The sequence below is a fragment of the Mangrovimonas sp. CR14 genome (genome assembly GCF_011764015.1).
In the GTDB taxonomy this organism is placed as follows: domain Bacteria; phylum Bacteroidota; class Bacteroidia; order Flavobacteriales; family Flavobacteriaceae; genus Mangrovimonas; species Mangrovimonas futianensis.
The window spans coordinates 551716-604970 of sequence record NZ_JAAFZY010000003.1; the positions used below are offsets into that span (position 1 = coordinate 551716).

48 protein-coding genes (1 of these 48 running past the window's edge) are annotated in these 53255 nt (G+C 34.6%); 19 read left to right on the forward strand and 29 right to left on the reverse strand.

The genetic code is table 11. The annotated features are described in order from the left end of the window. The 14 genes from coaE to GZ212_RS08525 form a co-directional block, all read right to left on the reverse strand. Nucleotides 1-282, reverse strand: partial view of a dephospho-CoA kinase gene (gene coaE, locus GZ212_RS08460; RefSeq protein ID WP_166958945.1) — the 5' portion only. 306 nt of this gene lie to the left of the window's left edge; the window shows 282 of its 588 coding nt (coding positions 1-282); the start codon lies at nucleotides 280-282; its stop codon lies beyond the left edge, outside the window. After that, entirely contained in the window at nucleotides 279-1181 is a 903-nt protein-coding gene (locus tag GZ212_RS08465; protein WP_240923789.1) for a YbbR-like domain-containing protein, read from the reverse strand. The genes coaE and GZ212_RS08465 overlap by 4 nt, the downstream gene beginning before the upstream one ends. 65 nt (nucleotides 1182-1246) lie before the next feature. Beyond that, nucleotides 1247-2251 carry a glycosyltransferase family 2 protein gene (locus tag GZ212_RS08470; RefSeq protein WP_166958947.1) on the reverse strand — a complete coding sequence of 335 codons (1005 nt, stop codon included), beginning with the start codon at nucleotides 2249-2251 and terminating at the stop codon, nucleotides 1247-1249. Nucleotides 2252-2332: 81 nt separating this feature from the next. Beyond that, the gene (locus GZ212_RS08475; protein ID WP_166958949.1) at nucleotides 2333-3097 is read right to left on the reverse strand and encodes a T9SS type A sorting domain-containing protein; all 765 of its coding nucleotides are present in this window, start codon (nucleotides 3095-3097) and stop codon (nucleotides 2333-2335) included. An 837-nt stretch (nucleotides 3098-3934) separates the two neighbouring features. Then, the gene (locus GZ212_RS08480; protein WP_166958951.1) at nucleotides 3935-7141 is read right to left on the reverse strand and encodes a GEVED domain-containing protein; all 3207 of its coding nucleotides are present in this window, start codon (nucleotides 7139-7141) and stop codon (nucleotides 3935-3937) included. Between the two features lie 419 nt (nucleotides 7142-7560). After that, on the reverse strand, nucleotides 7561-10263 hold the full coding sequence (locus tag GZ212_RS08485) for a T9SS type A sorting domain-containing protein (protein ID WP_166958953.1): 2703 nt from the start codon (nucleotides 10261-10263) through the stop codon (nucleotides 7561-7563). Between the two features lie 174 nt (nucleotides 10264-10437). Continuing rightward, the gene (locus GZ212_RS08490) at nucleotides 10438-11256 is read right to left on the reverse strand and encodes an enoyl-ACP reductase (RefSeq protein ID WP_166958955.1); all 819 of its coding nucleotides are present in this window, start codon (nucleotides 11254-11256) and stop codon (nucleotides 10438-10440) included. Nucleotides 11257-11296: 40 nt separating this feature from the next. Then, nucleotides 11297-12949, reverse strand: coding sequence for a DNA repair protein RecN (gene recN, locus GZ212_RS08495; protein ID WP_166958957.1), 1653 nt, complete (start codon nucleotides 12947-12949; stop codon nucleotides 11297-11299). Nucleotides 12950-12990: 41 nt separating this feature from the next. Then, on the reverse strand, nucleotides 12991-13878 hold the full coding sequence (locus GZ212_RS08500; RefSeq protein WP_166958959.1) for a DUF4835 family protein: 888 nt from the start codon (nucleotides 13876-13878) through the stop codon (nucleotides 12991-12993). After that, nucleotides 13871-15082 carry a bifunctional phosphopantothenoylcysteine decarboxylase/phosphopantothenate--cysteine ligase CoaBC gene (gene coaBC / locus GZ212_RS08505; RefSeq protein WP_166958961.1) on the reverse strand — a complete coding sequence of 404 codons (1212 nt, stop codon included), beginning with the start codon at nucleotides 15080-15082 and terminating at the stop codon, nucleotides 13871-13873. Before coaBC ends, GZ212_RS08500 begins: the two co-directional genes overlap by 8 nt. An 8-nt stretch (nucleotides 15083-15090) precedes the next feature. After that, nucleotides 15091-15420 (reverse strand): DNA-directed RNA polymerase subunit omega, encoded by a 330-nt coding sequence (locus GZ212_RS08510; RefSeq protein WP_053971894.1) that lies wholly within the window; start codon nucleotides 15418-15420, stop codon nucleotides 15091-15093. A 10-nt stretch (nucleotides 15421-15430) separates the two neighbouring features. Further along, nucleotides 15431-16243: an outer membrane protein assembly factor BamD gene (locus GZ212_RS08515; RefSeq protein WP_053971893.1), complete on the reverse strand. Its 813-nt coding sequence runs from the start codon at nucleotides 16241-16243 to the stop codon at nucleotides 15431-15433. Nucleotides 16244-16359: 116 nt separating this feature from the next. Next, nucleotides 16360-17238, reverse strand: coding sequence for a 4-hydroxy-tetrahydrodipicolinate synthase (dapA, locus tag GZ212_RS08520; protein WP_166958963.1), 879 nt, complete (start codon nucleotides 17236-17238; stop codon nucleotides 16360-16362). After that, nucleotides 17231-17758, reverse strand: a complete 528-nt coding sequence (locus GZ212_RS08525) for a hypothetical protein (RefSeq protein WP_166958965.1) — start codon at nucleotides 17756-17758, stop codon at nucleotides 17231-17233. The genes dapA and GZ212_RS08525 overlap by 8 nt, the downstream gene beginning before the upstream one ends. Before the next feature lie 74 nt (nucleotides 17759-17832). On the opposite strand from GZ212_RS08525, the gene GZ212_RS08530 reads away from it, so the two are divergent. Together GZ212_RS08530 and GZ212_RS08535 are read left to right on the forward strand one after the other, a co-directional pair. Next, nucleotides 17833-18594, forward strand: a complete 762-nt coding sequence (locus tag GZ212_RS08530; protein WP_166958967.1) for a 5'-nucleotidase C-terminal domain-containing protein — start codon at nucleotides 17833-17835, stop codon at nucleotides 18592-18594. Nucleotides 18595-18603: 9 nt separating this feature from the next. Next, nucleotides 18604-19518, forward strand: a complete 915-nt coding sequence (locus tag GZ212_RS08535; RefSeq protein ID WP_166958969.1) for a bifunctional UDP-sugar hydrolase/5'-nucleotidase — start codon at nucleotides 18604-18606, stop codon at nucleotides 19516-19518. Here the strand turns inward: GZ212_RS08535 and GZ212_RS08540 are convergent. The 5 genes from GZ212_RS08540 to GZ212_RS08560 all read right to left on the reverse strand — a co-directional run bounded on the left by GZ212_RS08540 (nucleotide 19504) and on the right by GZ212_RS08560 (nucleotide 24630). Further along, nucleotides 19504-20289: a hypothetical protein gene (locus GZ212_RS08540; RefSeq protein ID WP_166958971.1), complete on the reverse strand. Its 786-nt coding sequence runs from the start codon at nucleotides 20287-20289 to the stop codon at nucleotides 19504-19506. The two genes, GZ212_RS08535 and GZ212_RS08540, sit on opposite strands and share 15 nt — an antisense overlap. Nucleotides 20290-20447: 158 nt before the next feature. Next, nucleotides 20448-21191, reverse strand: coding sequence for a hypothetical protein (locus GZ212_RS08545; RefSeq protein WP_166958973.1), 744 nt, complete (start codon nucleotides 21189-21191; stop codon nucleotides 20448-20450). An 87-nt stretch (nucleotides 21192-21278) separates the two neighbouring features. Then, nucleotides 21279-23273: an NAD-dependent DNA ligase LigA gene (gene ligA / locus GZ212_RS08550; protein WP_166958975.1), complete on the reverse strand. Its 1995-nt coding sequence runs from the start codon at nucleotides 23271-23273 to the stop codon at nucleotides 21279-21281. Between the two features lie 2 nt (nucleotides 23274-23275). Beyond that, a complete protein-coding gene (gene prmC / locus GZ212_RS08555; protein ID WP_166958977.1) occupies nucleotides 23276-24142 on the reverse strand; it encodes a peptide chain release factor N(5)-glutamine methyltransferase in 867 nt (288 codons plus the stop codon). Continuing rightward, nucleotides 24139-24630: a GNAT family N-acetyltransferase gene (locus GZ212_RS08560; RefSeq protein WP_166958979.1), complete on the reverse strand. Its 492-nt coding sequence runs from the start codon at nucleotides 24628-24630 to the stop codon at nucleotides 24139-24141. Before GZ212_RS08560 ends, prmC begins: the two co-directional genes overlap by 4 nt. A 34-nt stretch (nucleotides 24631-24664) precedes the next feature. Here GZ212_RS08560 and ribD point away from each other — a divergent pair, with 34 nt between their 5' ends. Genes ribD through GZ212_RS08580 form a run of 4 tightly spaced genes read left to right on the forward strand, consistent with a single transcriptional unit; the run spans nucleotide 24665 to nucleotide 27733 of the window. Beyond that, nucleotides 24665-25669, forward strand: coding sequence for a bifunctional diaminohydroxyphosphoribosylaminopyrimidine deaminase/5-amino-6-(5-phosphoribosylamino)uracil reductase RibD (gene ribD / locus GZ212_RS08565; RefSeq protein WP_166958981.1), 1005 nt, complete (start codon nucleotides 24665-24667; stop codon nucleotides 25667-25669). Beyond that, the gene (locus GZ212_RS08570) at nucleotides 25662-26270 is read left to right on the forward strand and encodes an HAD family phosphatase (RefSeq protein WP_166958983.1); all 609 of its coding nucleotides are present in this window, start codon (nucleotides 25662-25664) and stop codon (nucleotides 26268-26270) included. The genes ribD and GZ212_RS08570 overlap by 8 nt, the downstream gene beginning before the upstream one ends. Further along, nucleotides 26270-27121, forward strand: coding sequence for a DMT family transporter (locus GZ212_RS08575; RefSeq protein ID WP_166958985.1), 852 nt, complete (start codon nucleotides 26270-26272; stop codon nucleotides 27119-27121). The genes GZ212_RS08570 and GZ212_RS08575 overlap by 1 nt, the downstream gene beginning before the upstream one ends. Beyond that, entirely contained in the window at nucleotides 27122-27733 is a 612-nt protein-coding gene (locus tag GZ212_RS08580) for a YigZ family protein (RefSeq protein WP_166958987.1), read from the forward strand. On the opposite strand, the gene GZ212_RS08585 is transcribed toward GZ212_RS08580, so the two are convergent. Continuing rightward, on the reverse strand, nucleotides 27730-28140 hold the full coding sequence (locus GZ212_RS08585; protein ID WP_166958989.1) for a thioesterase family protein: 411 nt from the start codon (nucleotides 28138-28140) through the stop codon (nucleotides 27730-27732). The genes GZ212_RS08580 and GZ212_RS08585 overlap by 4 nt on opposite strands. 193 nt (nucleotides 28141-28333) lie before the next feature. Here GZ212_RS08585 and dnaA point away from each other — a divergent pair, with 193 nt between their 5' ends. From dnaA to GZ212_RS08605, 4 genes are all read left to right on the forward strand, one after another. Continuing rightward, nucleotides 28334-29761 carry a chromosomal replication initiator protein DnaA gene (gene dnaA / locus GZ212_RS08590; protein WP_053971878.1) on the forward strand — a complete coding sequence of 476 codons (1428 nt, stop codon included), beginning with the start codon at nucleotides 28334-28336 and terminating at the stop codon, nucleotides 29759-29761. Nucleotides 29762-29800: 39 nt separating this feature from the next. Continuing rightward, the gene (locus GZ212_RS08595; protein ID WP_166959091.1) at nucleotides 29801-30238 is read left to right on the forward strand and encodes a low molecular weight protein-tyrosine-phosphatase; all 438 of its coding nucleotides are present in this window, start codon (nucleotides 29801-29803) and stop codon (nucleotides 30236-30238) included. 65 nt (nucleotides 30239-30303) lie between these two features. After that, nucleotides 30304-31704: a PQQ-dependent sugar dehydrogenase gene (locus GZ212_RS08600; protein ID WP_166958991.1), complete on the forward strand. Its 1401-nt coding sequence runs from the start codon at nucleotides 30304-30306 to the stop codon at nucleotides 31702-31704. After that, nucleotides 31704-32420, forward strand: a complete 717-nt coding sequence (locus tag GZ212_RS08605) for an SAM-dependent methyltransferase (RefSeq protein WP_166958993.1) — start codon at nucleotides 31704-31706, stop codon at nucleotides 32418-32420. The genes GZ212_RS08600 and GZ212_RS08605 overlap by 1 nt, the downstream gene beginning before the upstream one ends. Nucleotides 32421-32426: 6 nt before the next feature. Here the strand turns inward: GZ212_RS08605 and GZ212_RS08610 are convergent, their stop codons facing one another. The 5 genes from GZ212_RS08610 to dapF form a co-directional block, all read right to left on the reverse strand. Next, nucleotides 32427-32978 carry a peptidoglycan-binding protein LysM gene (locus tag GZ212_RS08610; protein ID WP_370520467.1) on the reverse strand — a complete coding sequence of 184 codons (552 nt, stop codon included), beginning with the start codon at nucleotides 32976-32978 and terminating at the stop codon, nucleotides 32427-32429. 226 nt (nucleotides 32979-33204) lie between these two features. Continuing rightward, the gene (locus GZ212_RS08615; RefSeq protein ID WP_166958997.1) at nucleotides 33205-34110 is read right to left on the reverse strand and encodes a DUF2279 domain-containing protein; all 906 of its coding nucleotides are present in this window, start codon (nucleotides 34108-34110) and stop codon (nucleotides 33205-33207) included. A 6-nt stretch (nucleotides 34111-34116) separates the two neighbouring features. Then, complete coding sequence (gene mltG / locus GZ212_RS08620) at nucleotides 34117-35160, reverse strand: endolytic transglycosylase MltG (protein WP_166958999.1); 1044 nt, start codon at nucleotides 35158-35160, stop codon at nucleotides 34117-34119. 3 nt (nucleotides 35161-35163) lie between these two features. After that, complete coding sequence (locus tag GZ212_RS08625) at nucleotides 35164-35685, reverse strand: GNAT family N-acetyltransferase (RefSeq protein WP_166959001.1); 522 nt, start codon at nucleotides 35683-35685, stop codon at nucleotides 35164-35166. Then, nucleotides 35679-36458, reverse strand: coding sequence for a diaminopimelate epimerase (gene dapF, locus GZ212_RS08630; protein WP_166959003.1), 780 nt, complete (start codon nucleotides 36456-36458; stop codon nucleotides 35679-35681). Before dapF ends, GZ212_RS08625 begins: the two co-directional genes overlap by 7 nt. Nucleotides 36459-36614: 156 nt before the next feature. Here dapF and GZ212_RS08635 point away from each other — a divergent pair, with 156 nt between their 5' ends. The 5 genes from GZ212_RS08635 (at nucleotide 36615) to rplS (ending at nucleotide 41587) form a co-directional block, all read left to right on the forward strand. Next, complete coding sequence (locus tag GZ212_RS08635) at nucleotides 36615-38024, forward strand: trypsin-like peptidase domain-containing protein (protein WP_166959005.1); 1410 nt, start codon at nucleotides 36615-36617, stop codon at nucleotides 38022-38024. 137 nt (nucleotides 38025-38161) lie between these two features. Beyond that, nucleotides 38162-39610, forward strand: a complete 1449-nt coding sequence (locus GZ212_RS08640) for a glyceraldehyde-3-phosphate dehydrogenase (RefSeq protein WP_166959008.1) — start codon at nucleotides 38162-38164, stop codon at nucleotides 39608-39610. A 137-nt stretch (nucleotides 39611-39747) separates the two neighbouring features. Beyond that, nucleotides 39748-40356 carry a hypothetical protein gene (locus GZ212_RS08645; RefSeq protein ID WP_053971867.1) on the forward strand — a complete coding sequence of 203 codons (609 nt, stop codon included), beginning with the start codon at nucleotides 39748-39750 and terminating at the stop codon, nucleotides 40354-40356. 81 nt (nucleotides 40357-40437) lie between these two features. Next, complete coding sequence (gene trmD / locus GZ212_RS08650; protein ID WP_053971866.1) at nucleotides 40438-41115, forward strand: tRNA (guanosine(37)-N1)-methyltransferase TrmD; 678 nt, start codon at nucleotides 40438-40440, stop codon at nucleotides 41113-41115. A 118-nt stretch (nucleotides 41116-41233) separates the two neighbouring features. Beyond that, a complete protein-coding gene (gene rplS, locus GZ212_RS08655; protein WP_053972134.1) occupies nucleotides 41234-41587 on the forward strand; it encodes a 50S ribosomal protein L19 in 354 nt (117 codons plus the stop codon). 657 nt (nucleotides 41588-42244) lie between these two features. Here the strand turns inward: rplS and GZ212_RS08660 are convergent. Then, nucleotides 42245-46003 carry a glycosyltransferase family 2 protein gene (locus GZ212_RS08660; protein WP_166959010.1) on the reverse strand — a complete coding sequence of 1253 codons (3759 nt, stop codon included), beginning with the start codon at nucleotides 46001-46003 and terminating at the stop codon, nucleotides 42245-42247. Beyond that, on the reverse strand, nucleotides 45987-47312 hold the full coding sequence (locus GZ212_RS08665) for a glycoside hydrolase family 2 TIM barrel-domain containing protein (protein WP_166959012.1): 1326 nt from the start codon (nucleotides 47310-47312) through the stop codon (nucleotides 45987-45989). Before GZ212_RS08665 ends, GZ212_RS08660 begins: the two co-directional genes overlap by 17 nt. Before the next feature lie 106 nt (nucleotides 47313-47418). Here GZ212_RS08665 and GZ212_RS08670 point away from each other — a divergent pair, with 106 nt between their 5' ends. The 4 genes from GZ212_RS08670 to GZ212_RS08685 all read left to right on the forward strand — a co-directional run bounded on the left by GZ212_RS08670 (nucleotide 47419) and on the right by GZ212_RS08685 (nucleotide 51449). Then, nucleotides 47419-47994, forward strand: a complete 576-nt coding sequence (locus tag GZ212_RS08670; protein ID WP_166959013.1) for a pentapeptide repeat-containing protein — start codon at nucleotides 47419-47421, stop codon at nucleotides 47992-47994. 95 nt (nucleotides 47995-48089) lie between these two features. Next, on the forward strand, nucleotides 48090-50315 hold the full coding sequence (locus GZ212_RS08675; RefSeq protein ID WP_166959015.1) for an NADP-dependent isocitrate dehydrogenase: 2226 nt from the start codon (nucleotides 48090-48092) through the stop codon (nucleotides 50313-50315). Between the two features lie 95 nt (nucleotides 50316-50410). Continuing rightward, a complete protein-coding gene (gene murQ / locus GZ212_RS08680; RefSeq protein WP_166959017.1) occupies nucleotides 50411-51238 on the forward strand; it encodes an N-acetylmuramic acid 6-phosphate etherase in 828 nt (275 codons plus the stop codon). Continuing rightward, complete coding sequence (locus tag GZ212_RS08685) at nucleotides 51219-51449, forward strand: DUF6095 family protein (RefSeq protein WP_166959019.1); 231 nt, start codon at nucleotides 51219-51221, stop codon at nucleotides 51447-51449. The genes murQ and GZ212_RS08685 overlap by 20 nt, the downstream gene beginning before the upstream one ends. Before the next feature lie 12 nt (nucleotides 51450-51461). On the opposite strand, the gene GZ212_RS08690 is transcribed toward GZ212_RS08685, so the two are convergent. Further along, nucleotides 51462-52361: a neutral zinc metallopeptidase gene (locus GZ212_RS08690; protein WP_166959021.1), complete on the reverse strand. Its 900-nt coding sequence runs from the start codon at nucleotides 52359-52361 to the stop codon at nucleotides 51462-51464. Between the two features lie 100 nt (nucleotides 52362-52461). Further along, on the reverse strand, nucleotides 52462-52950 hold the full coding sequence (locus GZ212_RS08695; protein WP_166959023.1) for a hypothetical protein: 489 nt from the start codon (nucleotides 52948-52950) through the stop codon (nucleotides 52462-52464). Between the last annotated feature and the right edge of the window lie 305 nt (nucleotides 52951-53255).

The window sequence follows — 53255 nt, forward strand, 5'->3', positions numbered from 1 at the left end:
AAAATGTTGACCAACACGCGGATGAACGATGGCATTCATTTGTTTCAACTTTTCCTTATCATTAAAAATAGCTTGGGAAATCAAAGGTTTATTTAACTGACCCTGAACATACACGTTATCTCCAAATAAGGCTATCAACTTCCTCTTTATAAATTTGGATGTCACCATAAGTTCTTTAGCCTCATCATCGGCTATATAAACGGGTATATCAAACTCCTGAAACATCTTAGCAACCGTAGTCTTCCCAGATCCTATACCTCCTGTCAATCCTACAATCATCATTTTAAAATAATAAATTCAATAGGTTGTTTCGACATTTTCACATGTCTTGCATGGTCTGACTTTTGCACAATTTCTGGAACCAAGTAATTGGTACCTTCCACTACCTTGGCAAAATCACAAACTACCTTAAAATCTCCAGCCTTAATGGAATTAAAGTTAGACAAACTAGAGGAATATGTAACTGATATTTTTCTAGGGAAATATTTCAAATTAATATCCTGTGGCACATTAATGACATTAACAGGCAATTTTAATTGTCCTTCTGTAAATTTCTCTACACGTCCCTTCACTAAAACTTTGCTATGAGAAAAAACCAAATTTTCCTCTTTATTATCAGGTAATATTAATGTCACCTCTTGATTTATATCAGCTTGAATATTGTTGATCACTAAAGAATCCGTTTTGATGGATTTAATTTTTGAAACCAACATTTCGGGGCCGATTATTTTGATACTATCGGGCTCAATGCTGATATCTTCCAACAAATCGTAACCAGGTTGAAAATTTAAATGAACTTCTGATTGTATTGGCACTTTCTTTACAGCATTAACATCAAATCGAAACTTTAAAGTATCTGGCGTCATGCTAATAATCTCTACATCCTTAGCAAATTGATCATTAATAGCTGAAAAACCTTTACTCTGAATCCAATAATAAGTACTGTCTTTAATAAATAGATTGCGTTTAAAGTCGATGTCAATTTGCGGGTTCTTGTAATAGTACTTCAACAAGTTAAATCCGCTAGTTCTTACTGATAAATTTAATACTTGATTATTATTGTTTAATATGACATGGTTCTCAGGAACATTTAAACGGTTTACTTGAAATCTAATGGTTTTGGTATAAACGCTAGAGAGTTTCAGAAACACCAAAACAATAAATGAAAAAAGTAAAAACAATAAAAACACATTTATTTTTTTACTCTTAAAAGATGATAATATTTTAGATTTTAAGTAGGCAACCATCAATGTTTAAAAAATAATTTAGGGAAACTTTTCTCCGGATTTCTTTTCAAGAAACCAATTTTAATTGTGGATTCCAAAAAACCGAAACCATATCCCACAAACTGAACAAGAATTGCGGGGACACTCAATATGGCTACAGTAAAGCTTTTGTTATTCCACAAACTTATCGCAAAACCTATTCCAAGATAAGCCATATAACAAAAGAACAGCCAATAGATTTTAAAAATCACTAAAATTAATGAGACCATAAAACCCAAAACAAAAAGACTAGGAAACCAATAGGTGATTTTTTTGGAAGTGGGGTGCCAATGATTCAAAATGGGCCGCACCAAACCAAATTTTCTCACTTGTTGGTAGAATTTTTTCCATGAGATTCGTCTTTTGTGATACACAAATGCTGAAGGTATTAATCTTGTTTCATAACCTAAATTCCATAGTCTGAGCGTTAAATCAGGATCTTCACCTGGATGAATGGTTCCAAAGCCACCACAGGCTAGAAAAGCCTCTTTAGATAATCCCATGTTAAAACTTCTGGGTTGAAACTTATCAACCGATTCATTTCCGCCTCTAATGCCCCCTGTAGTCAAAAAAGACGTCATGGAAAAATTAATCGCCTTTTGCAAATTGGAAAAAGTCTCATGAGCTGCATCAGGCCCTCCAAAACAATGAACAAAACTATCGGCCAAACTCCTCTCTACTTCAACCAAGTAATGTTTGGGTATGATACAATCTGAATCCAAAATGAGAAAATAATTCCCCTTGGCACGTTTCATTCCATAATTTCTTGAATCGCCAGGACCTGAATTCTCTTTATAATAGTAAGAAATATTAAGCTTTTCAGCGTATTCATTCACAACCCCTTTAGAGGAAATTGTTGACCCATCCTCTACTACTACGATCTCAAAGGGAGCATTTGCATGCAGTTCACAGAGGCTCATTAACAACTCTTCAAGTTCTTGGGGCCGGTCATAAATGGGTATTATAAATGAAAATTGCAATTCCATAAAACAAATGTAGTTAAAGAACATAAAAAAAGCCACCCTTATTTAGGATGGCTAATTGGATAATAAGCGATGTTTTGTAAATTACTTTTTTACAATTCTTATTGGTTTTGCATTTCCATTAACAGTTACTTTCAATAGATAAGTCCCAGCTTGTAAATCTGAAAAATCAATAACAGCATTCATCTTATTTGGATTTACAGTTTTTATGACCTGTCCAATCAAATTATAAACCACAACTTGGTTTATAGTGTTATGAGATGTGATCTTTAATTCATTATCAACTGGATTTGGATAGTAACCAAAATTCAAGTTTTCAAATGAGGATATAGATAGGCCCTCACTCTCCACTATGTCAACCATATAATCATGAGCTTCACCAGCATTTCCACTGCCACAAGCTTCATATGTGGTAGTTGCATATCGATTCATAACACGCATGCGATGAAGTCCTAAATTAGCCCCGGCAGGTATAGCCATCGTTCCTTCGGCAAGGACATCATTAAAAGTAAATGTTGTATCCTCTGAGATTAATTCAGAAGTGTCAAACACTTCATCATCATTAAAATCAATCCAAATTTTCAAACTTTGGAAAGCTGTAATAAAGGATACTGAATAGTCATAATTTACACCCTCAGCCAAAGTGATGATTGTTGAGGTGTAATCTCCATATCCTGCGGTAGAACACCCTGTATTCAAGTGAGTAAATTCAGCATCAGGAATTTCGAAACTTTCGATTTCTTCACCAGTTCCACATCCTCCACTAAAAGTAGGTGTACAATACTGAGCTTGTAAATTAGTAAAAAATCCTAGACCTAAAGCCCAAGTTAAAAGTGTAATTTTTTTCATTTTGATATTATTAAAAAAGGTTATTCAATCGCCTGCAAAAATAACAATATGAAACTAAAACCGTATAAATTTTATAAATTTAACAATTACAAACCCCCATATCAAGAATTTGAAATTACAATTTGAAACTAAAAATCAGATTTTTAATTATTAATTAGCTGTTAATGATATTCTTAGAAATTTTGTTTAGGCACTAATGACTAAATGTTAAATTTTCAATAAAAAAAGCCACCCAAAATTAGGGTGGCTTTTGCATAGTTGGTTAGTTAAGTAGACGCATCTAATCTTAAATGAATCTAATCGTTTTAGTGGAACCAATTATAAAAATTAAAAGAGAGAAATAAAGCAACTCTCCCTATTCTGTTTATTTTCATTCCTTATTCCTTCAGTGGTTTGAAGAAAACCAGAGTTCCATTTTATGGATTGATTGTAGCCTTAAACGCAAGCTCTCTTACTTTTCATTTTCTCTTTCCCTGCTCTGTTAATGCAAAATTTGAATGCCCAATTGGGCATTCAAATTGGCAACAAATGAAAAAATCAATGCTTAATTGATAATCTCATCAAGTTATTAATCAATAGTATTTATGCGAAAAAATACTTTCAAATCAACAAAATTTAACTGAATTAACCAAATAAATTACAGAATGCAATCAAAAGGAATTTAAAATTGACAAATAAAACAGGTATTAAATTAGGTGTGTTATAAATATAAAACACTGCAAATAAATCTCTTATAACTCGCTTCTAGTAAATTATAAAGTTTATACCATTTATATAAAAAAGCCACCTTATTGAAGGTGGCTTTAATTATAATCTTAAATTTTTAAACTAAATCATCTACTTTTTGATAATTCTAATAGTTTCTGTCAAACCGTTGATGGATACTTTAACAAAATAGGTTCCTGATTTTAATTGATTCATATCTAAAACCGGATTGGTATTGTTAGGCAAATTAGTTATTACTATTTGACCCAAAGTATTATATACCTCAACCTTTTCAACAACTTGTTTTGCTTTAATATTTAAAGTTTCAGAAACCGGATTAGGGTAAAACTCAAATAAATTGTCCATGGTCACATCTTGCACTGAAAGCGATTCTGTTTCAATACTCAAATCATAAGTGGTGCTTTGAGGAGACGCCCAGGTAGAAACAATAATATAATACGTTGAACCTGCAAACAACTCAACCTCTACAATTCTATCATCACTATTTGAGCTTCCTTCGAATCCTATACAAGTAGGATCAGTATTTGGACATCCATCTAAAACATGAAGTCCAGACCATGTTGATCCTAAATTGCTTAAAGTAATGGTGTAAACATCATCTGTATCTGGCGTGAAGGAATACACTACATCATCTCCACTCATGTAATAAGAACTACAGCTACTTGAACCATTTTCATAATCATCAAAGTAATTTGCAGTATCATCGCTAGTTAAATATGGTAATTCACCTATTTCTATAGCTGTTTCACAAATTTGACCTGGTATTGGACAGGAATAAGCAATCGTTCCAACCTCAAAATCACAGCTAGAATCTGCATGAACCCCAGATACAGTAACTTCTGAACCATTAACATATGGTCCAAAGGTATATGTGCCAGCAGCTGTAACATCCAAAGTAGTAGTACCGTCATTTAATTGAATCATATCACCTACTTCTGACACTTCTACATCTATATAAAATTGATCGTTATCACAATCTGAATCTACTGTAGCTTCAGCCACACCTTGCACACAATTGTACTCAATAATACTGAAACCATACTCAGTACTTTGAGGAGAAGCCCAAGTAGAAATCACAAAATAATAACTAGTTCCAGCAGTAACCTCCAACTCAAAAGAAAGGTCACCAGTACCCCAACCATTAGAAACCGAAGCAATACAGGTGGTTCCTATATCTTCACAAGAAGTATAAACAAATAACCCTGCATAATTGTCGGATAAATCATAAAGACTAATCAACAAGTTACTATCTGCAACAGCATCATACTGATAAAATACATCATCCCCATTTAAATAGCTACTGCTATTACAATTCCCTGGAGATCCAGAATAGTCATCAAAATAATTAGCTGTATCATCATTGGTATCATATGGCAACGCAGTAATAGGAATTGCTGTTTCACAAATTTGACCAGGTATTGGACAAGTATTTGTAAATGTCCCTACTTCAAAGTCACAAACGGCATCTGAATGTACTGCAGAAATGGTTGCTTCTGAAGCATCATCATATGGTCCAAAGCTAAACACACCTGTCTCAGTTACTGATAAAGTAGTTGTTCCATCTGTTAATTCAATTATATCACCAACTTCTGTTACCTCTACATCAACAAAAAACTGACTGTTTTCACAATCTTCTATTAAAGATCCTTCAGCAACTCCTGGTGTACAGGTTGATTCCATTATATTGATATCAACATCAACAGAATGCCCATAAGAACCACTATAACAAGGTCCTTCAGTTTGGTTACCATTCCAGTCCATAATAATTCGCATTCTATGCTCTCCCAAAACAGCGTCTGCAGGAATAGTAAATGACAAATCTAAAAAGCTGTTTGACATTGGTGTATCATCTGGAGTAAATACCAATTCACCATCATCATCAAAATCTGAATCATCATTGTAATCGATCCAAACAAATGCACCGTAACTATAAGTACCTGTGCTGATTGTTAACTCTAAAACGGTATTGATACTTGTATAAACATCAACTGGGGCACCAGTTAAATCTTCATAAAATGCACCGTCTGCTTCATAGGTGATAGGAAAATCTGTGTCTCCCAATAAAACGTTGGTAATTCCCTGTCCGTCTACACTGGTTGGAACAGAAGTACAATAGCACAAATTTTCGGAAGTCGTATAAGTTTCCTCGGCACAATCAACAGCTGCACCTGCTGGATTATAAGGTACAATGGTCCAATAATAAGTAATTCCAGCATCTTGAAAATCACCAGGAACTGAATACATCGTTACATCACCTAAATCTTCATTATCATAGACATCAGTTCCTCCGGGCGTTGTTCCCAGGTTTAAATAATAACCATCTGCAGATTCCAATGCATCCCAAGTCAAAGAAGTAGAGCCAATATTCCCACAATCAGGATCTGGCGTTGCAACTAAATTAGCCGTACAAGTTGGTAAAGCTGCTGTTGTAAATGAATATTCAGAACACTCAGTTGCATCACCAATACTATTATAGGGTACAATAGTTACATAATACATAGTTTCTGGATCCAAAGCTCCTATAGAATAGCTGGTAACATCACCAACATCGCCTGAAAACACTTCAGAACCTCCAGATGTAGTACCAACGGTTAAATTGTAACCCGTAGGACTCCCCCCTGCCGGACTCCATTCAATATTTCCTGTCGTCGAAGCAAATATATCACCATTAACTGGTTCTGTTAACTCTGCGTCACAATTAGGAGGTAAAGTGGGTTGAATACCACCAAAAACAATATTATTGTGGTACATGTGAATAGAATTAGCCGTTGGAGGGGCTGATGGATCTGGGTTGTTTGAATCACTTCTATAAGCAATTGATCGATTAACATTTGTCTCTGTTGTCGCCCAATACATAGAGCAATTATAACCTTGCAAGTTTTCTTCTACACCCACAACTAAATTATCTGTTCCATTATAGGAAAAAGGAGTATCTAATGTTATAGTAAACCAGTTTCCTTCTTCAGGAAAACTTACTGTTCCAACATATACTTGAGACAAGTTTCCAACCACTTCCCAATCGTCAGTAGAAACAAATTCAGTTTTACTGGAGTGCCCCAAATACAAAACCCAGTCTGTACTACTGGCGAAACTGCTGGCATTTGTTTGGGGGTCTAGATAAAAAGATAAAGAAGTAATCTCACCTGCTGTATTTATTTCTGATGCATAAAAAATTTGTTGGGAGTAAGTATACCCATAACAACTCCAGATAGGAATGGAAGAACTCGTAGTCGTACCACTTCCCACTTGGATTTGAGAATTCATGCCTTGAAAAAATAGCATGAATACCATTGAAAATAAAAATGTAATTTTTTTCATACGCTTATTAATTAAAGTTTTATAGGAGTAATTAGAACGGAAAAGGTAATACATTAAAACAATTAACAAAAATTTAATTATAATTTAATATTTCAATTTCAGTTTTAAATTATTAATAATTTATCCTAATGATTACATTGATTAGTAGGAAATACATAAAATTGTGAATTTATCGGATAAATTTAACCTGATTGAACATTTGCTGTAATTTGAGGACGAGAATATATGTTATCAGATAGGGTCAAAAATAGAAATGCTTCTATTTTATTATAGCGCATAATGTAAGAATAAATCTTAATTTTTAACGTTAAATTTTAAAATTTTTAATTCAATAACTTAGAATAATAATAAAACCCAAAAAAGGTTGCCCATGGGCAACCTTTTTATATATTGATTAAACTCTATTAAAATCAGAGTTTTTACTTCTTCACTATTCTAATTGTTTCAGAACTATTTCCAATAGTTACCTTCACAAAATATGATCCAGCTGCAAGGGCACTCATATCAATGGTACCTTCCAAGTTATTTGGTGTTTCATTGGCAACCATTTGTCCTAACATGTTGTAAACTTCAACCATTTCAATGGATTGTTGTGCCTTAATGGTTAAACTGTTTTCAACCGGGTTAGGGAAATAAGAAAACAATTCTTGGGTATCAAAATCTTGAGTTGATAGGGTTTCATTATATGCAGAAATTGAAAAAGGTTCTGTTTCATTTCCTCCATACTCCCAAACTCTTACGTAAATCGTTTCACCAGGTGTCAGGTCATTCAATTCAAGAAGCGAATAGTTTCCTGAAGATGCCCCGTCATCATCACAATCAATCGATGTTAGTGAACCACAAGACCCAGAAAATGCTTCAATTACAGAATCAAATCCGGTCGTTCCATTTGAATCTGTAGCTGTTTCAATATTGACACTTCCATTCGCTGGCACCACAATAGCATACCATACACCGGGACCATTCAACCCACAATCATTTGGCTCTGAATCTCCAGTTGCTCCTAGAACTGTCCCGTCTATTGGATAGGCTTCAACTGAAGGTCCTACTGTCAGCATTTCTGCCCCTTCACAATCATCATTTGCAGGAGGGCAATAAAATTCCCAAGTACCTACTTCAAAATCACAGGCAGGATCTGAGTGCTCTGCCGTAATAGTTACTTCAGTACCATTTGCATAAGGGCCAAAAATATATAATTGCTGTGAGGTATTGACTGTTTCAGATTGACCAGCACCATCGGTAAGAGTTACTAAGTCACCAAAATCATCAACCGTTTCAATACCAATTTCTACAAAAAATTCATCTGAATCACAGTTAGGAACCACTCCTGCTATAACCTCTGCTGGAGTACAAGAAATATAATACCCACAAAGATCAAAAGTACCTTCTTGATCATTATCATAGTCAAATACTTGAAGATAATAAGTTTCACCTATCGATAGACCTGAAATTTCCCATGGCCATCCAGAACCAAACGCAGTACAATCTAGTTCTGTAAAACCTCCCGGTGTTCCAGAATAAATGGCTCCGGCCACAGATGTTAAACCTGATAAATTAGAGACATTTAACGTGATTATTTCAGCAGGAGCTACAATCGTAAACCATAAATCACCTCCATTATAAGATCCACATGTCGCAGCACCTTCACCTGAATCCGTTGCTCCTAGATTAGTTATATCCGTAATCGTATTTTCTCCACATTCTTCTCCTTCATCTAATGTCAAAGCTATGGCTCCACCTGGCAAGTCATTTGAGGGAGGACAATTATACTCAAAACTATCCACTTCAAAATCACAATATTCATCTGTATGTAGAGCATCTATGGCAACTTCTGTTCCTGAGGGATAAGGCCCAAACGTATAGGTTCCTTCGCCTGTTACCTCGATAGTTGTTGTTCCATCGGTTAAATCAGTAATATCCTCTTGATTCGTCACTTCAACATCAATTGAGAATTGCGTATTATCACAATCAGAAACAATTGTTCCAGTGGCCTCTCCTTCCAAACAAGGCAATGTTCCAATACATATATCAAAAACAGAAGTATGGCCTCCTGCTGATGTCCAAGTAAATACTTGAACGTAATAAGTATTTCCTGGGGTAAGTCCATCCAATTCAGAAGAGTCACCATCATTACACTCCAAAGGTTCCCCTAAAGAACCACAACCAGAAGAACCGTCATAAATAGCATGGTACATATCAACTGTTGATCCCGAAATATTAATTAAAGATACCATATGAACTTCATCAGTCGCCACAAAGCTATACCAAACATCATCGTCTGGTGTGCCACCACAATTATCAACTCCAGAATCTGTTGCTCCTAATATTGTCCCGTTAGTAACAACTGTACAATCATAGTCGGCATTGACTGTTAAAGAAACAGCATCAGAACATTCATCATTTGCTGGTGGCGTTGGAAGTGTCGTAAACGAATATGGGCCTACCCAATCACTAGTTCCATTATCCTCACAATCGGCTTGCACATAGTACTCATATTCCGTATATACACTTAAACCTGTTTTGGTAAACCCGATAGCCACACCGGAATCGGTTGGGTTTTCTGTTGGAGTTACTCCAGCTTCTACCACTTCTACATTGTAAATTGAAGCAGTTCCTTCCTCAGTCCAAGATAATATTGCTGATGAAGTGGTTATTTCTGAAGCTGTTAAACCAGAAGGCATCAAACAACTTGGTGCTTCTGGTACAATAATTTGAAATGAAGCTTCCAATTCTTCTGGTGTTCCCTCACAACTAGTTGCTGAATCTGTATCCTCACCATCATCTGGAGATACCCCTCCATTATTTCCTATAACATCACCATAAGCGGTAACGGTGATAAGAGTTCCATCCCAGCCATCATCATACTGATCATAGCAATTAACAAAATAGGTTCCTGGATCGATCTCAATATCAACATTAATTAGGCCAGCTCCATCACATTGAGTACCATTTCCTTGACCCCAAATTTGAGTACCGCCTCCATTTATTTCAGTGGTTATACTTACCCACTTTTCACCCGTCCAGCTCCCACCAGATGTTGTAATATTAATGGTGCTTTGGGCGTGTATTGACCCCATAAAGGCCAATAAAACAATAAAACATAAAAACGTAATTTTTCGCATAATAAGTTTTTAATAGATTAATAAATAGTTAAGCTTTCAAATTAAGCATAACACTTTGAACAATAGTGAACAATCCTATCAAATCGATAAAACCCATTATTTAAACGACGAATTACCCTACAAAAAAAGGCGCCCATTGGACACCTTTAATTTATTGAAACTAAATATTTTACTTTATTCTTCTGGAGCAAAAGCCTCCATAACTTCCTGGCTCACTCCCATGTTACTAAAGCCTCCATCATGGAACAGGTTTTGTAAAGTCACCATCTTAGTTAAATCACTAAATAAAGAAACCGTATAATTAGCACAATCCAATGCACTTGCGTTTCCTAAAGGCGACATCTTATCAGCATAATTGATAAACCCATCAAAGCCCTTGACACCTTGTCCGGCTGTGGTTGGTGTAGGTGATTGTGAAATGGTATTAACTCTTACTTTTTTCTCTTTACCAAAGAAATATCCAAAACTTCTAGCGATACTTTCTAAATACGCCTTGTTATCGGCCATGTCATTATAATCTGGAAACACTCTTTGTGCTGCCATATAGGTAAGGGCCACAATACTTCCCCACTCATTCATGGCATCAGCTTTGTATAAAGATTGCATGACTTTGTGAAAGGACATCGCAGAAACGTCTGTTCCTTTTTGAGTCCATTCATAATTTTGGTCTGTATAGTGTCTGCCCTTTCTCACGTTAATGGACATCCCTATTGAATGAAGTACAAAGTCTATTTTTCCGCCTAAAATTTCCATGGATTTTTCAACCAAATTTTCAAGGTCTTCCACCGATGTGGCATCGGCTGGAATAATTTCAGAGCCTGTTTTTTCTGCCAAGTCTTTTATTTGCCCCATTCTCATGGCAATTGGCGCATTGGTAAGCACGAAAGTCCCTCCTTCTTCATGAACTCTTTCTGCCGTTTTCCATGCAATAGAGTTTTCATCTAAAGCTCCAAAAATGATTCCTTTTTTACCTTTTAATAAATTGTACGACATATTCTTATTATTACGATGGTTTTAAAATTCAAAGATAGTATTAATTCAATAATTGTTTGGCATGAGCAATGGCTGAATTTGAAATTTCAACCCCTCCCAGCATTTGGGCAATCTCAATAATTCGTTCGTCATGGTTTAATTTAACCAGGTTGGTTTCTGTAACATCCTCCTTATCTTCCTTGTACACTTTAAAATGACTATGCCCTTTTGCTGCGATTTGAGGTAAGTGGGTAATTGCAAAAACCTGCATGTTTTTACTCATATCCAACATAATTTGTCCCATTTTATGCGAAATCTCGCCTGATACACCCGTATCTATCTCATCAAACATGATGGTAGGTAATTGAACGTAATTAGATAAAATGGCCTTCACAGCCAACATAATTCGTGATAACTCTCCTCCTGACGCCGCTTTTTTAAGCTCATTAAAGTTCCCTCCTTTGTTAGCCACAAACAAAAAGGCTATTTGGTCTTTTCCGTTTTGGAGAAATTGGTTGACAAGCTGTAATTCTATTTTAAATTGCGCATTGGGCATTCCCAACTGAAACAAAATATCTTTCAATTGCTGTATCAAGGAAGGTATTACTTTTTGTCTGTTTTCATGAATTTCTTTAGCTGCCTGATTAAGAGCTTTTTCTTTGAGGAGGATTTTGTTTTCCAATTCAGAAATTTCTTCGTCCAAATTTTCGGTCTTAGAAACCTTCTCTCCCAACTCTTGCTTAATAATCAATAATTCTGGTATCGAATCTACCAGGTGTTTTGTAAACAAATTATTAATGACTTGTAGCCTGCCATTGACAAATTCTAATCTGTTAGGATCTGTTTCCACCCCATCCTTCAAATTTTCTACTTCCGAGAAAACGTCATCCAATTCAATTAATGCGCTATTGATACGTCCGTACAAGTCTTGGTATTTAGAACCAAATCCTGACAAACCTTGAAATTGGTTTTTAAGTTCGGTTAAAGATTTTAAAACCCCAATTTCTTCTTCACTCAATAAGCTTACCGAATGCGCTAGTTTTTCCTGAATTTCCTCAACATTGTTCAGCATTTCATATTCTTCCTCCAAAGCTTCCAAATCTTCACTGTCTAGTTTGGCTTCCTCCAACTCATTCAATAAAAAAGCATGGTAATCATACTCTTTTATAGCCTCTGCTTTTTGCTTAAGCAACCTGTCTAAATTACTTTGAAGCGATCGAAACTCTCTAAGCAAGTCTTTATAAGTACTTACTCTAGATCCATTAGCTGCCAAAGCATCAATAATCTGAAATTGAAAATCATCCTCGGTTATTTGAAGCGTTTCATGTTGCGAATGAATATCAATTAATCGTTTGCTTAACGCCTGTAAACTGGATAAATTAACAGGTGAGTCGTTGACAAAAGCTCTAGATTTACCCGAAGGCAAAATTTCCCTTCTGATAATAGTCTGAGGCTCATAGTCTAGGTCTTCTTCCTTGAATAAATCTGCCAAATCATAATGTTTCACATCAAAAACAGCCTCAATAATGCATTTCTTTTCAGAATCCTTAAGTGAAGATAAATCTGCACGCTTTCCTAAAATAAGGGACAAACCTCCTAATAGGATGGATTTACCGGCTCCTGTTTCACCGGTTATAATGGTAAGTCCTTGATTGAATTGAACCTGTAAGTGGTCAATTAACGCATAATTTTTTATGGCTAGGGATGTTAGCATATTCTCGAAATATAGAGAAGTTAGGAAATTCTAAATTACGACTAAAATTTAATAGAACGCCATTTACCGGCATGGATAGGCGCAATTTTGTTAAGCACACTAGTTAACTTGGTGATTTCAACACTGGGTCCATCAGAAAAAACCTGTTCGATCTCATCGGCTTTAGCATCAAAAAATGTGCGCATTAAGTAAGAATTAGGTCTTCTATTATTCATAGGCTCTAATTCTATAATGGCATCTGCAACATTTTTCTTGGCAGTTTTTACATCTTCATACATCTGGTCCATGCCCTCACGATGATAATCATATAATACTTGGCGATACTCTTTATAAGTTTGGGATTGAATGGTCTCAATCAGGGCAAATCGCGTTTGCAACCCATCTTCCAATTTCCATCCAGAAAATCCTTCTTGCTGTGAGTAATTCACGATGGTTCTAGCTTGTTGAAAATAAGCCTCACCACCTTTTAAGGCAAATGTATCGGCATCTACACCTAAAATCATATAAACATGAAATGCTATAACAGATATCAAATTGGACTGAAATTGATTGGGGTTAAACACCATGTTTTGGAATTCCTGATACCTAAATGAAAAGTTCTTATCATTAACGTTATAAACCGGTGTGCTGTAAGTAGAACCAAAAACTGGTCTTGTAGATTGAACCTGAATACTACCATTGTATAAGTCACCACTTTTATTGGTAATGGTGATAACCATACTGCAGTTAATGCGCTCTTGTGGTTTAAACACCTTGTTAGTCCAGGTGGTATTATTCACAAATTCCGTTAGTTGCTTTTCAAGCGTCGTAAAAACTTGGAAATTTTCATTTCCTGTTTGTTGTGCATTAATAACCAAATTACAGTTCAATTCTTGGGAAAACGACTGAATTCCAACAAACAATAAAAAATATAAAAGAATTTTATTCATTTAAATGCATCACAATTTCATTAAAAATATCATTTGCTACCTCAGCTTTAGACTTCAATTCAAAGGCCTTAAAGTTTTCCTGAGCATCAATTAAGGTGATTTTATTAGTTGGTGTTTTAAATCCTGCACCTTGATCGTTTAACGAATTTAAGACAATTAAATTTAAATTTTTTCTTTTCAGTTTCTCCTTTGCATTTTCTATTTCATTATTGGTCTCTAATGCAAATCCAACTAAGAATTGTTGTTTCTTTATTTTTCCTAAAGAAGCTAAGATATCCTTGTTCTTCACCAACTCTATATGTAACGTTTCTTGCTCCTTTTTTATTTTTTTATCTGCCACCACTTTTGGTCGGTAGTCTGAAACAGCAGCAGAACAAATAGCAATATCACATGTTTCATAAAATTCATGCACCTTGTGATACATCTCCTCCGCACTTACTATACGATGAACCGCAATGCTATTATTATTGGTAGAAAGATAAGTGGGGCCGGTAACCAAAATAACTTCTGCTCCAAGAGAAGCAGCGCATTCGGCCAATTCAAATCCCATTTTTCCACTGGAATGATTCCCTATGAATCTTACTGGATCTATAGCCTCATAGGTAGGTCCCGCTGTTATAAGAACCTTTTTATTTTTTAGGGGTAGTTTACTTATTATATCTTGTTCAATGAACGAAATAATATCCTCAGGCTCCGCCATTCTTCCTTCTCCTACCAAGCCACTTGCCAGCTCTCCCGTACCTGCAGGAATCATAATATTTCCAAATGCTTTCAACGTTCTAAAGGATTTGTCTGTAGACGGATGTTTGTACATATCCAAATCCATTGCAGGAGCAAAATATACGGGGCACTTTGCAGAAAGATATACAGCCAATAATAAATTGTCGCAAACCCCGTTGGCCATTTTTGATAAGGTATTGGCAGTGGCTGGAGCAACAACCATAAAATCGGCCCAAAGACCATAATCAACATGGTTGTTCCAAATCGCATTTTCATCTTCCTCATTATAGAAAGAAGAATGCACCGGATTTTTAGATAAAGTTGAAAGTGTTAAAGGGGTAACAAAATCTTTGGCATTGGGTGTAATAATCACTTTTACCTCGGCTCCTGCCTTGATAAAAAGCCTTACCAAAGACGCAGTTTTATAAGCGGCAATACCGGCACTTACGCCAAGAAGTATTTTTTTGCCGCTTAATACTGACATAGGTAATATTATACTTTAGAGTCGTCCTCTGTGTTTCTAAAATAGATCTTATCATCTAACCATTCTTGAATGGCCAATGCATAAGGTTTAGGCAATTTTTCATAGAACTTTGATACTTCAATTTGCTCTTTGTTTTCGAAGATTTCTTCTAAACTGTCATTGTAAGTAGCAAATTCTTCCAGCTTTTCTATCAATTCTTTTTTAATTTCAGAATTAATCTGCTCTGCTCTTCTTGAAATGATTGAAATTGATTCATAGATGTTATCTGTTTGTTCATCTATTTGATTTCTATCATAAGTTACCGTAGAAACTGGCGCTTTGATTTTCTTTAAATCCATCTTCATTAATTTAACTTTTTGTAGTATACTTTTGTAGCTCGGTTTGTAATTCCTCTTTCATTTGGTCTGCAGATTCCAAAAGTTCAGATTCGCCATATGACTTTTTAAAAGAGTTGTAAAAATTAATCGCTTCCTCGATACGCTCCTGCTTTTTATACTCAATACTATTGATTGCTAAATGATAAGCAGAATCAAATCTGTAGTACAAAGCTTCTTCTCTAAAGCTTGATCCAGGGAAATCTAAAATAAAATTTTCAAATGCCTTAATAGGAGCATCATAATCTCTTGTATATCCAGCAATTTGATTGTATTGCTTAGCTATTTCAAAGGCTTTTTTCTCTAATTTATAATCCAACTCCTGCACCAATTTGTTGGCTTCTGGCAAATATTCAGAATCAGGATGGGTATTGATAAATAATTGCAGCTTGTCTAAAGCTTCTTTAGTTTCAGTTTGATCTTTAGAATAAACTGGAGAAAGCATGTACAAACTTTTAGCACTTAGAAATTGAACTTCTTCCGTTTTCTCACTTCTAGGATAAGACGAAGAAAACCTATCTAAATGATAACTAGCCAAGTAATAATCCTCCATATTGTAATAAGCCATGGAGTTTAAGTAAGTTAGCTTTTCTGCTTGAGGCTTACCACGGTAACTTGGCACGATTTGTTCAAATAATTTATTGGCCTTAGAATACTTACCACGATTATACAATTCTTCACCCAACTGATATTTGAATGCAACATCTTCTGATTTTAGAGCTTTTTGGTATGGGCTACAAGAGCTTAGAATTGTGAACGTTATAAGTATGTAAAAAAGTTTCTTCATCATTTTAAAACAGGAGGCAAAATTAGGTTTTTAATATGGATTTAAAAAATATTTTTCCAAGGCTAAAATAACCGATGATTACCTCCCCCTTTAAGGTTTAAGTATATTTTAACTTTTTAGAAGTTTTTGATGTATTCGTTAATTTTTGATTTAAGACTATCAGTAGCCTCCACCAATGGCAATCTAACAGTTGGCAAACACAAACCTAAACCAGACAAAACAGCCTTGATTCCAGCAGGGTTATTTTCAGAAAAAATATAACCTGTAACATCCATTAATTTAAAATGAATTTGGTAAGCGTCTTTGGCAGCTCCTTCCAAACCTAAACGAATCATTTTTGAAAACTCCTTTGGAAATGCTTGTCCAATTACCGAAATAACTCCAGATCCTCCAGCCAATACTACTCCTAGAGCCAAATCATCATCTCCAGATATGATCATAAAATCCTCTGGTTTGTTTTTAATTAATTGAAGATATTGTCCAACATTATTGCCAGCCTCTTTAACGGCCACAATGTTTTTAAAATCTTTTGCCAACCTTAAGGTTGTTTCAGGAAGCATGTTTGAAGCTGTTCTTCCCGGTACATTATACAAAATAATATCTATTGGACAAGCTTCAGATATGGCTTTGAAGTGTTGGTAAATTCCTTCTTGCGTTGGTTTACTATAATAAGGTGAAACAGATAAAATAGCATCAATTCCAGATAAATCTGTTTGCTTTATTTCTTCAATCACCTTTAATGTGTTGTTCCCTCCTATACCTAATACAAGAGGTACTCTACCTTCATTTACTCTTACTATGATTTCAATTATTTTTTCCTTTTCATCCGATGTAATAGTCACACTCTCACCAGTGGTTCCGCTTATTACCAAATAATCTGTACCGTTCTCTATATTATAGTTAACTATTTTTTCTAGCGCCGTATAATCTACAGTTAGGTCTTCGTTGAAAGGCGTTACTAATGCAACTCCAGTTCCTTCAAATTTATTATTCATTACTTAATTTATTTAAAACCTTTAGGTATTTATATAATTCACTTTTAAATATTTCCACATCCTTAGTGTTAGTTTTGATGATCAAATCATTGAGTCTAGGGTCAGACTCAAAAACTCCCACTTTTAATTTGGCTTTGGAAAAAGCCGTCATATACTTTAATTCTAAAACATCATGTGTATAATAGCTTATCAAAAGGTCAAATTCCTTTTTGAGAAACAGATCCATTTCTGGATTGACAATCTGCCCTTTCCAATCAAAATCCTTGGGGTTGAAACAATCATTCCAAGAAAATGTCTTTTCACTTGATTCTTGGGTAAAGGCTACCACCTTTATATTGTTTGGCCTAACATTAATGGTTTCACCTATTGATTTCAACAATTCAAACCCTATCGTTTCATCAGCATTGAGAATGATTCCTAAGCTTTCCACCTTCTTATTATCAAACCCGTCTCGGGGCTGATTTAAAAAAGTATTTAACTGTTTTTTAATAGATTTTTCTTTAAATCCCTTTAAAATCATTCTAACTTTACGATTTTTGCTGCAAAGGTAATAAAAGTCCTTTCAATTGATTATTAAATTATACAAGTTTAGTTATGAAACTAAAGCTTTTCTCTCTCCTTTTGGCTATCACCGTTTTAGCCTCTTGTAAACAGGAAAAACAACAATTGGTCAAAATTGAGGGCGTACTAATTCCCATTTCGGATTCCCTGGAAGCTAATCCTGAAATTGAAGATTATATCAAACCTTACAGGGAACATTTAAATAAGGAATTGGATAGTGTTCTAAGTTACTCTAAGGAAACCTACACTAAAAAAGATGGTGATTTAAATACAGCCATAGGTAATCTATTTGCCGATGCCATATTAGAACAAACAAACCCCATCTTCAATAAAAGAACTGGAAAAAATATTGATTTGGTCATGTTCAATCATGGAGGGATAAGGTCCCATATTTCCAAGGGAAATATAACTATGAGAACCGCTTACGAAATCATGCCTTTTGAAAACAAAGTTGTAGTCATATCCCTCAAGGGAAGTCAGGTGAACAAACTGGTTGAGTACTTGGTCTCAAGACATCGAGCACATCCTATTTCTGGGTTGAAATTGGTATTAGACAAAGAAGGTGAATTAAAGGAGGCATCCATTCATGGGGAGCCTATTGAAGATGCCAAAACCTATTATGTGGCAACAAATGACTACCTCTATAATGGAGGTGATGGTATGGATTTCTTCAAGCCCAATGATACGGTATATTCTATGGACTATAAAATTAGAAATGTTTTACTAGATTATTTCATTAAAACGGACACCATTGCTCCAGTTGTTGATGATCGATTTATTCAATTGGAAAAATAAGGATAGGATATGAAAAGAAGAGATTTTTTAAATCAAGCTACGGCTGCAACAGCTTTTATTTCCCTTGGAAGTTTGGGTTTGCAATCATTTAGTCTAGGTCAAAAAACGACTAAAATCACCATATTACACACCAATGATGTTCATAGCCATATTGATCCCTTTGGGCCAGAAGACGGACAAAATCCTAATAAAGGAGGCGTAGCCCGAAGAGCCAGTCTGATAGATACCATTAGAAAGGAAAATCCCAATACTTTACTTCTGGATGCCGGTGATATCTTTCAGGGAACTCCCTATTTTAACTATTATGGTGGCGAATTGGAATTTAAGCTTATGAGCAAAATGAAATATGATGCAGCCACTATAGGGAATCATGATTTTGACAACGGTATTGATGGACTATATGCTCAACTCCCTCATGCGAGCTTTCAATTCTTATCTGCCAATTACAATTTCAAAAACACGATTATGGATACCCATGTCAAACCTTATCAAGTTTTTGTAAAAGAAGGTATTAAAATAGGTGTCTTTGGGTTAGGAATCAAGCTGGAAGGATTGGTAGACAAGGCCATGTACAAAGAAACCGAATATTTAGACCCTATAGAAACTGCTCAAGAAATGAGCCGTGTTTTAAAGGAAAATGAAAAATGCGACCTTGTTATTTGCTTATCTCACTTAGGATATCATTACAACCATGATTTCATTCCTAGTGATCTTACGGTTGCCAAAAAAACCAAAAATATAGATTTAATTATTGGCGGACACACTCATACCTTCCTGCCTAAACCAACGGTTGTTAAAAACATAGAAGACCAAAACATGTTGGTAAACCAAGTGGGTTGTTACGGTATTAATTTGGGTAAAATAGATTTCTATTTTGATTCAGACAAAAATAAAATTGCCGAAGGTAAATCAATAGTGGTCTAAATAGGACTTTTCCAGAAAAGGGTCTCGGGCTTGTGATGATGAAGTTTGCAACCTAGCCTCCACAATATCTTTCTTCAATTTACGATTGAAACCAATCATATAGTTAAACAGAAAGAACAGGCCAAATACATGTAAAACCCTATCTAGCATAACAAAACTCCAACTATATATATAATAGTTACTCACATAATACAATATATCTGCAAATCCAAAGCAGATGGCCGCCATTAAAAATATGATGGATGGTTTTGAATCTGAGTTCAAGTAAACCACGAAAGAGGTAAATGCCAACAATAAAAGAGCTAAACTTTTAGCCACAAAAAAACCAAGTTCTACTTGATCTGGAATTTGAATCCTTAAAATTCCAAATAGCTCATAGAGAAAATAGCTGTTGATTGAAACCACTAATACAAAATAAAGACCTATCACTTTGTCAATGGTTATTTTTTTAATTTTAGTTGAGATCAAGATTAACAAACTCAGATAACTAATGAAGTAAAATAAGTTAGATAATTTATGAAGGTTCCCATCGGAAATAAAAATGGATGAAAAGTCTCCTAAAAAAGAGGTAAGTAAAAATGCGACAAAGGCAGTACCTATATGTTTGTTCTTGATAAGATAATACATCAAAAACACCGGAACAAATAAGGGTTTAGTAATTTTTAAAAGAATTTCATTTTCGCTTATTGTAGCTACAACATTCGCAACGATAAGCACAAATAGAACACATACAAAGATTCTATTATAACTAATCTTTAGCCATTCATTCATAGTAGGTTAGTATAAGTGGGCGCTACAAATATATGTTATTTCATCCTATTAAAAATACACTTTATCGAATAAAATGTTAATTTTTTAATTAAAAAGTAAGAAAAAGACTATTTACTTGATTTAATAGCAATAAAAAGAACGTTTATTGCTGTCTTTAATTAAGATTTGACTGCAAAAATACTTCGATCCTCATCAGGAGTTAAGGCATATTTGTAGTAAAAAAGAAATGCCATAGTGAACAAAATAGTCGAAGCAATATTTAATACATTTTTTTCAGAAATGTAATAATATGCGATAATAATTACCTCAGAGAATACAATGGATAGGGAACCAAAAAATAACAAAAGCGCCTTTTTGTTATCCTTATATAAATAGCCAATTAGAGAAAATGTCAGTAGTAATAATACCACTAAATTGAGGCCGAACTCCAATACCAATTTATACAAATTAGATTTTGGAGCATCAACTAAACTGCTCATAGGGAAAGCAATATTTATAAGAGTATAAATAATATAGACGTTTAAAAGAGATAAAACTATAAGATGAGCCTTGTAGGTACGAAAGACTTCTTTAAGGTTAATACCTCTATATATATCATACAATAGCAAACTATAAGCGGCAAAATATAGAAGATTCCCAACGTAATAATACACATCATATATCACATCAGAAGCTATCAAAAACTCAAAGGCCCCTGTCAATTCTGAAATAGTGTAAAGGACTAAAAACCTGGTGAAATATTTCGATTTTTTTACTGGGTGAGATAAATAAGCAAAAGTTATAACAGGTACTATAAAGGACTTAATAGAAAGCGCCCAAAACTCCTGCTGATTTATTTCTAAAAAAATAAATAGCAGTAACAAAATGAATATCAAACCTCCTAAAATATTTGATCTGTTCATAAAGCTCTTTGGTTAGCAAAAACAAATATATACAAAAAATGTAATTAATCGATAAAAAAAGATATTTTGTCGATTATTAATGTTTTTTTATCGAACTTTTTGTAAGAATTCATTTTCATTCAATATAGTAACACCTAATTTTTCTGCTTTCTCTCTTTTACTTGGTCCCATTTTATCACCGGCAACCACATAATTTGTTTTGGACGAAATAGAGGAGGACACTTTCCCCCCATTGTCTTCTATCAGCTTTTTTAATTCTGTCCTACTTACTTGTTCAAAGACACCGGAAACTACAAAAATTTGACCTTCCAATAAATTGGTTTGATTCGCTAAAGCCTCAGAGGACATTTCCAATTGAACTCCAAAACCTTTTAATCTTTCAATGATATGGTTATTTTCTTCGGAATCAAAAAACTCTATAACACTTTCGGCAATTTTTACTCCAATCTCATCAACATTTACCAAATCATCCTGAGAGGCGTTTGATAAATTATCTACACTTTTGTAATGCTTTGCCAATTTCTTTGCGACCGTTTCACCAACATATCTTATACCTAAAGCATATAGGACTCTTTCAAAGGGTATTTGTTTAGAAGCTTCAATACCTTTAACTAGATTTTCGGCACTTTTTTGTGCCATCCGTTCTAATGGAATGACTTGCTCTACAGTAAGTTCATATAAATCTGAATAATTCTCTATTAAACCAGCATTTACAAGTAAGGCAACGGTTTCTCCTCCCAATCCTTCAATATCCATGGCCTTTCTTGAAATGAAATGCTGAATTCGTCCAATGATTTGAGGTTTACAACCATTATAGTTTGGACAATAGTGTTGCGCTTCTCCTTCCTTTCTCACCAATTCTGTACCACACTCTGGACAATGAGTAATGTATAGTGTTAATTCAGAATTTTCTGGACGCTTATCAAAATCTACAGCAATAATCTTCGGTATGATTTCACCTCCTTTTTCAACAAATACCTCATCTCCTAATCGTACGTCCAATTTTGCAATTTGATCAGCATTGTGCAACGAGGCTCTTTTTACAGTCGTTCCAGCCAACTCAACAGGTTCCAAATTGGCCACCGGAGTTATAGCTCCTGTTCTTCCAACCTGATAAGAAATACTATTTAATCTTGTAGAAACTTGTTCTGCTTTAAATTTGTATGCCATGGCCCACCTTGGCGCTTTGGCAGTATATCCCAGTTCCTCTTGTTGATAGAAATTGTTAACCTTAATTACAACACCATCAATTTCATAAGGTAACTCAAATCGGTGCTCAGCCCAATAATTAATATAGTCCAGCACCTCGTCAGTTGACTTTGCCAATTTAGCTTCTTTGGGAACCTTAAAACCCCATTGTCTCGCTTTTTCCAGGCTGTCAAATTGATTATCTACCCCAAGTTGATCTCCTTTTAAACTATATAACAAACATTCCAAGGGTCGTTTGGCAACCTCAGCGCTATCCTGCAATTTTAAACTGCCTGATGCGGTATTTCTGGGATTTCTGTAAGGCTCTTCTCCTAATTCAACTCGCTCCTCATTCATTTTCCGAAACCCTTCTATAGGCAAAATAATTTCACCACGAATTTCAAACTTATCTGAATAATCTCCTCGCAACTGTAAAGGAACAGATTTGATGGTTTTTACATTGGCCGTCACATCATCACCTTGGAATCCATCTCCTCGTGTTACAGCTCTTACCAATCTACCATTTTCATACGTCATATTCATAGAAGCGCCATCATATTTAAGCTCGCATGTATATTCAATTTGACCATCAACCAGCTTCATGATTCGCTTTTCCCAGTCCTCTAAATCTTCTTTGGAATAGGAATTATCCAAAGAATACATGCGGCTTTCATGAGCAACCGTTTGAAAATTTTTGGTCACCTCACCACCAACCCTTTGAGAAGGTGAATTGGCATCATAAAACTCAGGATATTGCGCTTCCAAATCTTGTAACTCCTTCAATTTCATATCGAAATCAAAATCACTGATTGTGGGTTGATCTAGCACATAATAGTTATAATTATGCTGACGTAACTCCTCTCTTAATTGGTCGATTTTCTTTTTTATTTCCATTCTTATTTTAATCCCTTTATCATTCTTTGATTCCCAAACATATCTTGTTTCAATTCTATTTCACGAAATTGAAATTGAGTCATTAAACTCTCCATTTCCTCTCCAAGGTATTGATTAATTTCAAAATAAAGAGAGCCACCTTCTTTTAAGTTTTCAACAGCAAATTGGGCAATCTTTCTATAAAACACCAACGGGTCATCATCCTCAACAAATAAGGCCAGATGAGGTTCAAACTCCAACACATTGTTCTTTATTTCGTGCTTTTCCAAATTCCTAACATATGGTGGATTGGAAACAATGACATCAAACTCTCTTATCAATCTACCATCTTGTAACAAGGATTCATAATTGAGAATGTCGCCTCTTAAAAAATGGACTTTGGCAGAATTATTCTGTGCATTTTTTTTAGCAACCTCTAAAGCTTCTTGTGAAATATCCAGAGCAAAGACTTCGGCATTTGTAAAATTTTTAGCCAAAGAAACCGGAATGCAGCCTGACCCTGTTCCTATATCCAATATTTTTAATGGATCCTTCCTGTTTTTTAAATCCTCTTGAATCCAATTAACCAATTCCTCTGTTTCAGGTCGCGGAATTAAAGTAAATTTATTAACATGAAAAGTCAATCCGTAAAATTCAGTCTCACCCAATATATATTGTATGGGCTCTTCCAATTTCAACCTTTCTAAAACATCCTCAAATTTCTGATTCTCCTCAATTGAAACTTCAAGCTCTGGATTTAAGGCTAGATCAATTCTTCTTTTATTTAAATAGTGGTCAAGCACCAAAAAAAAGAAGCTTTCTACTTCCTCTGAACCAAATAAAGCATCCAATTCTTGATGGAATTTTTGTTGGATTTCCTTTAAAATCATAACTCCTTAATCATCCAAATACCACACGAATAATGCCCTGTTCCACCTAGTGGTCCCTCCAAATGTTTAAATCCAAACAATTCATAAATATGAATAGCTGCCTTGAGCTGAGAAGCTGATTCCAAATAACATTTCTCAAAACCAAAAGTTTTGGCCTGATCCAAACATTTCTGAAATAATTTCTTTCCCAAACCCTTTCCTCTCGCTTCTGGTAAAAAGTACATTTTTTGAAGTTCGCAAATAGACAAATCAAAATTCTTCAATTGTTTGATTCCTGCACCACCCAGAACCTTATCTCCATCCACCAACACAAAATACACCTCTCTCTCACCTTGGTAAGACTCATACATTTGAGTGGTTTCTACATCTTCATAAGCTGTTCCAGTTAATGGTATGTCAAACTCTGGAAATGCTGCTCTTATAACTTGTTCCATTTGAGCATTATCCTGAGGTTCTATTTCCCTAATAAGAATGTTGTTGTCACTCACTTTAAAATAGTATTTTTACCTTCACAAATTGGGGATGAAGATACACGAAAAATACATAAATAGGTGCATTGAAATAGCCAAAAATGGTTTAGGCACCACACGGCCAAACCCTATGGTGGGATGCGTCATTGTAAGGAATAACCAAGTAATAGGTGAAGGATTTACAAGTCCTTTTGGAGGTCCCCATGCCGAAGTGAACGCTATCAATTCAGTAAAAGATGAATCCTTACTTAAAGAATCTACATTATATGTCACTTTAGAACCCTGTAGTCATTTTGGAAAAACGCCACCGTGTAGTGATTTGATTATTGATAAAGGAATTCCCCAAGTGGTCATTGGCACCATTGACACACATAGTAAAGTTGCTGGAAAGGGCATTGAAAAATTGATGCGTGCTGGCTGTGATGTGGTTGTTGGTGTTTTGGAAAAAGAATGTCAAGAACACCACAAACGCTTTTTTACTTTTCATAACAAACAAAGACCCTATATTATATTAAAATGGGCACAAAGTGCCGATGGATTTCTATCTCCAAGCGAAAAGAATGAAAAAAAACCTGTTTGGATTACCAACTCATACTCCAGACAATTAGTGCATAAATGGCGAACTGAGGAACACGCCATTTTAGTAGGTTACAATACAGTTATTGAGGACAACCCGAGTTTGACAGCCAGAGATTGGAAGGGTTTAAATCCCATAAGGGTGGTTTTGGACAAGTTCAACAACCTTGAAAAGTCATTTGATATCTTTAATAATGAAGCCAACACAATTATAGTGTCTGACAAAGACATTGACTTTAATAAAAAACCTATTGAGCAATTAGCTCAACTACTATTCCAAAAAGAAATTCAATCTATCATCATAGAAGGAGGCAGTAAGACCTTACAAATGTTTATAGATGAAGGTCTTTGGGATGAAGCTAGAATATTCATCGGTCAAAATACTTTTGTAAATGGTACTTTGGCACCTCATTTTACTGGAAGTTTAATTTCGGAACACAAGATTTTGGGAGATACTTTAAAGATTTTCAATAATGATTAAAACCTTGATTTTTGATTTCGGAGACGTTTTCATTAACCTTAATAAAAAAGCAACAAATGACGGGCTAGCTAAATTGGGAGTGACCAATTTAACTCAAGAAATGACAGATCTCAATATTCGCTATGAAATAGGTCAAGCTACTACAGCTCAATTACTGTCATCCTATCAATCGTGGTTCCCAAATATTAGCCAAAATACCTTACAAGAAATATGGAACTCCATCCTCCTTGACTTCCCAAAATATAGATTGGACTTCCTTAAAGAACTCAAAACTAAAGGAGATTACCAATTAATATTATTGAGTAACACTAATGATATGCACATTACCTGGATAGAAAACAATGTTAGCTTCTACCCAGAATTTAAAGAGCAGTTTGATCAATTTTACCTGTCCCATGAAATCCAATTAAGAAAACCTAATGAAGATATATATGAGTTCGTTTTGGAGCAAAATAATTTAACGCCAGAAACATGCTTTTTTGTTGATGACACTGAAGAAAATACCCAAAGTGCATCAAAAGTTGGAATTCATTCCTGGAACATCCTTCCTGGAAAAGAAGATGTTATTGACTTATTCCAAATTAATCAACATTTGTTTTAATGTATCTACTGTTAAGCATTCTTTGTTCGACCCTAATATTTATTGTTTTCAAAACAATAGACCGGTTACAAATAAGCACCCTTCACACCATCGTCATTAATTATGTGACCGCTTGTGGACTAGGTATGATTTTGAACACTCAGCCCATTACCATTAAAAATACTATTCAGTCTGATTGGTTTTTAGGCGCTCTATTCTTAGGCTTCCTATTTATCTCTATATTTTTTGTCATGGCGAGAACTGCTCAAACCCACGGTGTTTCTGTGGCATCAGTAGCCTCAAAAATGAGCGTAATTATACCTGTTATTTTTGGCATTATCGTTTATAATGAAGGTACGGGCAAACAAAAAATTGCAGGAATCATCCTCGCTCTTTTTGCAGTTTATTGGACATCACTGAAAAAGAACACCAGCTTAAAATCTAAAAGTAGCTTAACACTTCCACTTATTTTATTTTTAGGATCGGGTATCATAGACACTTCCATTAAATATTTAGAAACCTATTATGTTCCAGAAAACGGAATCCCAATGTTTTCGGCTGCCATTTTCTTTATTGCTGGGAGCCTTGGCTTTATTTACTTGTTGATAAAAAATCAATGGCGCTTTACATTGAAAAACTTATTTAGCGGACTTATTCTAGGTGTTATTAACTATGGCTCTATTTATTTTCTCTTAAAGGCACTAAATCATGAGACCTTTGAAAGCTCTACCCTATTTACCATTAATAATGTAGGAGTTGTCATGCTTTCAACCTTATCAGCACTCCTATTATTCAAAGAAGATCTCTCAAAAAAAAATTGGATTGGTATTTCATTTGCCATAATCTCTATCTTATTGGTAACTTTGGCCTAAATGAAAGATACCTACAATACCATTTTAAAACCCACCGAAGAAGTTCTTTTTAAAGACAAGAATAGTAAGTTTTTTGGTTATGCTTTTCCCGTTTCTTCTGAAGAAGAAATAAAAACATTATTGGAACAAGTTAAAAAGGAGCATCATGCCGCTAGACATTGGTGCTATGCTTACCAACTAGGAACCGAGGAACCCAATATCCAATTTAGAGCCAATGATGATGGAGAACCAAATAATTCTGCCGGGATGCCTATTTATGGTCAAATTCAATCATTTGAGGTAACGAACATTCTTATAATTATTGTTAGGTATTTTGGAGGAGTCAAATTGGGGGTTGGCGGATTAATTAACGCCTATAAAACCACTGCTCAAATGGCATTGGAGGTTGCCGATATTGTAACAAGAACTATTAATAAATTGTTTTTGATTCATTGTGACTATAAAAACATTAATACAGTCATGAGAATTATCAAAGAGAAAAACCTAGATGTAACCAATCAAAAAATGGAGTTGGATTGCGAAATAACAATTTCAGTCAGATTAAAAGATGCTCCAGCAATTTTTGAACAGTTTGATCATTTATTTGAAATAGACATTAAAGAACTAGACTAAGATTTAAATGCTACTTTCATTTTTTCAAGAATGTGATCTGGACATTTCATAGGTCGTCTTGATTGTTTATCCAAAAATGCCAAAACCGTATTTGAAGTGACCAAAAGTTCCTCCTTTTCATTATAAATTTCATAATCAAATTCAATCTTAACAGAAGGCAGTTTTTTAAGATAAGTCTTTACTTTAATAACCTCATCGTAATAAGCTGACTTCTTAAAGTTTAGACTCATTGAAATGACCGGCAACATCACATTTTGATCTTCCATTTCCTTATAAGAAAGCCCTAGTTTCCTAAGCCACTCTGTACGTCCCATTTCCATGTAAAGGTCAAAATTTCCGTGATGTACCACTCCCATTTGGTCGGTTTCACCATATCTCACTCTAATTTGTATTTCATCGATTATCATAGGATGAATTAAATATTTTTTTGTAGTTTAGGAAAGGTTTTAAACATGAGAAAAAAAATCTAAAAATTCAACCCCTACAGGTTTTTTTTTTTAGAATTTTGTTCACATATTTGTCGAGCTATAAGTCAGCTGGGAAAACCTTTCTCAATCAACAATATCTGTAACTAACTAAGAAAAAATTTTAGTAATAAGAATGAATGTAACTGCGCAATCGGTATGGAATAACTGTCTAGAATTTATTAAGGATAACATACAACCGCAAGCATATAAAACATGGTTTGAACCGATTAAAGCAGTTAAGTTAACGGACAACTCGTTAAGTATTCAGGTTCCTAGTAAATTCTTCTACGAGTGGTTGGAAGAACACTATGTTAAGTTATTAAAAGTTGCCCTTACAAAAGAACTTGGTGACAAGGCCAAATTGGTTTACATAATCAAAATGGAAAACACCTATGGCAACAAACAACCTTTTACAGAAAAGATTCCAAGTTCACATAGAACTGCTTTAAAATCACAAGATGTTGATATTCCTCTTAACAATAAAAATCCGGAGTTAAAAAATCCATTTGTAATTCCTGGCATTCGAAATGTTAAGATTGAATCCCAACTAAATCCAAACTATAATTTTGAGAATTTCTTGGAGGGTGATTCCAATAGATTGGCAAGAAGTGCTGGTATGGCTGTAGCAGCTAAACCAGGAGGAACATCTTTCAATCCGTTATTGGTATTTGGAGGTGTTGGTTTGGGCAAAACCCACTTAGCGCATGCTATTGGTGTGGAAATCAAGGACAAATACCCTGAAAAAACGGTATTATATATTTCTGCCGAAAAATTCACCCAACAATATATTGAAGCGGTAAAGAAGAACAATAGAAATGACTTTATCCATTTTTACCAAATTATTGATGTACTGATTATTGACGATGTACAATTTCTATCTGGTAAATCTGGAACTCAAGATGTTTTCTTCCATATTTTCAATCACCTGCATCAAAACGGAAAACAAGTTATTTTAACTAGTGACAAAGCTCCTGTTGACATGCAAGATATTGAACAAAGGTTATTGTCCCGATTCAAATGGGGTTTATCAGCAGAACTGCAAAGCCCAGATTTTGAAACGCGTATCTCCATTTTAAAAAATAAGCTTTATAGGGATGGTGTGGAAATGCCAGAAGACATTATAGAGTACGTTGCAAAACATATCAAGTCTAATATTAGAGAATTAGAAGGTGCCATTATTTCGTTGATTGCACAATCCTCCTTCAACAGAAAAGAGGTGACTTTGGATTTAGCAAAGCAAGTAGTTGAAAAATTTGTTAAAAACACCAAACGTGAAGTTTCTATAGATTATATTCAAAAAGTAGTTTCAGACTATTTCCAAATGGATATAGACACCCTGCAATCCAAAACAAGAAAGAGACATATTGTTCAAGCCAGACAACTAGCTATGTTCTTTGCAAAGAAATTCACAAAAGCTTCACTTGCAAGTATTGGATCCCAAATAGGAAAACGCGATCATGCTACGGTTCTTCATGCTTGTAAAACTGTTGATAATTTAACCTCAACCGACAAGCAATTCAGAAAATACGTAGAGGATTTAACAAAAAAATTATCCGTATAATTTCTCAAAATTTTGACTACAGAACCCACTAAAATTTTAATGGTTTGTTTAGGGAATATTTGTAGATCTCCTTTAGCTGAAGGTATTTTGAGATCCAAATTGCCTTACGAGGATTTTGTAGTAGACTCGGCTGGAACTAGTGGTTACCACATAGGTGACCCACCTGATAGAAGATCTGTGGAAGTGGCTAGAAAATACGGTTTGAATATCTCCCATCTTAGTGGACGTCAATTTTCAACTCGTGATTTTGATGAATTTGATTTTATCTACGTCATGGACCAATCCAATTTTGAAAACGTCAATAAACTAGCCAGAAGCAAAGAAGATTTAGAAAAAGTTAAAATGATTTTGAATGAAATTTATCCCAATCAAAATCATGATGTTCCAGATCCCTATTATGGCGGTGCGCAAGGATTTGAAAATGTTTATAAAATGCTTGACGAAGCATGTTCTATTATTGCCAATAAACTAACCTAGTCAGATAACTTTTACCTTATTTCTTATTTTTTGTAATTTGTAGACTAACAATCAAATTGTTAGCTATGAAATCACATCTACCTTCAATTCTTTTACTCTTTTCATTGCAATTCTTATTTCCCCAAGAAATAGAATTGGAATTGGTGTCCAATGGATTTGACGATCCAGTTGCCATCAGAAATGCTTTTGACGATAGACTATTTGTTGTAGAACAAGGCGGAACCATTCAAATCATACAGGAAAATGGAACCGTTAACACCACGCCCTTTTTAGATATATCCTCCCAGATTTCTGGTGGCGGTGAAAGAGGACTTCTAGGTTTGGCCTTTCACCCTAATTACACAGCAAACGGATATTTCTTTGTTAATTACACAAACTCCTCAGGGGACACCGTCATTTCCAGATTTACAACCAATGAGACCAATCCTGACCTAGCTGATTTGGATTCAGAAAATATTATTTTAACCTTAGATCAACCCTTCACCAATCATAATGGTGGCGATTTGGCATTTGGTCCAGATGGGTACTTATACATCCCTACAGGAGATGGTGGCTCTGGAGGAGATCCAGGTGATAGAGCGCAAGACCTTAACGAACTCCTAGGAAAGGTTTTGAGATTAGATATTGACAACGGTAACCCCTATAGCATTCCTGAAGACAATCCATTTGTTGGGAATTCTAATGCACTGGACGAAATCTGGGCTATTGGCCTCAGAAACCCTTGGCGTTTTTCCTTTGACTCGGAAACTGGAGATTTATGGATTGCTGATGTGGGTCAAAATGAAATTGAGGAAATAAATAACGTGTCTTCTTTAACGCCCGAAATCAACTATGGATGGCGATGCTATGAAGGAACTTCAGAATATAATACCACGGGAGAATGCCCTAATAATTCAGAAGACCTTACTTTCCCCATAGCAGAATACACCCATACTGATAGCGGTTTGTTTAAATGCTCAATAACGGGAGGTTACATACATCGTGGCAGCGAACAAACCGGCTTAAATGGGTGGTACTTTTTTGCAGATTATTGCAGTGGGGAAATAGGAATTTTAATAGAGGAAGATGGCGTTTGGAATATGACCTTCACAGAACCCTTTTCAGGAAATGGATGGAGCAGTTTTGGAGAAGACTTCAATGGTGAACTCTATATTGCTGGAAAACAATCAGGTGCTATTTATAAAATTATTGATGCGAGTCTTTCAGTTGATGAAAATCAACTCAAAAATCTAAAGTTTTTTCCAAATCCCGTTCAAAATAAATTGAATATAGTATTCGAAAACCAAACAAACTATATATCAGAGGTAAGGGTTTTTAATCTTTTTGGAAAGCCTATTGTAAAAACACAGGTTTCAAACACTACTTTTGTTCAAATTTCCACAGAAGAATTGCCGTCTGGTTTTTATCTTGCAGAGGTCATTTTAAACGACGGATCTAAAATCAGCAAAAAGCTAATAAAAAAATAATGAGTCTACCAACTGGAAAACTTTATCTCATTCCTACCACCATGGGTGAATCAAATCCCATGGATGTTTTGCCTATAACTGTAAAAAATGCCATCGACGCCATTGATATCTACATTGTAGAAAACGAAAAAACGGCGCGAAGATTTATTAAAAGCATATGCCCAGACAAAAAACAAGCAACACTTAAGCTTTTTCCTCTCAACAAACATACCGATCCAACCGATCTACCTGCCTATCTTGATGATATCAAAAAAGGAAAAAACATCGGACTCATTTCTGAAGCAGGATGTCCTGGTGTGGCAGATCCGGGCGCTGAAATAGTGGGGCTGGCGCATCAACAAAACATACAAGTAGTACCTTTAGTTGGTCCTTCTTCCATTCTTATGGCTATTATGGCTTCTGGAATGAACGGACAAAGCTTTGCTTTTAATGGCTACCTACCTATTGACAAATCTGAAAGAAAAAAAGAAATAAAGCGGTTGGAGCAACTATCAGAAAGGCACAACCAAACACAAGCTTTTATAGAAACGCCTTATAGAAACAATAAAATGCTAGAGGATTTGTGTCAAACCTTACATGATAGCACACTTTTATGTGTGGCATGCGACATTACCTTGCCTACCGAATTTATTAAGACACAACCGATAAGTCAATGGAAAAAAAATAGCGCAGACCTTCATAAAAGACCTGCACTATTTGTTATACATAAAAACTAAATTCTACTAAATAGTCCTTTTCACTTTGGCCTTCTTATTGGGAATGATTTCTGAAGTGTCATAACCTGAAAACCTTTTCATATAGTAGCTTATTGAAGTTCCGAAAGCATCTGCAAAATTATTTGAACCATAACTTCTCAGATATTTCTTAACGTTTCCGGGACCAGCTAGGTGAGCAGCGGCCAAAATACCAGATTCTGTAACCGTAACACCATTTACCACCATCCCATTAAACCTTTTAATATCCTTTCTTAAAATCCATTTGTTTCGTTCTGCATTGGCTATAAATGCCTTTTCCTGCAGTTCTGGGTTTTTAAGAAATTCATTTGGATTATAAATACCTATTAATTTGAGTGTTCCTTCACCGAACTGGTATTTTCCTAAGTAACCGTAAGAGTTCACAATAAAATAATTACCGCGAGACTCTTTAAAACCAACGGCTTCCTTGAATCCAACAAACGTTTTCCCTAAAGTTGGCGTATAGGTAACGTGGGGCTCGATAGTTGGCAAGACTAAGCTTCCAACGGGCTTGGATTCTATAGCTCTCGAAGATACCATTGCAATATCTTGGGAAGAATCCTTAATCGGCTTTATCGTTCTGATTTTTGAGAACGAAACTAACAATAGTAAACATATTGTAAGCGACGGGGCAATGTAACTTCCAATATTTCTCATAACGTTTCAATTTTTTTGGCGATTTTAATGACTTAAAACCACCTGAAAATTTCAGCGTGCAAAGGTATGATTATTTTTTATATTATGAAAATTAATCGATTAACTGTTTTTAAAAATAGATTCCGTGGAGTTTTATGCCGTTTTCTCCGTTGAACTCCATAGCTGGAAACGGCACTTTTATAGTGTTAAAAACACTAAATAAAGACCTCAAAATATGAGACTTAGTGTCTATTTTGGTTAGGTCCAAATCAAGACTTAAATAGATCTGATGATACCTATTTTGATCTGGAAATTGCCCATTTAACGTTTCATTTTTACCGGTCAACATGCCCTCAGCACCATACCCAATAGCCAAATTTAACCACTTTGGAATTCTAGTATCGTCAAAAAAGGAATGCAAATTGAAACTTAACCAATAAGTTTGACCGTTGTAATCTTTTAAAAACTCCTCCATAAATCCATCTCCCAATTTGTCTGGTCGCATTGGTGCAAACTCTGTTCTATGGAAAGAATATTTCAAACTGATACGCTGCTCCTCCCATAAAAGTTCTTGCCCAACATAAATACCTGTTCCTATGGCATTTGATGCCATATCGCTCCATGAGAAGCCCCATTCTTTTGAAAAACCATCAAATACCTCTACCGTAGTTAAAAACACAAAACCCAAAGTGGCACCGTAAATTAATTGGTCCTTCTTGCGCACACCACTCCATTCTAAAAGCTCTGCTCCCATCCTACCCATCTGGTAAGAAGTGTAAGTATGCCCCATTTTATCCATTTGCAACCATTCATCAAGATCATTAATGGTATGGAATTTTGATTGCGGATAATCTTTGTACCATAATTGGTGCAACCCAACCAAACTGATTGCTCCGACAGAGACTTCTGAAATTATGACGGCATTCCTCCTAGGAATGTTTAGTGTATCACTAGGCTTTAGAAATCTATTCACACGGTTTTGTCCATAGGAACAAATGCTTAGGAAGAAAAGCAGTCCATATGTAAAACCCTTCATCAAAAATTATTTGTTTATCCCTTGAGATGACAAATACTTTTGATACTCCCTGGCATTGACATTGTGTTGCGTCAAGGTTTTCGCAAATTTATGAAAACCTATTTTTTGGGCATCCGCAGCAAAATATAAATAGCTATGCTTTTCTGGATTTAATACCGCATTGATAGCAGAAATATCTGGCATCGCAATAGGCCCTGGTGGCAACCCAGCATTCATATAGGTATTATATGGAGAGTTAATTTCTTTATGTTTGTTAAGAACTCTTTTAATAACGGTTCCTTCATATTCTGGAAGTTGGTAGGCAGCAAATTTTAATGTTGGATCCGCCTGCAGAGGCATTCCTATCTTCAATCTATTTAAATAAACACCAGCTATTCTTGGCTGCTCTGAAGCTTGTTTGGATTCTTCATGAACAATGGAGGCCAAAGTCATCACTTCATTTTGGTCTAACCCTACTGCCAAAGCCTTATTCTTTCTATCGTTGTTCCAAAACCGATGGTATTCTTTTAGCATCCTATCTCTAAACTCTACGGCACTTGTATTCCAAAACAATTCATAGCTATTGGGAATATACATGGCTAGAGCTGTTTCCTTACTAAACCCTTTTTGATTCAGGAAATTACTATCGGACATAGCCTGAAAAAGTTCTAAGCTATCTGCTTCAATTTGATTCGATATTCTTCCGGCCAGTTTACCCAAAGACTCTTGGTTATTAAATGAAACTGTAATAGGCTGATTGTTGCTTCTTATGGAATTTATAATATCATTATTATTCATTCCCTTAGAAATCTTGTACTTACCTGCTTTAATATTTGTATTATACCTTTTTTGAGAAGCCAGAGCATCAAACTTATCAATATCCTTTAAAAGCGGTTTTAATTCTTCTCTAACATCTTGATAATTGGCCCCGGTAGGAATATAAATAAAAGCCTCTTTATTGTTAAAGGCTGTATTTGATTTAAGCATTACTCCATAAATATAGCTTGCAAAAATGGCAGCAACGATCAATCCAATTATGGCTATAGCCCAAAGAATCTTTTTAAAATACATGAGTTAAAGTATGTGTTGTAATAAATATTCATTTTTAAACTCCCCCTGAACAAGATTCCAGTCTTTTTTAAGACCTACTATTTCAAATCCTTGGTTTTGAAATAGCTTCAAACTAGGTTCATTATTTTCAGCAATGTTACAATATAATTGATGCAGTCCTAAATGTTTTTTACCATATTTCACAACAAGTTGTAATGCCTCTTTACCAAAACCTTTATAACGCTGTTCTTGGCTGTTTATCAATATCCCCACGCCTGCTCGTTTGTTTTGAACATCGAAATCAAATAAATCTATAAGCCCAACAGTTTCACTAGAATGTAGACAAATCACAAGTCTTAATTGTTTGACTTCATATATATCTTTATGTGCATTTTCCAAATACTGCTTTATAAGATATCTGGAATAGGGTGTTTGCGTTAAACTTACTTCCCAAACTGCCTCATCATTTTCAATTTCATAAATGAATTCTAAGTCTTCAGGCTCAAGAGCCCTAAGGTAAACTTGATCTCCTTTCAAAGTTAGCATAGGAATTCTCCTTTAAAAACTTGTTCTGCTGGTCCAATTAACCAAACATTTTCATAAATATCTCCCTTTTTGTCAAAAGACACTCTTAGCTTACCCCCTTCTACATTCAAATGAATTAGAGTGTTTTGGGCCAGTCCCAAAGAATGCATTGCAATGGCCACCGCTGTTACACCTGTACCACAAGATAGAGTCTCATCCTCAACCCCCCGCTCATAGGTTCTTACTTTAAAAGTGTTATCATCAATTTGAGATACAAAATTGACATTAGTTCCCTTTTGTCCATAAGGTTGCCCATATCTTATTTTTGCTCCTTCCGATTTTATATTGAAATTTTCCAGATTATCTTGGATTTGCACATGATGCGGAGATCCTGTATTGAGAAACATATAGTCCTTGTGATTTTCAATATCTTTCACATCCAACATTTGGAGATGAACCAAACCATTTTCTATAGTGGCATGATGTAAACCATCTACCGCTTCAAAAGTAGCCTTACTTTTAATGACACCTAAAAAATTGGCAAATGCCACCAAACACCTACCCCCATTTCCACACATGGAACTTTCATTACCATCGGAATTGTAATAGACCATTCTAAAATCATACGTTTCATGATTCTCCAAAAGGATTAACCCATCTGCCCCAATACCAAATCGTCTATCACATAAATGAGCCACCAATTTGGTGTTGGTTTTGTCAAAATCTTGTTGCCGATTGTCAATCATGACAAAGTCGTTCCCAGTTCCTTGATATTTGTAAAATGTCATTTTCATAAGAAATGCAAATATAGAAATATTAGCTGGCTTTTACAGCTGTTAAACACCCGTTAAAGGGCACGTTAAAAATCGTTAAAAGAATTTAGCAAATTTCAATAAAGAGGTAATTTTAAACGTTAATAAATTAATTATAAACCAAAAACCTTTTTCCCCATGAAAAAAATAATATCGTTAGTACTAGTATCGGTTTTAGGTGGAGCCATTACCTTGGCCAGTTACAAATTATTTATAGAAAAGGAGCAACCTGCTTTTTCAAAGACACAAGACTCCTCAAATTATGCCATCCCCGTAAGCCATTCGAATGCAAATTATTTTCCTGAAAATGCCATTGATTTTACAAATGCCGCTGAAAATACCGTTCATTCTGTAGTTCACGTCATGAACACTTCTTTTGGCACTTCTGATAGAATCACTTTTCAAGATTTAATCTTTGGTCGTTCTGCCCAAAGACCTCAAGTAGGTTCAGGTTCCGGTGTCATTATTTCACCAGACGGTTATATCATTACAAATAATCACGTGATTGATGGAGCAAACAAACTTACAGTTACTCTAAATGATAATAAAACTTATGATGCCGAATTGATTGGAACTGATAGTCGCACTGATATTGCTCTAATAAAAATCAATCCTGAAGAAGATTTGCCATACTCTACATTTGGAGATAGTGATCAAGCTAAAATTGGAGAATGGGTATTAGCCGTTGGGAACCCATTCAATTTAACTTCTACTGTCACTGCTGGAATTATAAGTGCCAAATCCAGAGATTTGTCTGGCGGAAAATTTAATCAATCCTTTATTCAAACCGATGCCGCAGTAAATCCAGGTAATTCAGGTGGCGCTTTGGTAAATTCCAGAGGTGAATTAATTGGAATTAACACAGCTATATCTTCCCAGACTGGTTCATATATAGGATACTCCTTTGCAGTTCCAAGTAATATCGCAAGAAAAGTAGTTGAGGATATTATTGAATTCGGAAACGTTCAAAATGGTGTACTTGGTGTTACTGGAGGTGCGCTAAATAATGCTATTTCTGAAAAATTAAGCATCAATGAAACCCAAGGATTCTACGTAGATAGTGTTGAAGAAGGTTCTGGTGCAGATAAAGCAGGCATACAATCTGGAGACATTATTAAGAAAATTGACAACATAGATATCACTAAATTTTCTGACTTAAGTGGTTATTTGAATACCAAAAGACCAGGAGATGATGTGCAAGTAACAATCTTAAGGGATAATAATATAAAAACAATTCAGGCTACCTTAGTTAGAAATCAATCTTTTACGATTCCACAGTTCGGGGTACTTAAAAACGCCAATGCAAACGAATTAAAAAAATATGGTGTTTCAAGTGGTGTGAAAATTGCTCAATTAGGAGAAGCCTATGCTAAATACCTTAGAGCAAATAATGTCAATGAAGGAAACATCATAATAAGTATCAATAATGAAAAAGTAAAAGATGTAGACGATGTTCAAGAAATTATAAAAAACAGATCTCCCTATGAGCCGTTGAGAATTGAATTGATCAATTCAAATGGTGAGTTGGAAAAATACAACTTTAGGTAGTTCAAATACCATCTAAACTTAAGAAAAGCCTTTAGGAAAACTAGAGGCTTTTTTTATTTAAAAATAGTTTTACGAAAACGTTTGAAATATATACTTTTGCACCAAATTTAAACACAACACAATTTAAACTAAAGACAATGAGTTTTAAAGAAGCTTATGAAAATGAATTGGCTTTTCAAGCAGACAGACGAAAAGCAACTGTTGAATTTATTAATATCATTAGCGATTTATGGTATGACAAATCAATAGAACTAGTGCTTTTCAGAAATCAACTGATTGATCGTAATGTGAGTCAAATTTTAAACCTTCATGAATATGCTGGTGAATTTGTTCAAAAACCGATCTCAATTTTTGATTCAGTTGAAATTGCTCAAGCTATTCAAACCCTTGACCTACCTCCTGCCAAATTGGATATTGGAAAATTGACCTACGAATACCATCTTGAGGAAAATAGCTATAGTAATGCTCTAAACTTTGTTGCAAACAAATTAAAGGATGCTTCAAAAGAAAATGGTATTAAACCAAAAGATGTCATTCTTTACGGTTTTGGAAGAATTGGAAGATTGGTAGCAAGAGAATTAATGGCTAGAACTGGGAAAGGTTCACAATTAAGACTACGCGCTATTGTCACTCGAGGAGAGATTACAGAAACTATTTTAGAAAAAAGAGCTTCTTTATTAAAGAATGATTCGGTTCATGGTGATTTTGAAGGTACAGTCATTACAGATTTGGAAAATAAGTCATTAATTATCAACGGAACTACCGTAAACATCATTTCTGCAAATAACCCAGAAGATATTGATTATACCGAATATGGCATTCATGATGCTTTGGTAATAGATAACACAGGAGCTTTTAGAGACCATGAAGCTTTATCTAGACACATTCAAGCTAAAGGTGTTGAAAAGGTTTTATTGACTGCTCCAGGAAAAGGGATTCCTAATATTGTTCACGGGGTTAATCACTTGGAAAATGACCCTGACAAGGTTGACATCTTTTCTGCTGCTTCCTGTACAACCAACGCCATTACCCCAATCTTAAAGGCATTGGATGAAACCTTTGGTATTAAATCAGGGCATTTAGAAACAATTCATGCATATACAAATGACCAAAACCTAGTGGACAATTTTCACAAAAAGTATCGAAGAGGTCGTGCAGCTGGTTTAAATATGGTTATAACTGAAACAGGTGCTGGAAAAGCAGTAGCCAAGGCTTTGCCTTCCCTAGAAGGGAAATTAACTTCCAACGCCATTAGAGTACCTGTTCCCAATGGATCTCTTGCCATTTTAAATTTGGATTTAAATCAGTCAACATCCCAAGAAGGCATCAATACAACTTTAAAAAAGTATGCTTTGGAAGGAAGTTTGGTTGAACAAATCAAATATGAAATGAACGATGAATTAGTATCAAGTGATATTGTTGGAAGCTCTGCACCATCCATCTATGATAGTAAAGCCACTATTGTTAGAGAAGATGGCAAAAATGCTGTACTATATATTTGGTATGATAATGAATATGGCTATAGCCATCAAGTTATTAGACTTGCCAAATACATTGCCAAAGTAAGACGTTATACTTATTATTAGTATCAAACGTCCAAAATAATATTTCGTCCGTATATTAAAAAAGCCTCACAACAGTGAGGCTTTTTATTGAACTTAAACTGAAAATAAACATAATTTCTTACTTTCGTAAAATCCAACAATCAAAATAAATTGACCTAATGAAGTTTGTAAAGCTGTTTTTAATTTTATTGACCCTTACCCCATTAAGCTTACTAGCCCAGAATAATGATGATGAAGATGATAAACTTTCTTTATATGAAGGTTCTATAGATAACCAATTTGAATATCTCATTAGAAAATCAAACAATTATAAAGACTATAAAGTGGTTAAAAAGGTATGGCTGTATGAATTAAAAGCTCATACCTTGGACTCTTTAAAAGCTGTTCATAAGGAATTGGCCGATACACGAGCCGTGGTTCAAAATCAAACCGAAGAAATAGACGGATTAAAAGCCAATTTGGCAAACACCCAGACCACTTTAGGTAAAACAGAAGAAGAAAAAAACAATATGGCTTTATTTGGACTTCAAATGAGTAAGTCAAGTTACAATGTTTTAATGTGGTCTATTATTGGCGGCTTATTAGCCCTTTTACTTTTCTTTATTTATCAATTCAAAAACAGTAATGCGGTAACCAAAAGTGCTAAAAAGTCTTTAGCTGATATTGAAGAAGAGTTTGAAGAGCATAGAAGGACAGCTTTGGAGCGTGAGCAAAAAGTAAGACGTCAGTTGCAGGATGAAATCAACAAACAAAAGAGCGGCAACTAAAAGAATTCATAATTTTCATTTAAAAATCTGTAATTTCAATTACAGATTTTTTTTATTTGCATCCTATAGAAATGAGATATTATGAGGATTGATATCATTACCGTGCTCCCAGAACTTTTAAAAAGTCCATTTGAGGCATCAATTATGAAAAGAGCTATTGAGGCTGAGTTAGTTGAAGTTCATTTTCATAATTTAAGAGATTATACTACTGACAATTATAAAACTGTGGATGACTATCAATTTGGTGGAGGTGCAGGTATGGTCATGATGGTGGAGCCCATTGACAAATGTATATCCCAATTAAAGTCTGAGAGACATTATGACGATATCATTTATATGACTCCAGATGGGACCACATTAAATCAAAAAATAGCCAATCAAATTTCACTACAGGAAAACATCATCATCCTCTGCGGTCATTATAAGGGTGTTGATCAAAGAGTTCGTGATCATTTTATAACCAAAGAAATTTCAATAGGTGATTATGTCCTTTCTGGAGGGGAATTGGGCGCCGCAGTTTTATGTGATGCTGTCATTAGACTTATTCCAGGTGTTTTAGGTAATGAAACTTCAGCTTTAACAGACTCCTTTCAGGATAATTTATTGGCACCTCCTATTTATACTAGGCCCAGATCATATAACGGCTGGGACGTACCAGAAATTCTTTTTAGCGGAAATTTTCCTAAAATTGAAAAATGGCGAGAGGATCAGGCATATGAAAGAACCAAGCAAAGAAGGCCAGATCTTTTAGATGAATAATTTTTATTCCAATTAATTGTAAATTAGATATTATTACCTATTTTTGCATCCAATTTCGGATTAACCTCTGGCGAAAACCGTGTATGTTGCTTCGATTCAAACATTTAATTTTAAAGACATGGAATCTTTAGTAAAATTTGTACAAGACGAATTTATCCAAAAAAAGGACTTTCCAGATTTTAGCGCTGGAGACACAATCACTGTTTATTATGAAATTAGAGAAGGTGATAAAGTTCGTACACAGTTCTTTAGAGGAGTTGTAATCCAAAGAAGAGGAACAGGTGCTTCTGAAACCTTTACAATCAGAAAAATGTCTGGAACTGTAGGTGTAGAAAGAATTATACCTATCAACATGCCAGCTTTACAAAAAATTGAGGTAAACAAAAGAGGTAAAGTACGTAGAGCACGTATTTACTACTTTAGAGGTCTTACTGGTAAAAAAGCAAGAATCAAAGAAAGCCTTAAACGTTAATAAACGTTTCATAACATTTAAAAGCCCTGTATATACAGGGCTTTTTTTATTAACAAATGTTAATAAGTGAAGTTTATAACAATTTAACATCTAATTGGTTAAAAATTTTGTATATTTAATGTCCTATCATACTTTAGTAAAACAATTGAGCAGCAACCTAGTTGCTTTTAGATCGAACTAAAAAAGTTTAATTGTATTTAAAGTAACGTTCTTTAAAAATAGATTTGTTTTTCGAGGTTCTGAGGAAAGCGTGTAGGCGTGGAACTAAAGGAATCATGATATTGAAGAGAAGTTTAGGATGCATGAGCAGTTTAAATGGAAATCAATTGAAAGTTTTGGAAATTAACTGAATCGAAAGAAACGGTTAAAAGAAAAAGCAATTTTGTTTAAAAACATAACTTACGAAAGTGGAGTATGTCAATTAAGCAAAATCAAGGAGAACAATCATCGAAACATTGTCAATAGGTCAATACATTTTGAAAATTGAAAATGTTTCATTTTGAAATAGTAAAACTTGAACCGAAACGATGTAAATTGTAACTTTAGTAGTCATACTAAATAGGTCACGCAGAGCTATTTCGAAGAAAGCCATGTCAAAGTAGTTTTACAACTATAGTGATATGGCTTTTGTTTTTTATGATATCTTGAATTCTGTTGTTATGGTTTTAAATCTGTAAATGTTTGTGTCACTACATTTTCTTTGTCAATTACGGTTAACATCAATTTATAACTATTCGGGTCTTTTGGAACTTTTAAATAAACCTCACTTCCCTCTCCTACTTTCTCAATAGAAATACATTCTTTTTCCCCTTTGTATTTTAATAAATTCCATTCATATCTATAGTTTCCTTGATTACCCCCCATTTCCCATCCTATTCTATCACCATAAAACATGGCATAACACACTACAACGTTTCCTGGGTAGAAAGTTTTATTTTGTTTTAATATTTTAATGTTCGGAGCATCATATTTAAACTTGGGCTCTCCAAAGCTTTCAATGAAATCAAAATACTTATTTTTCAATCTTCCTTTCCTATCAATTAAACCATCAAACGTTAACTTATTTATTGCAAATTGATCTTGCCATGATACATAATAAAATGACTTTCCATTTGCTAATTCATTCCAATTAGTTGAGATTTCATCACCTAAATAATCTACGGAAACTGGAACCCCAAGATTATTTATATAATCCCAAGCCCCTTCTTGCAACTGATCACTCTTTAGTTGTATATTAATCCCGATATCTTGTTTAAAAACATCTGAATAAAACTCCAATTTATTTAAAAGGTTTCCCTCTCCTTCTATTCCAATGAAAATATTTTCATCTGAAATTTGCCGTATTCCAGAAATCACGGTTTTCAACCAATTTAAATAGCCATTTCTATATAGAGTAAGGTCTGGTTCTTTAATATTATTAGGAAGTTTGGAGTAAAAATCATTTTCAAAACTCCATGATATTATATGATTATATTTTTGATACTCCCTTACCCTTTTTAGGATATTTGTTTTTAACTCATCAGTTTCTTTATTAACCTCTAAAAAGTTAGTGTTTAATGGAATAAAAAAACTGTAGTTAACGTTAAGTTCGTTCTCTTTACTAATTTCAAGTAAATTGTAGTCATAGGTAGTATTTTCAATGAATTTAACTGTATTTATTCCTGCAGTTTTCATTCTTTGAAAATCCTTTTTCAAATTAATTCTATTTAAAACATGGTAGTCACTTTTCCAGTTTTGGCCTTTATTTATGTTAACCCCATAAATATTTGTCTCCCGAATCTTCTTTCCTGCAAAAGTATTATCCTGAATATTGAAATTTTCATCAACTTTTCTATTTTCTAAAAGTGAATAATGTGAATATAATTTATTATTCCTTTTAAACTTACCAAAATTTAATTCAACACCATCCTTAAATGTCCAATCATATACAAGTTCTTCATTTTGGATTCCCACAGGAATATTATCATCCACCCTACTGTTAAAAAATACAACGGCCTGGATTTCTGGGTATTTATTCTGCAAGTCTGAAATTCCATTTTCAATCCAATTAGCCTGACTTTCTTTATCATTTCCAACACTACCAAATTCGGTAATGATTACCGGCTTATCAGAGACACCATCTAAATTATCTCTAAAAAAAGTATACAATTCATCAAAGGAATACCAATCTTTAGAGTCTTTATTTGATTCATAATTAAGAATGTCCAAACCAATCCAATCAACAAAATCATTTCCTGGATAAAAAGTCTTCACATTCTCACTCTTCCAAGGATTCCATATCCATATGACATTATTAGCTTTTACTTCCTTAAAAATACTATGAACCCTTACCCAAGCCTCTTTAAATTGAAATGATTGCGCTTCACCTTCAACAAACCAAGGATAAAATGGATTATCAAACTCATGAGCAAATCTTAAAAAAATTGGCTTTTTTAATTTCTTAAGCCTCATCGCAAATTGAGTTATATAGACATCAAATACCCCTTCATTAATCAATTGATAAACATTTCTATTTTCTTGTCTTTCTATTTGAAAACTATTTAGCCACGGCTCCCATGTGATAAGAGGTAAAGACTTATTAATAAAAATTGAATCTAGATAGGTTGAAGGAAATGTTGTTTCTATATTTTTATCCCAAGGAAGGTAAACAGAAATAATATCTGGATGAAATTCGTGATTTGCAGCAAACTGATTAGCTCTTTTTAAACTTGTGAAACCATTGTCGGATTCAGGATAATAGCAACCTAGATAAGTTAATTTTGGAGCTTCAAACATTTCTTCAACCACTACTCCATTAAGTTTAAGTTTTTCGTTTTGAACTTGAAAGTAAACACTGAGTCCAAATATGATCAACACAATAATAATCCCTGCACTTTGCCAGAAATTAAAAAATTGATTTTTGAAAAATGATTTTTTAATTTCTAACTCACTCGTTTCAATAGAAATGGGATTGGTCCTTTCAAAAGCGAATACTAAAGTGTAAAACATATCACTTGCATTCCATAATGCAAAACCTGACATGAAAAGCGAAAATGGTGTAAAATCACGTTGCAAACCATAAATAATTGCTACAACACTTAGAATTCCCATAAATAAATTAGGCACTATCAAGGCCAATGGCGTTTTATCTTCACCTGTTTTGGGGGTTGGGATATAGGGGATCTTTTTCCTAATCAAACTATAAAAGACTCCTAATATGAATATAGACCAGGTTGTATGAAAAAGCAATCCACCGGTGATATGCATCCCCCTTTCAGATTTTTTAATAATCCATTTTTGAACAAATAACCTTATCCCTAGAATAGAGGCAAAAATAGGAAGTGTAATGAGCCAAAAATTATAAATATTTCCTCGCCATGGAGTGGTACTAAAAAATAAAGAGAGAATAGGAATCAATAAAACAAAAAAGTAGACGATTCCCGCAAGATAATGCAAGGGAATAATTCCAAAATGCAACTTCTGCCTTAAAGTGAAATTTGAAAATAATTTAGGAAAAACACTGATTAATAACTCAAAGGTTCCTCTAGACCATTTTAATTGTTGCTTGAAATAAGAACTTAAAGTTGATGGCACTAATCCTTTGGTAAGCATTTTAGGAACGTATACCGATTTCCAACCCTTGGCATACAATTGCATCGCTGTATGCATATCCTCAGAAAGGCCTGGAGAATGCCCTCCTATGGAATCCAATGCCTCCCTTCTAAAAACACAATTGGCTCCAATAGCATTTACTGTACCATAAGAATTCATGGACATCATAACTGGACCATAGAACTGATAGGTTTGTTCTGCCGCACCCAAGGCTACTTTGGATTCATTCTGGTTGTAGTACCCCTGAACAGACTGCACAAATCCTATCTTTTCATCTTCAAAATAGGGTAACAACTCAGTTAAAAAATTGGTTTCTGGCACATGGTCGGGATCCATTATAACACAAATATCACCAGTAGCTATTTTAAGGGCATTATTAATATTACCTGCCTTTGCATTTTCCTTACTTGTTCTAGTTACATGTATTATAGCATTTTCTTTACAGAAATTTTTCAGGTATGCATTATCATCTTCATCGCACAAATAAGTTTCATGCGGATAATCCATATTTTTTATTGCCAAAAGAGTTTGGGTAACCATATCTATGGGCTCACCATCACAAAATGTAGTAAATACATCTACCTTATAGGAGGTCCTATGTTTTGGTTTATTAGGAATTGAAATACCCCAATAATGATACCACGTGTATAACAATCGAAACGTATCAAAAAAGATAACAAAAGTTAAAAGAAGAAACAACGGTCTGTTTTCAACTAAATCTGGTTTAAAAAACCAATAGAAAAAATTAATGAGACTGAGGACTCCTATCAGAATCATCACTCTTAAAATACGTAGGCTATTTTGATTTTTATTCTTTTTTGTCATTAGGATTCAGGACGTAAAACGCAATATTTGCTGTCGAATAATTTTGTTGGTTGTCATATACCCTTAAAACCATTCGATATGCACCTTCTTCTTCAGGGGTATTAAAGTTAATTTCTTCACCCTTGCCTTTTAATTTAAACTCTGAGTTCAATAACTTCCACCCCTCATATATACTTGAGCTTTCTTTGTATAAATTCCAATCATAAGTTATAGAATCAGAACTAATAGTTTGTGCTAAAGTTTCAATTTCTAATTTCTCATTTGGAGAAAAAATACGATTGTCTTGAGAGTCTAAATTTTTAAAACGAAAATATACAATCTCTAAAGGATAAATGAGATCTGTTTCTTCCCAGCTAGACTTTAAAGCATAATAAACAGGTGACTTATTACCTTCGTCATCAAATATATTGAACCAATCCGGAGTACCTTCAAATTTTTGTCCCCAAAAGAATGCCGTAGATCCTAGAATGGAGGTATTAGGTTTTATATTATTTTGATAAGAACTGAAATATCCCTTGGCCTTCTCACTTCCTTTTTTTTCTTGGATAGAAAACCAATATTCATTCTTTGCTTCCCATGGCCCTTGATCACCCCATTCACTAATAAAAAAAGGTTTCATGTTAACAAAAGGAGACATTTTGTTTAATATACTTTCCAAATCATCTAAATTTCCAAAAACATTAAATCCTACCAAATCCAATTTACTAAAATTCAAGGATAATCCTAAAATATCCTTTTCCCCAATCCCCGTATAACTTGTGCTTACAGGATGATTAGGGTCTTCCTCATGAATAAGGTCAATTAATTCATTATAGGTATTAATATAGGTTTTATTGGAGAGTGAAAAAGGCAAGTTTATCTCATTTCCTAAATTCCAAAACAGCAAAGAAGGGTGATTTTTATGCTCTCTTACATACGAACGTACATAGTCTTTAATTGCTAATACCTTTTTTGGTTCGGAATAATAATTAGAATAAAATCTAAACTCAGGCAAAGGAATATCTAATATTACAGACACTTTATACTTTTTTGCCAAATCCAATTCAATCCTTGAATTTATGGTATCGTAAAGTCTAATTGTATTTCCTCCCGCCTGAGCGAGTTCCTTTATATGTCCCTTCCCAGAAGCACCCTTTATGTAAAAGGGTTTACCATTTTTTAAAAGTTCATAACCTTCATTAGTTTCCACTACCCTAACCGTAGCATTTTCACTCATTTTGTGTCCACGGTCCGATTTCAGAAAAAGTAAAGTTCCTATGACTATGACAAGCAAAAGAAGGCAAACGATGATGAATCCTTTCCTACGCATTAATAATTTTAATATCCCTATTCAATATTAATGAAAACCAACACTCCAATTGAAAAATTCCGTTGAAACCAATGTAAAATCAGATTAAAGAATAATATTTGCACGTATGAATTCACTTCCATTTTTTTCAGATCTTTTATTCGAGGACGAATCCTATTTAGAAAAAGGTTTAGCAAAGGGTGAATACGACCATTGCGTTTTTAAAAATTGTGATTTCCAAGATGTCTATTTATCAAATATTTCTTTCCTCGAATGCACTTTTATTGATTGCCAAATGAGTAATTGTAAAGTGGGAAATGCAACTTTTAATGAGGTTACTTTTGATAATTGTAAACTTTTAGGAATTCATTTCTTTGAATGCAATCCTTTTCTCATTTCCCTCATTTTTAAGGATTGTAATTTGGAGTTGGCCTCCTTCCAAAATATGGATATTCCAAAATCTTCTTTCGAAAATTGCAATTTAAATGCTGCGGATTTCTCTTATACAAATCTGACCGCCAGCTCTATAAACAACTGCAACCTAATCAATACAAAATTTCAAAATTCAATTTTAGAAAAAGTAGACTTTCGACAATCCTATAATTTCCAAATAGACCCTGAAAATAATAGTTTGAAAAAGGCTATTTTCTCTCGTGATCATTTGGAAGGATTATTGTCTAAATATGGCATTATCATTGAATAATTGCTCCAATTCAGTCTAAGAAAAATAATAGTATTTACTATATTTGTTCGATTTATAAAAAAAGAATTACACAAAGCATAAAATTACAACCAAACATGTCTAAATCTTCAACAATATTTTACACCAAAACAGATGAAGCTCCGGCTTTAGCAACCCAATCTTTTTTACCTATAGTCAAAGCATTTACAAAATCTTCAAATATCAATATCGAAACAAAAGATATTTCTTTGGCAGGGAGAATATTAGCAACCTTTCCAGAATTTCTGAATGAAGATCAAAAGATCGAGGATGCTTTAGGTGTGTTAGGAGATTTAGTGAAATTACCCGAAACAAATATTATAAAACTTCCAAATATTAGCGCATCAGTTCCGCAACTTTTTGCAGCTATCAAAGAACTTCAATCCAAAGGATTCAATATTCCAAATTATCCTGAAGACCCACAAAATGAAGATGAAAAAAGTATCAAATCAAGATACGACAAAATTAAAGGTAGTGCGGTCAACCCAGTATTAAGGGAAGGAAATTCAGATAGAAGAGCACCAAAAGCTGTTAAAAATTATGCCAAGAAAAACCCACATTCCATGGGACCTTGGACATCAGACTCTCAATCGCATGTTGCCACAATGGAACAAGGCGATTTTGCACACAATGAGAAGTCTGTGACTGTTGAAAATGCTACTAAAATCAAGATTGTTCATACAGATGAAAAAGGAGAAGAAACCATTTTAAAGGATAACTTCCCTTTACTTGCTGGCGAAATCATAGACGGAACCGTCATGAATAAAAAAGCATTAATCCAATTTCTGGAAGCAGAGATTGCCGATGCTAAAAAAACAGGAGTATTGTTTTCATTACACATGAAAGCTACAATGATGAAGGTTTCAGATCCAATTATTTTTGGACATGCCGTAAAGGTTTTCTTTAAGGATGTATTTGCTAAGCATGGTGCTTTATTAAAAGAAATTGGTGTTGAGGAAAACAACGGATTTGGAAATTTGGTTTCCAAATTAGACGAATTGCCACAAGAAAAGCGTTCTGAAATTGAAGCTGATATTGATGCTGCTTTTGCAAATGGACCAGCACTTGCCATGGTAAATTCAGATAGAGGTATTACAAACTTACATGTACCAAGTGATGTCATTATTGATGCTTCTATGCCTGCTATGATAAGAAATTCAGGGCAAATGTGGAATGCAGATGGCAAATCTCAAGACACCAAAGCCGTTATTCCTGATAGTAGTTATGCAGGGGTTTACACTGCCACAATTGATTTCTGTAAAAAGAATGGCGCTTTTGATCCAACAACCATGGGTACCGTGCCAAACGTAGGATTAATGGCTCAGAAAGCAGAAGAATATGGTTCTCACGATAAAACATTTGAAATTGAGACCAATGGCAAAGTAACGGTTGTAAATGAAGAAGGCATTGTTTTAATGGAGCACACAGTAGAAGCTGGAGATATCTGGAGAATGTGTCAAACTAAAGATTTACCTATTCAAGATTGGGTGAAATTAGCCGTAACTAGAGCTAGAGCATCTCAAACGCCTGCTGTATTTTGGTTAAATGAAGATAGAGCACATGATGCAGAATTGATTAAAAAAGTTAATAAATATTTACCAGAGCATGATACTACTGGATTAGACATAAGAATCTTGGCTCCGATACCTGCTACGAATTTCACATTAGAAAGATTAAAAAATGGCGAGGATACCATTTCAGTAACTGGTAATGTATTAAGAGATTACTTGACAGACCTATTCCCTATCTTAGAAGTTGGAACTAGTGCTAAGATGCTTTCAATCGTTCCATTAATGAATGGAGGTGGTTTATTTGAAACTGGTGCCGGAGGTTCTGCTCCTAAACACGTTGAACAATTATTGGAGGAAAACCATTTAAGATGGGATTCATTAGGTGAATTCTTAGCTTTGGCTGTATCCTTAGAGCACCTAAGTGATACCTTTAAAAACGAAAAAGCTCAAATCCTAGCAGACACCTTAGATAGTGCCACTGAAAAACTATTGGAAAATGGTAAAAGCCCGTCACGTAAAGCAGGTGAATTAGACAACCGTGGAAGTCATTTCTATTTGTCTATGTATTGGGCACAAGCATTAGCTGATCAAAATAAAGATATAGCTTTAAAAGAACAATTTGCACCAATAGCCAAAGATTTAAGTGATAATGAGGAAGCAATTGTTAAGGAATTAAACAGTGTACAAGGAAAAGCTGCCAATATTGGTGGATACTACGAGCCAATTCAGGATCTTTCTGAAAATGTCATGAGGCCGAGTAAAACCTTCAATGAAATCATAAATCAAATTTAACGAATAACAAAAAAGCTCCCAATTCGGGGGCTTTTTTTTAGAATCAAATTAAAACCTCCTAACTTAAATACTTTATTATTTCATTATTTTTGGATATGTCTTTTACCAAAACAACAGAACAAGATTCCACTTACAACCATCTTGAAAAGATGAGTGTGTCAGAATTATTGACTAATATTAATAAAGAAGATCAAACAGTTCCTTTGGCTGTTGAAAAAGCCATTCCATTTATTGAAAGCCTGGTAGATCAAATTGTATTAAAACTAAAAGATGGAGGAAGGTTATTTTACATAGGAGCAGGTACCAGTGGTAGACTGGGAATTGTGGATGCCTCAGAATGCCCGCCTACCTTTGGAGTTTCGCATGACTTAGTCATCGGACTCATTGCAGGTGGAGATTCCGCCATCAGAAAGGCCGTGGAGTTTGCAGAAGATTCTGAAGACCAAGCCTGGGAGGACCTAATGGATTATAACATTTCAGATAAGGATGTTGTTGTTGGAATTGCAGCCTCTGGAACGACACCTTATGTCATTGCCGGATTAAAAAAGTGTAATGAAATGAATATCATAACAGGTTGCATCACCTGCAATCATAACAGTCCACTCTCACAAACTGCCAAATACCCTATAGAAGTTATCGTTGGTCCTGAATTTGTTACAGGAAGCTCCAGAATGAAAGCTGGAACTGCTCAAAAATTGGTATTAAATATGATTACAACTGCTACCATGATTCAATTAGGCCATGTCAAAGGGAATAAAATGGTAGACATGCAGTTGAGTAATAACAAGCTTGTGGATAGGGGAATCAGAATGATTATGCAAGAAATAAAGGTTACTGAAGAAGAAGCTGTTAAACTACTTGAGACATATAAAAACGTAAGACAAGCTATTCAAAATTACAAGCATGGAAACGAAACACACTAACAAAAAAGTATTGGTAGAAGGCCTAAAAAAAATGGGGATTTCCCTATTGTGTATGTTTTTGGGACCTAGTTTAATTCATATTGCTTTTAGTAACCAAGAAAAGCCATTGTATATTCCTATTTTAATATTGGGAATATTGGTTGCTGGTTGTGCTGTTTTCTTCGCTTTTAGAGGATTAAAAACAATCTTGGACAGTATGTTCAAAAATTAATCGAATTCAAACCTACAAGGGATTTGCGTTAAACGTATCCCCTTGATTGATGTCTCCAGTCTCAAAGCCTTTTTTAAACCATCTAATGCGCTGCTCTGAAGTACCATGTGTGAAAGAGTCTGGCACGACCCTACCTGATGATTGTTGTTGTAAACGATCGTCGCCTATGGCATAGGCCGCATTTAAAGCTTCCTGTAAATCTCCAGTTTCCATCATTTGTGTCATTTGTTGGGAATGGTGCGCCCAAACGCCTGCTAAAAAATCGGCTTGTAATTCCAATCTAACTGAATATTTATTGAATTCTGTTTGACTCATTTGCCCACGTAATCTTTGAACCTTATCAGATATACCCAAAAGGTTTTGAACATGATGTCCTACCTCATGGGCAATGACATAAGCTTGGGCAAAATCCCCAGGAGCATTCAATTTTCTTTCCATGTCATCAAAAAAGCTAAGATCTAAGTAAAGCTTGTCATCTCCAGGACAATAAAAAGGCCCTGTAGCACTTGAAGCATACCCACAAGCAGATGAAACTGAACCGGTAAATAGGACTAAAGTGGGTTCCTCATAATTACTGATCAATTGATTCCAAACATCTTCAGTGCTTGCTAAGATGGTTGCACTAAAATCTGCCAACTCTTCTTCCTTTTGAGTGCCCTGGTAAGGAGCTGAAGTTTCAGAAGTCACAGGCGAACCAGTAAACAGTTGACCGATGAAATTTAATGGATTATATCCCAATAACATAGATCCAACTAAAAGGACACCAGCAATTATAAGTCCTGTTTTTGTGAACAAAAACCTGACCAAAGAAATAAGCAACATGGGGTTAAGTCCTCCCAAACCTGATCCTCCGCTACTTTGTCCTCTACGGTCTTCTACATTTGAACTCTGTCTTCTACCTTTCCATTTCATATTATTTATTGATAAGATTTTAAACTTTATTACAATTTAAATATAATTTTGCTTGCCCTAAACGAAAATCTCATTTTTTATTAAACTGAAAATAAATTAGTTATAACGAAGGCGTGGTGGGATTATAACCAAAACTTAGGTCAGAAATAGACACATTCAATCCATGCAGAATATAATTAATGATGGCATAATGGTGGATGGCATGACTATTTGCTTGCGCTAATAAGGATGCATGGGTATATGATATTTCAGTCTTTCCCAGACCTAAATCATCAACGACAGTCACTTCATTCAATAAAATATTAGGATAATTTCCAAGGCCCCTCTGAATATTTTCAAGATATTCCAAAGCAATTAAACATGATGTTTCCACTTCTTTGTCTCTTTTCCGGCATGTTAAGTCCACGTGATTGCTCTTAACTCCCTCTATTATACAATGGTAAAAATCGAAGATGTGTCTTAGGTGGCTACCTATGCTAGAATAATATGGACCAATAGATGCATTTATTAAAATTTGATCATCTAAATTCTCTATTAGAATACGTGATTTTGAAAGCGTTTGAAGACTTGCAGAAATAATTGAATTCATGTCCAACAAATTACCCAAATTTACCGAAACAAAAAAACGATTTTTCTGCTTAACAAAGGTTTTGGAAAGATTAAACCAATCAAGGACTAATTACTTAATATAAATAATCAGTCGATTTGTTAAAACGCAAAAAGTCAACAATTTCGGCACTTTATTTTTATAAAAAATCGAACGATTAATTAGCTCCTTAAATAATTGTGTCTATAATAGTTAAGTTTTCTTTCCAAGATTGTTAAAAACAAAAAAAGCACCTGTCAAATGACAAGTGCTTTCAAAAAAGGCGGCGACCTACTCTCCCACAATGC

What these genes read in the sequence shown, in the direction of transcription:
- GZ212_RS08470 (WP_166958947.1), bottom strand. Translation starts at nt 2,251, where the DNA reads ATGGAATTGCAATTTTCATTTATAATACCCATTTATGACCGGCCCCAA.
- GZ212_RS08475 (WP_166958949.1), bottom strand. Translation starts at nt 3,097, where the DNA reads ATGAAAAAAATTACACTTTTAACTTGGGCTTTAGGTCTAGGATTTTTT.
- GZ212_RS08480 (WP_166958951.1), bottom strand. Translation starts at nt 7,141, where the DNA reads ATGAAAAAAATTACATTTTTATTTTCAATGGTATTCATGCTATTTTTT.
- GZ212_RS08485 (WP_166958953.1), bottom strand. Translation starts at nt 10,263, where the DNA reads ATGCGAAAAATTACGTTTTTATGTTTTATTGTTTTATTGGCCTTTATG.
- GZ212_RS08490 (WP_166958955.1), bottom strand. Translation starts at nt 11,256, where the DNA reads ATGTCGTACAATTTATTAAAAGGTAAAAAAGGAATCATTTTTGGAGCT.
- recN (WP_166958957.1), bottom strand. Translation starts at nt 12,949, where the DNA reads ATGCTAACATCCCTAGCCATAAAAAATTATGCGTTAATTGACCACTTA.
- GZ212_RS08500 (WP_166958959.1), bottom strand. Translation starts at nt 13,878, where the DNA reads ATGAATAAAATTCTTTTATATTTTTTATTGTTTGTTGGAATTCAGTCG.
- coaBC (WP_166958961.1), bottom strand. Translation starts at nt 15,082, where the DNA reads ATGTCAGTATTAAGCGGCAAAAAAATACTTCTTGGCGTAAGTGCCGGT.
- GZ212_RS08510 (WP_053971894.1), bottom strand. Translation starts at nt 15,420, where the DNA reads ATGGATTTAAAGAAAATCAAAGCGCCAGTTTCTACGGTAACTTATGAT.
- GZ212_RS08515 (WP_053971893.1), bottom strand. Translation starts at nt 16,243, where the DNA reads ATGAAGAAACTTTTTTACATACTTATAACGTTCACAATTCTAAGCTCT.
- dapA (WP_166958963.1), bottom strand. Translation starts at nt 17,238, where the DNA reads ATGAATAATAAATTTGAAGGAACTGGAGTTGCATTAGTAACGCCTTTC.
- GZ212_RS08525 (WP_166958965.1), bottom strand. Translation starts at nt 17,758, where the DNA reads ATGATTTTAAAGGGATTTAAAGAAAAATCTATTAAAAAACAGTTAAAT.
- GZ212_RS08530 (WP_166958967.1), top strand. Translation starts at nt 17,833, where the DNA reads ATGAAACTAAAGCTTTTCTCTCTCCTTTTGGCTATCACCGTTTTAGCC.
- GZ212_RS08535 (WP_166958969.1), top strand. Translation starts at nt 18,604, where the DNA reads ATGAAAAGAAGAGATTTTTTAAATCAAGCTACGGCTGCAACAGCTTTT.
- GZ212_RS08540 (WP_166958971.1), bottom strand. Translation starts at nt 20,289, where the DNA reads ATGAATGAATGGCTAAAGATTAGTTATAATAGAATCTTTGTATGTGTT.
- GZ212_RS08545 (WP_166958973.1), bottom strand. Translation starts at nt 21,191, where the DNA reads ATGAACAGATCAAATATTTTAGGAGGTTTGATATTCATTTTGTTACTG.
- ligA (WP_166958975.1), bottom strand. Translation starts at nt 23,273, where the DNA reads ATGGAAATAAAAAAGAAAATCGACCAATTAAGAGAGGAGTTACGTCAG.
- prmC (WP_166958977.1), bottom strand. Translation starts at nt 24,142, where the DNA reads ATGATTTTAAAGGAAATCCAACAAAAATTCCATCAAGAATTGGATGCT.
- ribD (WP_166958981.1), top strand. Translation starts at nt 24,665, where the DNA reads ATGAAGATACACGAAAAATACATAAATAGGTGCATTGAAATAGCCAAA.
- GZ212_RS08570 (WP_166958983.1), top strand. Translation starts at nt 25,662, where the DNA reads ATGATTAAAACCTTGATTTTTGATTTCGGAGACGTTTTCATTAACCTT.
- GZ212_RS08575 (WP_166958985.1), top strand. Translation starts at nt 26,270, where the DNA reads ATGTATCTACTGTTAAGCATTCTTTGTTCGACCCTAATATTTATTGTT.
- GZ212_RS08580 (WP_166958987.1), top strand. Translation starts at nt 27,122, where the DNA reads ATGAAAGATACCTACAATACCATTTTAAAACCCACCGAAGAAGTTCTT.
- GZ212_RS08585 (WP_166958989.1), bottom strand. Translation starts at nt 28,140, where the DNA reads ATGATAATCGATGAAATACAAATTAGAGTGAGATATGGTGAAACCGAC.
- dnaA (WP_053971878.1), top strand. Translation starts at nt 28,334, where the DNA reads ATGAATGTAACTGCGCAATCGGTATGGAATAACTGTCTAGAATTTATT.
- GZ212_RS08595 (WP_166959091.1), top strand. Translation starts at nt 29,801, where the DNA reads ATGGTTTGTTTAGGGAATATTTGTAGATCTCCTTTAGCTGAAGGTATT.
- GZ212_RS08600 (WP_166958991.1), top strand. Translation starts at nt 30,304, where the DNA reads ATGAAATCACATCTACCTTCAATTCTTTTACTCTTTTCATTGCAATTC.
- GZ212_RS08605 (WP_166958993.1), top strand. Translation starts at nt 31,704, where the DNA reads ATGAGTCTACCAACTGGAAAACTTTATCTCATTCCTACCACCATGGGT.
- GZ212_RS08610 (WP_370520467.1), bottom strand. Translation starts at nt 32,978, where the DNA reads ATGGTATCTTCGAGAGCTATAGAATCCAAGCCCGTTGGAAGCTTAGTC.
- GZ212_RS08615 (WP_166958997.1), bottom strand. Translation starts at nt 34,110, where the DNA reads ATGAAGGGTTTTACATATGGACTGCTTTTCTTCCTAAGCATTTGTTCC.
- mltG (WP_166958999.1), bottom strand. Translation starts at nt 35,160, where the DNA reads ATGTATTTTAAAAAGATTCTTTGGGCTATAGCCATAATTGGATTGATC.
- GZ212_RS08625 (WP_166959001.1), bottom strand. Translation starts at nt 35,685, where the DNA reads ATGCTAACTTTGAAAGGAGATCAAGTTTACCTTAGGGCTCTTGAGCCT.
- dapF (WP_166959003.1), bottom strand. Translation starts at nt 36,458, where the DNA reads ATGAAAATGACATTTTACAAATATCAAGGAACTGGGAACGACTTTGTC.
- GZ212_RS08635 (WP_166959005.1), top strand. Translation starts at nt 36,615, where the DNA reads ATGAAAAAAATAATATCGTTAGTACTAGTATCGGTTTTAGGTGGAGCC.
- GZ212_RS08640 (WP_166959008.1), top strand. Translation starts at nt 38,162, where the DNA reads ATGAGTTTTAAAGAAGCTTATGAAAATGAATTGGCTTTTCAAGCAGAC.
- GZ212_RS08645 (WP_053971867.1), top strand. Translation starts at nt 39,748, where the DNA reads ATGAAGTTTGTAAAGCTGTTTTTAATTTTATTGACCCTTACCCCATTA.
- trmD (WP_053971866.1), top strand. Translation starts at nt 40,438, where the DNA reads ATGAGGATTGATATCATTACCGTGCTCCCAGAACTTTTAAAAAGTCCA.
- rplS (WP_053972134.1), top strand. Translation starts at nt 41,234, where the DNA reads ATGGAATCTTTAGTAAAATTTGTACAAGACGAATTTATCCAAAAAAAG.
- GZ212_RS08660 (WP_166959010.1), bottom strand. Translation starts at nt 46,003, where the DNA reads ATGACAAAAAAGAATAAAAATCAAAATAGCCTACGTATTTTAAGAGTG.
- GZ212_RS08665 (WP_166959012.1), bottom strand. Translation starts at nt 47,312, where the DNA reads ATGCGTAGGAAAGGATTCATCATCGTTTGCCTTCTTTTGCTTGTCATA.
- GZ212_RS08670 (WP_166959013.1), top strand. Translation starts at nt 47,419, where the DNA reads ATGAATTCACTTCCATTTTTTTCAGATCTTTTATTCGAGGACGAATCC.
- GZ212_RS08675 (WP_166959015.1), top strand. Translation starts at nt 48,090, where the DNA reads ATGTCTAAATCTTCAACAATATTTTACACCAAAACAGATGAAGCTCCG.
- murQ (WP_166959017.1), top strand. Translation starts at nt 50,411, where the DNA reads ATGTCTTTTACCAAAACAACAGAACAAGATTCCACTTACAACCATCTT.
- GZ212_RS08685 (WP_166959019.1), top strand. Translation starts at nt 51,219, where the DNA reads ATGGAAACGAAACACACTAACAAAAAAGTATTGGTAGAAGGCCTAAAA.
- GZ212_RS08690 (WP_166959021.1), bottom strand. Translation starts at nt 52,361, where the DNA reads ATGAAATGGAAAGGTAGAAGACAGAGTTCAAATGTAGAAGACCGTAGA.
- GZ212_RS08695 (WP_166959023.1), bottom strand. Translation starts at nt 52,950, where the DNA reads ATGAATTCAATTATTTCTGCAAGTCTTCAAACGCTTTCAAAATCACGT.